53 protein-coding genes and 1 pseudogene (2 of these 54 running past the window's edge) are annotated in these 55,838 nt (G+C 68.5%); 20 read left to right on the forward strand and 34 right to left on the reverse strand.

What is annotated here, in order from left to right:
• A protein-coding gene (locus ACSQ1W_RS17150; protein WP_436044921.1) for a DUF3016 domain-containing protein crosses the window boundary here: on the forward strand, positions 1-108 show its 3' portion. It extends 465 nt beyond the left edge of the window; only the last 108 of its 573 coding nucleotides appear in the window; the start codon falls outside the window, past its left edge; it ends in the stop codon at positions 106-108.
• 34 nt (positions 109-142) lie between these two features.
• Here the strand turns inward: ACSQ1W_RS17150 and ACSQ1W_RS17155 are convergent, their stop codons facing one another.
• On the reverse strand, positions 143-955 hold the full coding sequence (locus tag ACSQ1W_RS17155) for a DUF6491 family protein (protein ID WP_436044922.1): 813 nt from the start codon (positions 953-955) through the stop codon (positions 143-145).
• A 97-nt stretch (positions 956-1,052) separates the two neighbouring features.
• Between ACSQ1W_RS17155 and msrB the strand changes: the two genes are divergently transcribed.
• The 5 genes from msrB (at position 1,053) to ACSQ1W_RS17180 (ending at position 4,142) form a co-directional block, all read left to right on the forward strand.
• A complete protein-coding gene (gene msrB, locus ACSQ1W_RS17160; protein ID WP_436044923.1) occupies positions 1,053-1,520 on the forward strand; it encodes a peptide-methionine (R)-S-oxide reductase MsrB in 468 nt (155 codons plus the stop codon).
• Positions 1,521-1,609: 89 nt separating this feature from the next.
• Positions 1,610-2,650 carry a CorA family divalent cation transporter gene (locus tag ACSQ1W_RS17165; protein WP_436044924.1) on the forward strand — a complete coding sequence of 347 codons (1,041 nt, stop codon included), beginning with the start codon at positions 1,610-1,612 and terminating at the stop codon, positions 2,648-2,650.
• Between the two features lie 34 nt (positions 2,651-2,684).
• Positions 2,685-3,458, forward strand: coding sequence for a HipA family kinase (locus ACSQ1W_RS17170; RefSeq protein WP_436044926.1), 774 nt, complete (start codon positions 2,685-2,687; stop codon positions 3,456-3,458).
• Entirely contained in the window at positions 3,445-3,852 is a 408-nt protein-coding gene (locus tag ACSQ1W_RS17175; RefSeq protein WP_436044928.1) for a DUF3037 domain-containing protein, read from the forward strand. The genes ACSQ1W_RS17170 and ACSQ1W_RS17175 overlap by 14 nt, the downstream gene beginning before the upstream one ends.
• Complete coding sequence (locus tag ACSQ1W_RS17180; protein ID WP_436044929.1) at positions 3,849-4,142, forward strand: DUF4031 domain-containing protein; 294 nt, start codon at positions 3,849-3,851, stop codon at positions 4,140-4,142. Before ACSQ1W_RS17175 ends, ACSQ1W_RS17180 begins: the two co-directional genes overlap by 4 nt.
• Positions 4,143-4,185: 43 nt before the next feature.
• Here ACSQ1W_RS17180 and ACSQ1W_RS17185 read toward each other — a convergent pair whose 3' ends face one another.
• Together ACSQ1W_RS17185 and ACSQ1W_RS17190 are read right to left on the reverse strand one after the other, a co-directional pair.
• The gene (locus tag ACSQ1W_RS17185; protein ID WP_436044931.1) at positions 4,186-6,018 is read right to left on the reverse strand and encodes a M56 family metallopeptidase; all 1,833 of its coding nucleotides are present in this window, start codon (positions 6,016-6,018) and stop codon (positions 4,186-4,188) included.
• 1 nt (position 6,019) lies between these two features.
• Positions 6,020-6,415 (reverse strand): BlaI/MecI/CopY family transcriptional regulator, encoded by a 396-nt coding sequence (locus ACSQ1W_RS17190; RefSeq protein WP_436044933.1) that lies wholly within the window; start codon positions 6,413-6,415, stop codon positions 6,020-6,022.
• A gap of 163 nt (positions 6,416-6,578) precedes the next feature.
• On the opposite strand from ACSQ1W_RS17190, the gene motA reads away from it, so the two are divergent.
• Both motA and motB read left to right on the forward strand, forming a co-directional pair.
• Positions 6,579-7,433 carry a flagellar motor stator protein MotA gene (gene motA / locus ACSQ1W_RS17195; protein ID WP_192273782.1) on the forward strand — a complete coding sequence of 285 codons (855 nt, stop codon included), beginning with the start codon at positions 6,579-6,581 and terminating at the stop codon, positions 7,431-7,433.
• A 9-nt stretch (positions 7,434-7,442) separates the two neighbouring features.
• Positions 7,443-8,441, forward strand: coding sequence for a flagellar motor protein MotB (gene motB, locus ACSQ1W_RS17200; RefSeq protein WP_192273783.1), 999 nt, complete (start codon positions 7,443-7,445; stop codon positions 8,439-8,441).
• 4 nt (positions 8,442-8,445) lie between these two features.
• On the opposite strand, the gene ACSQ1W_RS17205 is transcribed toward motB, so the two are convergent.
• The 3 genes from ACSQ1W_RS17205 to ACSQ1W_RS17215 form a co-directional block, all read right to left on the reverse strand.
• Positions 8,446-8,868: a VOC family protein gene (locus tag ACSQ1W_RS17205; RefSeq protein ID WP_436044935.1), complete on the reverse strand. Its 423-nt coding sequence runs from the start codon at positions 8,866-8,868 to the stop codon at positions 8,446-8,448.
• A gap of 65 nt (positions 8,869-8,933) precedes the next feature.
• The gene (locus tag ACSQ1W_RS17210; RefSeq protein ID WP_436044937.1) at positions 8,934-11,396 is read right to left on the reverse strand and encodes a mechanosensitive ion channel family protein; all 2,463 of its coding nucleotides are present in this window, start codon (positions 11,394-11,396) and stop codon (positions 8,934-8,936) included.
• A 58-nt stretch (positions 11,397-11,454) separates the two neighbouring features.
• A complete protein-coding gene (locus ACSQ1W_RS17215; protein WP_192273786.1) occupies positions 11,455-12,006 on the reverse strand; it encodes a DUF6630 family protein in 552 nt (183 codons plus the stop codon).
• Positions 12,007-12,155: 149 nt separating this feature from the next.
• Between ACSQ1W_RS17215 and ACSQ1W_RS17220 the strand changes: the two genes are divergently transcribed.
• From ACSQ1W_RS17220 to ACSQ1W_RS17230, 3 genes are all read left to right on the forward strand, one after another.
• On the forward strand, positions 12,156-12,866 hold the full coding sequence (locus tag ACSQ1W_RS17220; protein ID WP_436044938.1) for a DUF6445 family protein: 711 nt from the start codon (positions 12,156-12,158) through the stop codon (positions 12,864-12,866).
• 52 nt (positions 12,867-12,918) lie between these two features.
• Positions 12,919-13,167: a DUF3297 family protein gene (locus tag ACSQ1W_RS17225; protein ID WP_192273788.1), complete on the forward strand. Its 249-nt coding sequence runs from the start codon at positions 12,919-12,921 to the stop codon at positions 13,165-13,167.
• 78 nt (positions 13,168-13,245) lie between these two features.
• Positions 13,246-13,620, forward strand: coding sequence for a YciI family protein (locus ACSQ1W_RS17230; protein WP_436044940.1), 375 nt, complete (start codon positions 13,246-13,248; stop codon positions 13,618-13,620).
• On the opposite strand, the gene ACSQ1W_RS17235 is transcribed toward ACSQ1W_RS17230, so the two are convergent.
• The 9 genes and pseudogenes from ACSQ1W_RS17235 to ACSQ1W_RS17275 all read right to left on the reverse strand — a co-directional run.
• Entirely contained in the window at positions 13,621-15,561 is a 1,941-nt protein-coding gene (locus ACSQ1W_RS17235) for an alpha/beta hydrolase family protein (protein WP_436044942.1), read from the reverse strand.
• A gap of 216 nt (positions 15,562-15,777) precedes the next feature.
• Positions 15,778-16,185, reverse strand: coding sequence for a VOC family protein (locus ACSQ1W_RS17240; protein ID WP_436044944.1), 408 nt, complete (start codon positions 16,183-16,185; stop codon positions 15,778-15,780).
• Between the two features lie 10 nt (positions 16,186-16,195).
• Positions 16,196-16,621, reverse strand: a complete 426-nt coding sequence (locus ACSQ1W_RS17245; RefSeq protein ID WP_436044946.1) for a YciI family protein — start codon at positions 16,619-16,621, stop codon at positions 16,196-16,198.
• A 104-nt stretch (positions 16,622-16,725) separates the two neighbouring features.
• Positions 16,726-18,825 carry an SMP-30/gluconolactonase/LRE family protein gene (locus tag ACSQ1W_RS17250; protein WP_436044948.1) on the reverse strand — a complete coding sequence of 700 codons (2,100 nt, stop codon included), beginning with the start codon at positions 18,823-18,825 and terminating at the stop codon, positions 16,726-16,728.
• A gap of 77 nt (positions 18,826-18,902) precedes the next feature.
• On the reverse strand, positions 18,903-20,630 hold the full coding sequence (locus tag ACSQ1W_RS17255; RefSeq protein ID WP_192273794.1) for a prealbumin-like fold domain-containing protein: 1,728 nt from the start codon (positions 20,628-20,630) through the stop codon (positions 18,903-18,905).
• A 268-nt stretch (positions 20,631-20,898) separates the two neighbouring features.
• Positions 20,899-21,609, reverse strand: coding sequence for an energy transducer TonB (locus tag ACSQ1W_RS17260; RefSeq protein ID WP_436044950.1), 711 nt, complete (start codon positions 21,607-21,609; stop codon positions 20,899-20,901).
• Between the two features lie 49 nt (positions 21,610-21,658).
• On the reverse strand, positions 21,659-22,402 hold the full coding sequence (locus ACSQ1W_RS17265) for an energy transducer TonB (protein WP_436044952.1): 744 nt from the start codon (positions 22,400-22,402) through the stop codon (positions 21,659-21,661).
• 42 nt (positions 22,403-22,444) lie between these two features.
• Positions 22,445-23,413, reverse strand: coding sequence for an isoaspartyl peptidase/L-asparaginase family protein (locus ACSQ1W_RS17270; protein WP_436046237.1), 969 nt, complete (start codon positions 23,411-23,413; stop codon positions 22,445-22,447).
• Between the two features lie 213 nt (positions 23,414-23,626).
• Positions 23,627-24,385 (reverse strand): annotated as a pseudogene (locus ACSQ1W_RS17275) (cyanophycinase); the annotation flags it as partial.
• A gap of 120 nt (positions 24,386-24,505) precedes the next feature.
• Here ACSQ1W_RS17275 and ACSQ1W_RS17280 point away from each other — a divergent pair.
• The 3 genes from ACSQ1W_RS17280 to ACSQ1W_RS17290 all read left to right on the forward strand — a co-directional run bounded on the left by ACSQ1W_RS17280 (position 24,506) and on the right by ACSQ1W_RS17290 (position 29,321).
• Positions 24,506-25,099, forward strand: a complete 594-nt coding sequence (locus tag ACSQ1W_RS17280) for an RNA polymerase sigma factor (protein WP_192273798.1) — start codon at positions 24,506-24,508, stop codon at positions 25,097-25,099.
• Positions 25,077-26,135: a FecR family protein gene (locus tag ACSQ1W_RS17285; RefSeq protein WP_436044953.1), complete on the forward strand. Its 1,059-nt coding sequence runs from the start codon at positions 25,077-25,079 to the stop codon at positions 26,133-26,135. The genes ACSQ1W_RS17280 and ACSQ1W_RS17285 overlap by 23 nt, the downstream gene beginning before the upstream one ends.
• A 99-nt stretch (positions 26,136-26,234) precedes the next feature.
• Positions 26,235-29,321, forward strand: a complete 3,087-nt coding sequence (locus ACSQ1W_RS17290) for a TonB-dependent receptor domain-containing protein (RefSeq protein ID WP_436044955.1) — start codon at positions 26,235-26,237, stop codon at positions 29,319-29,321.
• A gap of 84 nt (positions 29,322-29,405) precedes the next feature.
• Here ACSQ1W_RS17290 and ACSQ1W_RS17295 read toward each other — a convergent pair whose 3' ends face one another.
• On the reverse strand, positions 29,406-29,966 hold the full coding sequence (locus tag ACSQ1W_RS17295; RefSeq protein ID WP_436046239.1) for a lysophospholipid acyltransferase family protein: 561 nt from the start codon (positions 29,964-29,966) through the stop codon (positions 29,406-29,408).
• Positions 29,967-30,006: 40 nt separating this feature from the next.
• Positions 30,007-30,441 carry an alternative ribosome rescue aminoacyl-tRNA hydrolase ArfB gene (gene arfB, locus ACSQ1W_RS17300; protein ID WP_436044956.1) on the reverse strand — a complete coding sequence of 145 codons (435 nt, stop codon included), beginning with the start codon at positions 30,439-30,441 and terminating at the stop codon, positions 30,007-30,009.
• A 124-nt stretch (positions 30,442-30,565) separates the two neighbouring features.
• On the opposite strand from arfB, the gene ACSQ1W_RS17305 reads away from it, so the two are divergent.
• On the forward strand, positions 30,566-31,126 hold the full coding sequence (locus ACSQ1W_RS17305) for a DUF2059 domain-containing protein (RefSeq protein WP_192273803.1): 561 nt from the start codon (positions 30,566-30,568) through the stop codon (positions 31,124-31,126).
• Positions 31,127-31,240: 114 nt separating this feature from the next.
• On the opposite strand, the gene ung is transcribed toward ACSQ1W_RS17305, so the two are convergent.
• The 5 genes from ung to rhlB all read right to left on the reverse strand — a co-directional run bounded on the left by ung (position 31,241) and on the right by rhlB (position 36,229).
• Complete coding sequence (gene ung / locus ACSQ1W_RS17310) at positions 31,241-31,948, reverse strand: uracil-DNA glycosylase (protein ID WP_436044957.1); 708 nt, start codon at positions 31,946-31,948, stop codon at positions 31,241-31,243.
• Between the two features lie 4 nt (positions 31,949-31,952).
• The gene (locus tag ACSQ1W_RS17315) at positions 31,953-32,792 is read right to left on the reverse strand and encodes a response regulator (RefSeq protein WP_436044959.1); all 840 of its coding nucleotides are present in this window, start codon (positions 32,790-32,792) and stop codon (positions 31,953-31,955) included.
• Between the two features lie 16 nt (positions 32,793-32,808).
• Positions 32,809-33,753 (reverse strand): permease-like cell division protein FtsX, encoded by a 945-nt coding sequence (gene ftsX / locus ACSQ1W_RS17320; RefSeq protein WP_436044961.1) that lies wholly within the window; start codon positions 33,751-33,753, stop codon positions 32,809-32,811.
• Positions 33,750-34,436: a cell division ATP-binding protein FtsE gene (ftsE, locus tag ACSQ1W_RS17325; protein WP_062350449.1), complete on the reverse strand. Its 687-nt coding sequence runs from the start codon at positions 34,434-34,436 to the stop codon at positions 33,750-33,752. The genes ftsX and ftsE overlap by 4 nt, the downstream gene beginning before the upstream one ends.
• A gap of 104 nt (positions 34,437-34,540) precedes the next feature.
• Positions 34,541-36,229 carry an ATP-dependent RNA helicase RhlB gene (gene rhlB, locus ACSQ1W_RS17330; protein ID WP_436044962.1) on the reverse strand — a complete coding sequence of 563 codons (1,689 nt, stop codon included), beginning with the start codon at positions 36,227-36,229 and terminating at the stop codon, positions 34,541-34,543.
• Between the two features lie 226 nt (positions 36,230-36,455).
• On the opposite strand from rhlB, the gene trxA reads away from it, so the two are divergent.
• Positions 36,456-36,797, forward strand: a complete 342-nt coding sequence (gene trxA, locus ACSQ1W_RS17335) for a thioredoxin TrxA (protein ID WP_436044963.1) — start codon at positions 36,456-36,458, stop codon at positions 36,795-36,797.
• Between the two features lie 209 nt (positions 36,798-37,006).
• Positions 37,007-38,725: a transcription termination factor Rho gene (gene rho / locus ACSQ1W_RS17340; RefSeq protein WP_436044964.1), complete on the forward strand. Its 1,719-nt coding sequence runs from the start codon at positions 37,007-37,009 to the stop codon at positions 38,723-38,725.
• Here the strand turns inward: rho and ACSQ1W_RS17345 are convergent.
• The 9 genes from ACSQ1W_RS17345 to ACSQ1W_RS17385 all read right to left on the reverse strand — a co-directional run bounded on the left by ACSQ1W_RS17345 (position 38,706) and on the right by ACSQ1W_RS17385 (position 48,466).
• Positions 38,706-38,861 carry a hypothetical protein gene (locus ACSQ1W_RS17345; protein ID WP_192273810.1) on the reverse strand — a complete coding sequence of 52 codons (156 nt, stop codon included), beginning with the start codon at positions 38,859-38,861 and terminating at the stop codon, positions 38,706-38,708. The two genes, rho and ACSQ1W_RS17345, sit on opposite strands and share 20 nt — an antisense overlap.
• Positions 38,862-38,885: 24 nt before the next feature.
• On the reverse strand, positions 38,886-41,255 hold the full coding sequence (locus tag ACSQ1W_RS17350) for a TonB-dependent hemoglobin/transferrin/lactoferrin family receptor (RefSeq protein ID WP_436044966.1): 2,370 nt from the start codon (positions 41,253-41,255) through the stop codon (positions 38,886-38,888).
• A gap of 126 nt (positions 41,256-41,381) precedes the next feature.
• Positions 41,382-42,815: a DUF2271 domain-containing protein gene (locus ACSQ1W_RS17355; RefSeq protein WP_436044967.1), complete on the reverse strand. Its 1,434-nt coding sequence runs from the start codon at positions 42,813-42,815 to the stop codon at positions 41,382-41,384.
• Positions 42,816-42,849: 34 nt separating this feature from the next.
• Positions 42,850-43,752 carry an EF-hand domain-containing protein gene (locus tag ACSQ1W_RS17360; RefSeq protein WP_436044968.1) on the reverse strand — a complete coding sequence of 301 codons (903 nt, stop codon included), beginning with the start codon at positions 43,750-43,752 and terminating at the stop codon, positions 42,850-42,852.
• 25 nt (positions 43,753-43,777) lie between these two features.
• Positions 43,778-44,578: a DUF4198 domain-containing protein gene (locus tag ACSQ1W_RS17365; protein ID WP_436044969.1), complete on the reverse strand. Its 801-nt coding sequence runs from the start codon at positions 44,576-44,578 to the stop codon at positions 43,778-43,780.
• A 228-nt stretch (positions 44,579-44,806) separates the two neighbouring features.
• A complete protein-coding gene (locus tag ACSQ1W_RS17370; protein ID WP_436044970.1) occupies positions 44,807-45,565 on the reverse strand; it encodes a hypothetical protein in 759 nt (252 codons plus the stop codon).
• Positions 45,566-45,615: 50 nt separating this feature from the next.
• Complete coding sequence (locus tag ACSQ1W_RS17375; RefSeq protein ID WP_436044972.1) at positions 45,616-46,482, reverse strand: TonB family protein; 867 nt, start codon at positions 46,480-46,482, stop codon at positions 45,616-45,618.
• A 130-nt stretch (positions 46,483-46,612) separates the two neighbouring features.
• A complete protein-coding gene (locus ACSQ1W_RS17380) occupies positions 46,613-47,488 on the reverse strand; it encodes an energy transducer TonB (protein WP_436044974.1) in 876 nt (291 codons plus the stop codon).
• A gap of 114 nt (positions 47,489-47,602) precedes the next feature.
• The gene (locus ACSQ1W_RS17385) at positions 47,603-48,466 is read right to left on the reverse strand and encodes an energy transducer TonB (RefSeq protein ID WP_436044976.1); all 864 of its coding nucleotides are present in this window, start codon (positions 48,464-48,466) and stop codon (positions 47,603-47,605) included.
• Between the two features lie 72 nt (positions 48,467-48,538).
• On the opposite strand from ACSQ1W_RS17385, the gene ACSQ1W_RS17390 reads away from it, so the two are divergent.
• Entirely contained in the window at positions 48,539-48,664 is a 126-nt protein-coding gene (locus ACSQ1W_RS17390) for a hypothetical protein (RefSeq protein ID WP_436046274.1), read from the forward strand.
• A 2-nt stretch (positions 48,665-48,666) separates the two neighbouring features.
• Here ACSQ1W_RS17390 and ACSQ1W_RS17395 read toward each other — a convergent pair whose 3' ends face one another.
• A complete protein-coding gene (locus ACSQ1W_RS17395) occupies positions 48,667-49,575 on the reverse strand; it encodes a hypothetical protein (RefSeq protein ID WP_436044977.1) in 909 nt (302 codons plus the stop codon).
• 71 nt (positions 49,576-49,646) lie between these two features.
• Here ACSQ1W_RS17395 and ACSQ1W_RS17400 point away from each other — a divergent pair, with 71 nt between their 5' ends.
• The gene (locus ACSQ1W_RS17400; protein WP_436044978.1) at positions 49,647-51,443 is read left to right on the forward strand and encodes a monovalent cation:proton antiporter-2 (CPA2) family protein; all 1,797 of its coding nucleotides are present in this window, start codon (positions 49,647-49,649) and stop codon (positions 51,441-51,443) included.
• A gap of 12 nt (positions 51,444-51,455) precedes the next feature.
• Here the strand turns inward: ACSQ1W_RS17400 and ACSQ1W_RS17405 are convergent, their stop codons facing one another.
• Positions 51,456-54,752 carry an ankyrin repeat domain-containing protein gene (locus tag ACSQ1W_RS17405; protein WP_436044979.1) on the reverse strand — a complete coding sequence of 1,099 codons (3,297 nt, stop codon included), beginning with the start codon at positions 54,750-54,752 and terminating at the stop codon, positions 51,456-51,458.
• Positions 54,745-55,002 carry a YcgL domain-containing protein gene (locus ACSQ1W_RS17410; protein ID WP_436044980.1) on the reverse strand — a complete coding sequence of 86 codons (258 nt, stop codon included), beginning with the start codon at positions 55,000-55,002 and terminating at the stop codon, positions 54,745-54,747. The genes ACSQ1W_RS17405 and ACSQ1W_RS17410 overlap by 8 nt, the downstream gene beginning before the upstream one ends.
• Before the next feature lie 161 nt (positions 55,003-55,163).
• On the opposite strand from ACSQ1W_RS17410, the gene ACSQ1W_RS17415 reads away from it, so the two are divergent.
• Positions 55,164-55,838 carry the start of a prolyl oligopeptidase family serine peptidase gene (locus tag ACSQ1W_RS17415; protein ID WP_436044981.1) on the forward strand. Its footprint extends 1,692 nt past the window's final position, so only the first 675 of its 2,367 coding nucleotides appear in the window; its start codon is at positions 55,164-55,166; the stop codon falls past the right edge of the window.

Genomic DNA, 55,838 nt, shown 5'->3' on the forward strand with positions numbered 1-55,838 from the left:
GGGACGCAGATCAACAACACCGACAACCTGCGCTACGAGAAGCGGCTGATCGACGACTGGCTGCGCAAGGAGTTCCGCAGCGGCGCGGCGCTGACCGCGACGCCCTGATCGACGCCACGGTATCGACACCTGCAGGCCCCGCTCAACGCGGGGCCTGTCCGTTTCCGTCTTCGGATTCGTGCGGGTAGACCGCCGACACCGTGCACTGGAAGCGCATGCCCGGACGGAATCGCGACTGGCGGACGTCGTCGCTGATCGGGAAACGTTCGGCCACGTCGAACGACACGCCGTCGCCGGTCCCTTCCGCGACGACGCGGTCGCCGGGATTGCCACAGATCAGACTGATGCCGACCCCGGAACGGAAACTGATGGCGGGCGCGGCATCCAGGTCGGGACAGCTTTGCGGCAGCTCGACGCGATAGTAGCGATGACCGCCGGAACGCTTCGGCGACACTTCGACCAGCATGCCCTTGCCGTCTTCCGACCACGAGCGCAGGTAGCGCGTGTCGAAACAGTAACTGGACGAACCGCCGAAGCCACGACGGCGCTCGCCACGCACTTCGATCGTCTCCAGCGTGGTGGCCGCCGTGTCGTTGGCGAGTGCGGCCGCCGCGCGCGCCAGTCCGGCGTACTCGCGGGCGTCGACCAGGGCGACGGAGACGATCGGGCACGTCGCGCCGCCGATACGCACCGCCTCGCCGCCGGTACCGCAGACGCGACCGCCGCGCGCCAGCAGCTGCGCCTTGGCGCCCTGGCTGCCGGGACAGTCTTCGCCGAGGTCGACGCGGAAACGCTGTCCGCTGCGATCCAGCGCCGCCAGCTGCCGTGGCGAGGCCTGCTGCAGCTCGGCGACCTGTCGCGCATCGAGGCACGCCGACGGGGAGACATCCTGCGACTGCGCCGCTGCCATCGGCGTGGCGAGCATCATGACAATGAACGGTGGGATCAGGCGCATCCGTGCCTCAGGGCTGGCGTGAGCGCGGATCATAGTCCAGCCTTGCGGGGCGATGCGCGCGGCACCATATCCCCTGCAGTCCCCACGGAGTCCTGCCATGACCGCCTTCGACCTGAGCCCGCCCACCGACGCGCAGCGCGACTCCCTGGTCGCGGGACTGAGCGAAGAGGAACGCCGGGTGCTGCTGCATCACGGCACCGAGGCCCCGTTCTGCGGCGTGTTCCTCGACAACAAGCAGGACGGCGTCTACACCTGCCGCCTGTGCGGGCTGCCGCTGTTCCGCTCCAGCGCCAAATTCGATTCGGGTACCGGTTGGCCGAGCTTCTTCCAGCCCGTCGATGAAGCGCATATCGGCCGCATCCGCGACAGCAGCTACGGCATGGTCCGCACCGAGATCGTCTGCGCGCGCTGCCAGTCGCACCTGGGCCACGTATTCCCCGATGGTCCGCCGCCGACCGGCGAGCGCCACTGCCTGAATTCGGTGTCGCTGGCGTTCACGCCCAACGACGAGCCGCTGCCGGACCCGCTGCAGCGCGGTGGCGCGGAAGCGCAACCCGCCGGGTAGCCGGCCGCTCCGCCTGTCATAAGACCGGCATATGACGGCAGTAGTCTGGCCGTCATTTCCCTGACCCGTGGCTGCCGCACGCCTGCAACATGTTGCCGCCTGTCGCACCTCCTGCTCCCTCGTCGCCGCTCGCCGGCCTGCCCGGCGCCTTGTGGCTGTACCGGTTCGACGCCACTGGTCGCGCGCAGCCGGCGGACGCGCTGTCCGGAGGCGCTGCGGCGGCAACCTGGCATTGGCTGCACCTGGATCTCAGCGACGCGCGCAGCGCACAGCTGGCGGCGACGCTGCCCATTCCGGACGACGCCCGCGCGGCGCTGTTGTCGCCCGACACCTACGTCAATCTGCAGCGCGAGGATGACGCCGCGCATGGCGTGTTCGTCGACTGGGTGCACCAGCGCGGCGTCGACCTCGCCGCCGAGGGTCAACTGCGCGGCGATGATGGTATCGGCTGGCTGCACTTTGCACTGACGCCGTCGTTGCTGGTCACCGCGCGCCGCCAGCCACTGCGGTCGGTGGAAGCCGCACGGCGCGGCATTACCGGCAGCGCGCGCATCGCCTCGCCGGCGCGCCTGCTGGAAGCGATCGTGGAGCATTTCGCCGACACGGTGGAACGCAGCAGCGACAGCCTGTCGACACGACTGGACCGCATCGAGGACCGCGTGCTGGCCGACAGCATCGGCGAGGAGCGGCGCGACCTGGCACAACTGCGTCACCAGACCGTGCGCCTGCACCGGCCCCTCACCGCGATGCGCCGCGTGCTGAAGCAGTTCGAGCAGCGCCACGTATCCGAGGAAGACGACGACCTGCTGGCGACGGTGTCGCGCCTCAACCAGCGCTTCGACGATCTCGATGGCGATGTCGCCACGCTGCAGGAACGCGCGCGCCTGTTGCAGGACGAGGTCGCGGCGAAGCTGGCCGAACGCACCAACCGGCACCTGTACGTGCTGTCGATGGTCACCGCGCTGCTGCTGCCGCCCAGCCTGGTGGCCGGCCTGTTCGGCATGAACCTGCCGGGGCTGCCGTTCGCCCACAGCACGCACGGGCTGGCGTTTGCCATGCTGCTCGGCGTGGCGTCCAGCGTGCTGGTCTTCCTGGCGTTGCGGCGCATGGGCGTGTCGCGCTCCACCTGAGCCGTCTTGCCGGCCGCGGTATCCTGTCGGCCTGATGACGCTCCCTCTCCGCACCGCCACCCGTTACGTCACCCCGCTGCGCGAGGGTGGCTCGATGCCCGCCGTGGTCGAAGCCGACGACGACGGCCTGTATGTCCTCAAGTTCCGCGGCGCCGGCCAGGGCCCGAAAGCGCTGGTCGCCGAGCTGATCTGCGGCGGACTCGCGAAGGCATTGGAGCTGCCGATGCCCGACCTGGCGGTGATGGAACTGGATGCCGACCTCGCGCGCACCGAGGGCGATCCCGAGATCCAGGACCTGATCAAGGCCAGCGCCGGGCTCAACCTGGCGATGGATTACCTGCCCGGCGCGGTGAACTTCGATCCTGTCGCAGAGCAACCGGACGCCGACCTCGCCTCGCGCATCGTGTGGTTCGATGCCTTCATCAGCAACGTCGACCGCACCGCCCGCAATACGAATCTGCTGATGTGGCACCGCCGCCTGTACCTGATCGACCACGGTGCGGCGCTGTACTTCCATCACGGCTGGGACGGCGACACCTCCGGCGCAGCCAAGCCGTTCCCGCTGATCCGCGACCACGTACTGCTGCGCTGGGCATCGCGTGTGGCCGAGGTCGATGCGGAACTGGCGTCGCGCCTGTCCGGCGACACGATCGCCGGCATCGTCGCCGACGTGCCCGATGCGTGGCTGCAGGGGCCGGATGCGTTCGGCGAACCGGTGGCGCAGCGCGCGGCGTACGTGGACTACCTGACGCAGCGCCTGGCGCAGCGCGACGCCTTCGTGCAGGAGGCGATCCGTGCGCGCGCATGACACCTACGACTACGCGGTGATCCGCGTGGTGCCGCGCGTGGAGCGCGAGGAATTCGCCAATGTCGGCATCATCCTGTCGTGCGAACGCGCGGGATTCCTCGAAGCCCGCATCGAAGTGGACGAAGCCCGACTGCGCACGCTCGATCCTACGCTGGACGTCGAATCGCTGCGTCGCCACCTGGATACCATCCCGGCGATCTGCCGCGGCGGCGAGTCCGCCGCTCCGATCGGCCTGCTGGCGCCGCGCGCGCGCTTCCACTGGCTCACTGCCAAGCGCAGTTCCATCATCCAGACCTCGCCGGTGCACATGGGCCGCTGCGGCGACCTGCCGGCGACGCTGGAGCATCTGATGGACCGCATGGTGCGGCCGCCGAAGGCTACCGCGCCGCGATGAGCGTCTATGTGGACGACCCGGTGACGCTCTGGCGCGGACAGCGCTGGGCCCACCTGATGGCCGACACGCTGGACGAACTGCATGCGATGGCGGCCCGGCTGGGGATGCCGCGACGCGCTTTCCAGGACAAGCGCAGCGGCGCGCATTACGACGTGAACGAAGCCTTGCGCGAGCACGCATTGCGGCTCGGCGCCGTCGCCATCTCCCGCCACCGCGACCGCGAGCAGGTCCGCGCGATCATCCGCATCGCGCGATCGCAGTGGAGCGGACGGGACGCGGACGCGTCCTGATCCTGGCACCGTGGACGGCAACGTCCACGGCGCCCCATGTCCCTCAGAGCTGCTGGGCCTTGCCGCTGCGGATGGCCTCGCCCAGCAGACGGTCGACGTCGCGCTGCATCTTGTCGGTCGCCGCCATCTGCTTGCGCGCCAGCGCTTCCTGCTGCCGCGCAAGCGGCTCCTGCTGGCGAGCCAGGACTTCCTGCTGGCGCGCAAGCTGCTCCTGTTCGTCCGCGAGCGCATCCATGCGGCGATCGATCTCCGCCTGGCGTGCGGCCTTGCCCTGCACGGCGGCGTTGGCCTGTTCGGCCGCGATGGCGGCCATTTTCCCGCCGAGCTCGCCCTGCTTCGCGCCCAGATTGCCCTGGCGTTCGCCCAGTGCACCCTGCTGCTCTCCCAGCTTGCCCTGCTGTTCGCCCAGTTGCTGGACCGGCAGATGCGCGGCTTTCACGCGCTGCAGGGTGGCCGCATCGCGCACGACGTACTGCTTGCCATCCTGGCGCACCCACATCACCGGCGCGCTGCCCTGCTTCAGGCGTTGGGCCGTGCGGATGTCGTCGCTGTGGCCGGCCATCGTCACGTCGTCGCCATCGATCAGCACATAGGCATCGCCGTTGCGGGAGTCGCTGATGCTCAACATGCCGGTGACGCGGGGCGCGGCGGGCGGCGGCGGCGGTGCCGGCGGCGCGACGTTCGGCTTCGGTGGCGGTGCGGGCGGTGCGACCTTCGGCGGTGCGGGAGGCGCGGGAGGCGCAGGCATGTCAGCCGCGGCAGCGACGAGGACGGGCCGCGGTGCCGCCGACGGTGTGGGCGCGATGACGGGGTCGGCGACGGGAGCAGGTGCGGGCACCGCTGCGGGCGCCACCACCGGAGGGGCCACTGGCGCCGTGCGCGCGGTCACGCGGTAGGGAATGACGGCCAGCGCCATGATGCCGATGATCAGCACCAGCGCGCCTTCGCGAAGGGGGGAATCCGTGGACTGCAACATCATCAGTCTCCTCTTGAGGATGCGGAACGTGGGGGAAGCGCCCGCCAGTGCGGGTGCGGAAGCGGAAGAGACGCCCAGCTTCACCAGCAGGCGTCCGTAGTCATGGGCCGCATGGCGTTCGTCGGCGAGCACGACGGCGTCGCAGGCGACCTCACGGGCGAAGCCGTACTCGCGCGCAGCGAGGTGCGCGACGGGGTGGAAGAAGAACAGGTGCTGCGCCAGCGCCGGCATCCATGCCCACCACAGGTCGCGACGCTGCAGATGCGCCAGTTCGTGGTGCAGCACCATGTGCAGGTCGTCGTCGCTCATGGCGGCGACGTTGGCGGCCGGCAGCATCAGGACGGGGCGCCAAGGGCGCGCCAGCATCGGCGAATCGATGTCGTCGCTGACCAGCAGCGCGGGCACGCGGGCGACACCGATACGGTCCGCCAGCGTCAGATACACGGCACGTGCACGGCGATCGCGGCACGGACGGGCGCGAGCGATCTGTCCCCGCAACCGCCAGGCGTGGCGCAGCGTGTTCGCCAGCATCACCGCCACGCCCGCCAGCCAGACAGCGAGCAGCAGGACGCCGGTGTCGATCCGCGATGCCTGAGTGGTCGCCAGCGGCGCGACCGTCATCGTGGCGGCGGCGGGCGCGGACGATGCTGCGGCCATCGCCACCACGACTGGCGCGACGTCAGGCGTTGCCGGCAACAACGGCAACGCGACCGGCGCATGCCAGACCAGACCGACGACCATCTGCGTGGCCACCAGCCACCACAGCCAGGCACGCGTGCGCGCATCCAGGCGTGGCAGGTAGCGGCACAGGGCCCAGACCAGGGCGGCGAGGATCAGCGACTGCAGGCCGACCGCGAGCAGGCGGTCGATCACGGCGTCGGCGAGCGCGATGACATCCATCTCAGCCCTCCTTGCGCTTGGACTGCAGGTTGGCGACCAGCGCCTCCAGTTCGGCCAGTTCGTCGTCGCTGACCTCGGTGCGCTGCGACATCCACGCCACGAACGGCGACAGCGAGCCCTGCAGCGTCTTCTCGACGAAGCTGCCGACCGCGCTGCGCATCACGTCGTCCGACTGCGCGACGGGCGCGTAGCGGTAGACGCCGTCCACCTGCCGGCGGCGCAGGTAGGCCTTGGCGCGCAGCCGCTCCATCATCGTCAGCACGGTGGAGCGGGCCAGCCCGCGGGTCTCGCCGAACACGGCGGCGACCTCGCCGACGCTGGCTTCGCCGTGTTCGGACAGATGCTGGAGCAGCGCCAGTTCCTGGTCGCCAATGGACTTGCGGGCCTTGCCGGACATGGGTTCGCCTGGTGACTACAATTGTCGTCAACATGCCCGTGACGACAACTGTAGTCAACCCTGCCGAAGGTCACTCCGGACCAGCGGCCGACGAACGGTCGCCGCTCAAGAAACCGCCGACCGGGCCGATCCTTGGGTGACCCCACCCTGCGGCTGCGTCACCATGCTCATCATCGTCGGCTTCATCATCGTCACGCTCAGCGTGATCGGCGGCTACCTCGGCTCGCACGGCAAGCTGGGCGCGCTGTGGCAGCCGTTCGAGCTGGTCATCATCGGCGGCGCCGCACTGGGCGCCTTCATGGCCAGCAATCCGACCAAGGTGGTGAAGAGCACGATCGCCGCCACGCTGTCGGTGTTCAAGGGCGCCAAGTACAAGTCGTCCGACTACCTGGACGTACTGACGCTGATCCACGAGATGCTCAACAAGGCGCGCCGCGACGGCTTCATGTCGCTGGAAGAGCACATCGAGAACCCGGCCAACAGCCCGCTGTTCCAGAAGTACCCCAAGATCCTCGCCGACCACCATCTGCTCGACTTCCTCACCGAGTGCCTGCGCCTGATGGTCGGCAGCAACATCGAACCGCACGAACTGGAACCGCTGCTCGAGCTGGAGCTGGAGAAGCATCACCACGAAGCGATGGCCCCGGCGCATGCGCTGCAGAAGGTGTCCGACGGTCTGCCCGGCTTCGGCATCGTGGCCGCGGTGCTCGGCATCATCGTGACGATGGGTTCGATCGGCGGCGACATCGCCGCGGTCGGCGCGCACGTCGCCGCCGCGCTGGTCGGCACCTTCCTCGGCATCCTGCTGGCGTACGGCTTCGTGTCGCCGCTGGCCGCCGCCATCGAGGCGCAGGTCGAGCAGGACAGCCGCATGTACGAATCGGTGAAGACCGCCCTGCTCGCCTGCCTGCGCGGCTACAACCCGGCCGTCGCGCTGGAGTTCGCCCGCAAGACGCTGCCCTCGGACGTGCGCCCGCCGTTCGCCGAGTTCGAAGCCCACCTCAAGGCCAACAAGTAAGCCACGGCGATGAGCGAGCAGCGTCCCACCATCATCGTCCGCCGGGTCAAGAAGGTCGCCGGCGGCGGCCATCACGGCGGCTCGTGGAAGGTCGCCTATGCGGACTTCGTCACCGCGATGATGGCGTTCTTCCTGGTGATGTGGCTGATGGGCGCCACTACCAACAAGGAACGCGCGGCGATCTCGGAATACTTCCGCAATCCCAGCCCGCTGAGCGGCAAGAGCTTTTCGCCAGCGCCGGGACCGAACGGACCGGGCGGCGCCAGCACGTCGATGATCAAGCTCGGCGGCACGATGGACCTGCCCAAGGGCGACAGCGACGACCCGTTCACCAAGCCACCGGGCCAGGGTCAGGAAGCCAGCGAGGAGCAGCAGAAGGCACAGGAGAAGCAGCGTCTGGAAACACTGATGCAGGCGCTGCAGGAAGCGATCGGCAAGAGCCAGGCACTGGAGCCGTTCAAGGACCAGTTGCTGCTCGACCTGACGCCGGAAGGTCTGCGCATCCAGATCGTCGACCAGCAGAACCGGCCGATGTTCGACCTCGGCGGGACCGTGCTGAAACCCTACACACAGGCCATCCTCGCCGAGCTGGCCGGCTTCGTGAACCAGGTGCCGAACCACATCAGCATCACCGGCCACACCGACACCACCCAGTACGCCTCCAACCGCGGCTACACCAACTGGGAACTCAGCGCCGAGCGCGCCAACGCCGCGCGCCGTGCCCTGGTGGCCGGCGGCATGCAGGAAGACAAGGTGTCGCGCGTGGTGGGCCTGTCGTCGGCGGTGCTGTTCGACAAGCAGAACCCGCAGAATCCGATCAACCGTCGGATCAGCATCGTCGTCATGACCAAGGCCGCGGAAGACGCGCTGCAGGGCGAAGGCAAGCTGCTGGCACCCGGCGCACCGTTGCCGGATGCGGATACGGCGATGCCCGAGATGGCCGTGGAGGCCGCTGCGCCTGCGTCGCTGTCCGCGCCCGTCGCCCCGCAGACCACCGCCGCGCCCTGACGCGTCAGGCGCCGTCGACCGGTCCTTTCAGTTCGACGGTATTGCCATCCGGGTCGCGGAAGTAGAGCGACGGACCGTCGCCCTCCGCTCCGAAGTTCACGTCCGCCGGACCGTCCGGCACCACGCCGAAGGCGGCAAGGTGCGCGACCAGGGCGGACTCGTCGAACGGTTCGATGCGCAGGCACAGGTGATCGACGTTGCGACCCTCGGCACCCGCTGGCGCACCGCCGCGCGCACCGAGTTTCCCGTCGATGGCGACCAGGTCGATCATCGACGCGCCGGCCCGCAGGTGCACGAGCCCGAGGTGGTCGCGTCGCCGCTCTACGTGGCAACCGAGCACGTCGCCGTAGAACGCGATGCTGCGCGCCAGATCGGCGACGCGGAGGACGAGGTGGTCGATGCGCTGGACATCGAAGGGTCGTCTCATGGTGAAACTCCGGCTGTTTCCATGGCGACGAGCGAAGACGCCGGCGATCGACACGCCAGACACGATCAGCGCGGTGCCGGGTCCACCGGCGGCTCGGGCCGCGCCACCAGCGAGCGCAGCACGTCCTCGGACACGGTACGCACGTGCACGTCCTGCTGTGGGAACGGAATCTCGATGTCCGCACCCGCCAGCGCTGCGTACAGCCGCGACATCAGGTCGCTACGGATCGTCGACCAGTCGTCGAACTGGTGCGTCCATGCGCGGATCGCGAAGTCGAGCGAACTCGCGCCGAAGCCGGTGAACAGCACGGCGGGTGCCGGATCGTCGGCGATGCCGGGCGTCGCGCGTGTGGTTTCCTGCAGCAGCTGCATCACCCGCGTTACGTCACTGCCATAGGCCACGCCCAGGTCCACGTCGACGCGCCGGTTCTGGTCGGTGAGCGTCCAGTTGGTCACCTTGTCGGCCAGCAGCATGCCGTTGGGCACCACCACGTCGGCGCCATCGTAGGTCCGCACCGTGGTGGCGCGCATGCCGATGGCGCGGACGCGCCCGGTGGTGCCGCTGATATCCACCGCATCACCCGGCTGCACCGGCCGCTCGAACATCAGGATCAGCCCGGAGACGAAGTTCTTCACTACGTCCTGCAGGCCCAGGCCGATGCCGACGCCGAGCGCGCCGAACAGGAAGGCGAGCTGCCCGATCTTGAAGCCCGCGGCCGACAGTGCCGCCAGCAGGCCCAGCAGCAGCAGCGCGTAGTAACTGAGCGAGGCCACGCTGTTGCCGACGCCGCGCGGGAGCGACATGCGTGGCAGGACCTCTTCGCGCAGCAGGGCACGCAGCGTCCTCGCAACCCACACCGCCAGCACCACGCCGATGCAGAACACCAGCACGTGGCCCAGGCTGACCGACAGCTCGCCGTACTCGAAGCGATGCGTGACGATCGCCTTCGCCGTGTCATACACCGGCCGGAACACACGGAAGCGGCTCATCGTGTAGGCGAACCAGCCGATTACCGCGGCGACGCGCGCCCAGCGCGCCAGCGTCTCGAGCAAGGTTCCGCCATGCCGGCGCATCAGCCACAACCGACGAACGCCGCGGCGCGCGCCCAGCCTGCGCAGCAGGGCCTCGAACACGGTCACCGCCGCGTACAGCACCAGCGCGAAGTAGCCGCTCTCGATGATGCCCGAGGCCAGCATTTCCGCCAGCGAGACATTGCCCACCACGTTGGCGCCGACCGAGACGACCAGCACCGCCACGCCCGTCCACGCGAGCGCATGCACCAGCCGGCCGGCGCTGCCCGCGACGCCGGCGAAACGTTGCCCTCGCGAGCGCCACAGCAGCCACGCCGTCGCGGCCAGTGCCAGCACCGCCAGCAGCAGGTAGTAGAGGCGGTAGAGGTAGTCGCTGGCCATCAGCAGCACCGACAGCCGCTGCAGCAGGTAAAACGCGGTGGCCAGGTAGGGCCACGGCCCGAGCAGGCGGCGTCCCTGTTGCGGCATGAGCCGCAGCACCGGCACCAGGGCGATGAGCATGGCGATCTGATGCACGAACAGCGGGGCATTCGGCTCCAGCACCAGCACGCCGATCATCGACAACAGCAGCCAGGTCGAGAATGGGCGCTGGATCACGCGCTCCTCGGCGTCCGTCGCCAGCACGGCAGAGGGATCCACGCCGCGGCGCCGATGGCGCCACGCGACCCACAGCAGCACAGGCAACAGCAGCAGTTGCAGGGCTTGCAGCAGCCGCTGGTTGCCCATGTCAGCCGCAGCGTACTGGGCGACGAAGCTGTTCTCGGACTGGATCTCGCGGGTGAGCCTGCCGGCGATGTCGTCGCGCAGCGCGCCGGGATTCTCGACCCGCCACAGCGGCGGTGCATCCAATCGCAGCAGCCGGCGGTCGCTGTAGGCGATCGCATCGTTGATCGTCTGCTGACCGGACTGGATGCGGGCCGCCAGCAGGTTCGCACGCCGTCCCAGTCCGATCTGCTCAGCGAGCGGCGACGAGAGCGCCTGTTCGGCCTGCTGCAGCCGCGCTGAGACGCCGTCCACGCGCGAACGCAATGCCTCCGGCGTGCTGTCGGATGCCATCTCCTTGCGGGTGAGATCCCAGTCCGCGCGTCGCAACGACAGTTCAGCGGCATCTTCGGCATAGGGCGCGACCGCCGCCTGCATGTCGGCACGCCAGCGTGCGTACTGCCGCGCGTCGAACTTCCAGTGGCGCTCCATGCTTTCCAGCCTTACCACCGGCAGGGTGCGCAGCTCGCCGTAGGCGAACAGGCCATTTTTCTGCGCCACCGACTGCTCGATGGCCGCCAGCCGCGACACCAACCTCCCCAATGGATTGCCACGGGCCGCGCGCAGCGACACCTCCTCCGCGTAACGCTCGTCGGCATCGGCGCGCCCGGGGATCTCGGCCAGTGCGATGGCTTCCGGTGCCTTGGGCTTGGCCGGTGACAGCAGTGTCGTTGCGTCCTGCGCAACAGCGACGGACGTCGCGAACAACACCAGGCAAGCCAGCAACAGGCGCATCACGGGATTCTTCCGGTGCAGGGTTTTCCGGAGTCTAGCGCGCCAGCCCCGGCCGTGATCAGAACGCGTCACTGCCCGGCCGGATCTCCACGCCCATCACCGCGGCCAGTTGCTGCATGCCGTCGTCGTCGCGGCGCAACGCCATCCAGCCGGCATACGCATCGCTGCCGGTGTTCCAGTTCCACAGCGTGTAGCCATGCTCGCGCAGGCGGTCGTAGGCGACGGCCATCAGCGCGGGCACGTCGGTGCCCTCGAGGAAATCCTCGTCGCTGGTGTCGCCACCCCAGTCGATTTCCAGGGCGTAGCGTGCGGCCAGCTGGTTGACGCAGTCGATGAACGACTCGGTGTCCTTCCAGTCGACGTAGAAGCCCGATGTCCAGTCGATCGCATCCTTCAGCGTCCACAGCACCTGGTCCGGTTCGGCACCCTCCTCGCCGCTGGCGTCGCGGTAGGCGGCGAACTGGCGCAGCGCGGTTTCCTCGTCGCCGGGATTGATCAGCACCAGCAGGTTCCAGACCAGCGCCTCGGTGTCGTCCAGGTCCATGTCGTCTTCATCGTCGAAGGCATGGCGGAAGTTGTCGTCGGGGTCGAACTCGTGGTCGGGGAGCATGGCGGATGCCGTGGAAACGGAAAGGCGGCGCCATGGTACGCGCCGACCACGTCCATGTCCGTCACGGCGTCCACCGGGTTTTGTATTGCGCCCCGTGCGGGTCTATCGTGGCGGCGCAGGCCCGCGCCGGCCTGCGGGGAGGCCGCGCCATGTTCAACCCGCGTCCCGTGGTACAGCAGATGCCCATCGGCCACGGCCATGTCTGCGTCGTGATCGACGACGCGCTGCTGGCGCCGGAGCGGCTGCCCGCGTTCGCGGAAGCCTATCGCGAGGACTTCCAGCCGGCGCCCGCCGCCGTGTTCCCCGGCCTGCACCTGCCCATGCCCGAGGACTTCACGGCGCTGCTGCACGACGTCCTCCGCGACCACGCACGCCATGCCCTCGGCGTACGGCGCGTACTGCGCAGCGCCAGCCGCCTTTCGCTGATGACCGCACTACCGCCACCACTCGCGCCGGCGCATTGGCTGCCGCGTCGACAGCGCGCGTTCGAGCAGGATCAATGCCTGGTGCTGGCGGAACTGTTCCTCTTCCAGGATCCCAGCCTGGGCGGCACCCATTTCTTCCTGCCCCGCGTTTCGCCGCAGCAGGTCGAACAGCTCGAACATGACGCCGAGGCCTTGCCGCCGGAGGAGTTCTCCCTGCGCCATGCGATCGCCGCCGGATTTCCGCAGGCGTCCAGTGCCAGCTTCACCCATGCGCTGACCGTGCCGGCGCGCTGGAATCGCCTGCTGGTCCACGATGGCGGCGCCTTCCGCGCGCCCGCCATCGCCGACCCGGCCCGGCTCGACGCCGATCCGCGTCGCGGAAGGCTGACGCTGCGGGCCACGCTCGCCTGCAGCCGCAACCGCGTGGCCTGGTGACCCGGTCGCTTCGGGTATCCTTGCCCACCCGTTCTCCGCACACCGCCCTCTCATGTCCGATACGCCTCCCGACCGCCTGTCCTCCGATCCGCGCAGCCCGTTCCATGACGCCGAGGCGATGGATCGCGGCGTGGGCATCCGTTTCAACGGCGTGGAACGCGACAATGTGGAGGAGTACTGCATCAGCGAGGGCTGGGTGCGCGTGCCGGTCGGCAAGTCGAAGGACCGCCGCGGCAACCCGATGACCATGAAGGTCAAGGGCACCGTGGAAGCGTGGTACCGCTCGCCTGCGGCCGAGTAAGCGGCGGGATGCCGCGGCACGCGGCGTGAACACGACCGCGTGGCACAATCCCGGCCTGCACGTAGGCCGGGAGGGCGCATGAAGTTCCTGTTGATGATCTATACGGACGATTCCCTGCTCGAAGCGCTGCCCGATGGCGCGTTCGACCGCATGATGCATGGCTGCATCACCCACGCCGACGAACTGAAGGCGCAGGGCACGCTGATCGAATCGCAGCAGCTCGAACACGGCAGCACCGCGCGCACCGTGCGCGTGCGCAGCGGCAAAACCAGCATCGTCGACGGCCCCTTCGCCGAGACGAAGGAAATCCTCGGCGGCTACAACCTGATCGAAGCCGACAGCCTCGACGAGGCGGTGCGGATCGCGCAGGCGTTCCCGTGGATCGGCACCGGCAGCATCGAAGTGCGGCCGGTGCGCGACTTCGACGAAGTACGGCGCCGCGTCGGCGCCTGACTACTTCGCCTTCGCGCCGCCGAGATGGCGCGACAGGAAGTCCAGCAACCGCGTGTAGTAGGTCCGGCGGTTCGCCTCGGCGTAGAAGCCATGGCCTTCGGTGCGCACGTACAGCGTTTCCACCGGCACGTTGGCCGCCTTCAGTGCCTTCTCCATGCGCTCGCTGTGCGCCTGCGGCGCGATCTCGTCCTTGCCGCCCGCGGCCAGGAACACCGGAACCCGGATGCGCGATGCGAGCGTGGTGGGCGACGCCTCCGCCAGGTTCGCGCGATCGTCGCTGACCCAATCCTCCACCCAGGTCCGACTGGCCCTGCTGTCGCGCGAATCCTGCTTGTGCATCAGCGCCAGGTCGTACACGCCCACGTAGCCCGCCGCGCAGCGGTAGAGATCGGGCTCCCTGGCCACCCCCATCAGCGAGGCATAGGCGCCGTAGCTGGCGCCGTACAGGCAGATGCGCTGCGGATCGGCGATCTTCTGCGCGATCGCCCAGCGCGTCGCATCGGTGATGTCGTCCTGCATGGTGCGCCCCCACTGGCGGGCGCCCGCCTGCTGGAACGCGCGACCGTAGTTGCCGGAGCCGCGGTAGTTGATGCGCAGCACGGCGTAGCCCGCACGCGCAAGCATCTGCGCCTCGTCGTTGACCTCCCATCCGTCCGAGACACCGAAGGGTCCGCCATGCGGCATCACCACCAGGGGCAGCGCCTTGCCGCCATGGTCCAGCGGCCGGGTCAGGTAACCGTGCAGCGGCAAGCCGTCGCGCGCCTGCACGGTGACCGGCTCGCTGGGCGATAGCGTTGCCGGATCGAACCACCGGCGCCGGCTGAAGATGAGGTCGGCGGCATTGGTGGTGGTGTCGAACAGGAAGAAGTCGCCGGGGTTGGTATCGCTCCACGCATGCACGACCTTCAGGCGGCCATCGCGGGTGCCCGAGGTGATCGCGATCGACAGCCCACGGAACGAACGCTCCAGCTTGCGGTACATCCGCGCCGTGTCCGACGTCTCGTCGAAGAAGGCGGTGCGTAGCCGGTCGTGCATGAAGAACGCGCCCTGCGGCGTGCGCCCTGCCTCGCCGCCGTGGATGACGAGGTACGGGTCCACCACCTTGTCGCGCAGCACGTCGCTGCGCTTTCCGCTCACGGTGTCGAGCGCGACGATCGTGTCCGGGCCCTGCGGTTGCTCGACGCGCAGGTAGGCGGTGGCGCCGTCTTCCGACAAGCCCAGGGGCCATTCGACGCGACGGCTCTTGGCCTCGTCATTGACCAGTTGCCACGACTCGCCGCGGCTGGGACGGTGGTAGAGCTTGCTGACGTTGTCGTCGCCGGCGCCCACTGCGAAGCGCACCTGTCCCGCGGGATCGGACACGAAGCGCGCCCGCTTGACCGGGGCGGAAGCCAGCGTGTCGCGGCGCCCGGTGAAGGTATCCAGCAGTTCCACCCGCGTATTGGGCACGCTGGTATCCAGCGCGAAGACACTCACCAGCACCTTGCGCGGTTCGTCCGGCAGCGTGCCGATGACATAGGCCGCATAGGGTTGAAGCCCGCTGCCATCCAGGCCGTAGCGCGCGAAGATCTGCCGGCGCGCACTGCCATCGGCATTGACGGCATACAGTTCGCCGGTCGCGTACGGCGCATCGCGCGAGCCGTATTTCACCGCCTTCGATACGACCACGCGATCGTCGCTGATCCACCAGAAATCGTCGATCACCGAGTCGGCGCCGCCACCGATCCGGGTCATCGCCTTGCCGTCAGAGCGGCGGACGATGCCCAGTACGGTCTCGTTTTCCATCGGCACGGTCATGGCGTAGTACGTGCCATCCGGCGAGATCTTCAGCGTCTCCAGCACGTCCTTCTTCAGGAACGGCTCCAGATCGACCTGTGCGTGCGCGCTCGCCGCCACCAGGCATCCCAGCAGGATGCCCGCACTCCGTGTTCCCCACCCCATGGACGCCTCCCGTGGCATCGCGTGTCCCCGGGCGGATTAGAGCGCAGGGCCAGCGGGACCGGCAAGCACGGCCGCCCGAGACATGGCGCGCACCGGTTCAGCGCGCCGGCGCGGCCGGTTCCTGCCGGCGTTCGACCGGCGGGGCCGCGCGCGACAGAGTGACCTGCCGCTTTCGCAGAGCCCCGGGCAGCGGCTCTCCCGGCCACAGCAGGTACATCAATCGGACGGCATCGCGCCCTCGTCCATGTGCACGACCTCCCACTGGTGGCCATCGAGGTCCTGGAAGCTGCGCTGGTACATGAAGCCGTAGTCCTTCGCTTCCAGCGTCTCGCTGCCGCCCGCGGCAAGCGCCTTGTCCGCCAGCGCGTCGACGCCGGCGCGCGACTCGGCCGACAGGCAGATGATCGCTTCCGTGTGCGTGCGCGCATCGCAGATCGTCTTGCGCGTGAAACCCTGGAAAAACGGCTCGACCAGCAGCATCACGTAGATGGTGTCGCTGATGACGATACAGGCGGCGTTCTCGTCGGTGAACTGCGGATTGTTCGCATAGCCGAGGGCCTTGAAGAACGCCTTGGATTTCTCCAGGTCGCGGACCGGCAGGTTGACGAAGATCTGGGTGCTCATGGCGGGGGCCTCAACGTAGGGTCTGCGATTGGATCCGTTCGGCAAGACGCGCTTCCTGCTCGCGCAGCTCCGGCGTCAGTGCGTCGCCAAAGTCGTCGGCCTCGAACACCGGGCGCAGTTCGATCTCTTCGCCGCCATCGAACGGTGCGCGCTTGATCCACTCGATCGCCTCGTCGAAGTTGCGCACCTGCCACAGCCAGAAACCGGCGATCAGTTCCTTCGCTTCGCTGAAGGGACCGTCGATGACGGTGCGCTGCTTGCCATCGAAGCGGACCCGTGCGCCGCGCGCGGTGGGATGCAGGCCTTCGCCGGCCAGCATGATGCCGGCCTTGACCAGCGCCTCGTTGAACTTGCCCATCTCCGCCAGCTGTTCGGTGCCCGGCATCTTCCCGGCTTCCGAATCGGCACTGGCCTTCACGATGACCATGACGCGCATTGCGATCTCCTGTCGTGCGGACCGGTCGCTCCGGCCGCTTTCAGGATAGCGACGGACCGGTGAGGCCCGAATCGACATGCGTCCGCCAAAAAAAACGGACCGCCCTAGTGCAGCCGCAGCTTCAGGTCGCGGCGGCCTTGGGCGTCGTTGCCGCTGTAGTCGCGGGCGGTGATGCGCAGGGTGTAATCGCCGGGCGGCAGGTCGCCCGCCTGCCACGCGCCCTCGGCCCACCTGCCGTCACGGACCGTGTTGGTCACGCTGTACTTGAAACGGGTGACCGCACTGCCGTGTACGGTGATGCCGCTGCCGGGCGCATAGGCGACCTGCACCGCCTCATCGGACGGAAGGCGACGGAAATCGATGGTCATGCGCGGGGTGTCGAAGCCGGCGACCGGCGTCCCGTCGTCGCGCAGCACCTGGTAGCCCAGCGCGTACAGGCCGAGACGGCGACGCGGCAGGTTGCGGTCCACCTGGTCCCACGCATCCACGACGATGCGCACGCCCTGCAGGTCGCGCGGTACCAGTACGCGGCCGTCCTGGCGCTGGTCGATCGGCTGGTCCAGCGTATCGAACAGGGCGACCTCGTCGATGCGCGGCGGGTACGCGTCGGTGAAGCCGGTGAAGCCCAGCGAGATGGCATTGCGTTCGTAGCCCGAGGGCCCGATCGACAGGTGCACGTGCGCCATGCGGTTGACCGTGCCCAGCGCGTCGCCCGCGGCGAAGCGGGTGCCACGGCGCACGCGGATGCGGCTGGGATCGCCGCTCAGGTCGCGCAACAGCTGGAAACGTGCAGGATCGAGCAGATCGCCGCGCGGCGTGCGGCCGACGCGCATGTGGATGTAGTCCAGCGATCCCACGCCCAATCCTTCGCTGAGGCCGTTGAAGTTCCATGCGGCGGAAGGACTGCTGACCTTGCCGTCGGCGATGGCGAGCACGGTGGCCCCGGCATCGCCACGGATGTCGAGCCCGCCATGCAGGTGATGGCGGCTCTCGCCCTGGTAGTCGCCGCGCACTTCGCCCAGTGTGCCGACCACCTCGTGCCAGCCCTCCTGCGGCTGCAATGGCCAGCGTCCCGCCGTCTGCGGTAGCGGATCGTCCTGCGACGGACCGACCACCGCAGGGACGGGCGCTGCTCCCGCCGCCAGCGGCGCGATGCGATGCACCCGATGGCTGCCCGCGTCGGTGAAGTGCACATCCCCGGCGGCGTCGACAGCCAGGCCCGCCGTGCGCGACAGGCGCTGTCCCGACATGTGGCCCGCCAGGGCCTGCCAGCGACCATCGCGCATCACCTGCATCACCCGGCCGCTGAACAGCTCACCGACATACAGATGGCCGTCGTGCGTCAGTGCCAGCGACAGCGGCCGGCGCGGACCGGCCTGCGTCGGCAGGTCCGCCTGCACGGGCAGCGTGCTGACGCCCCCGTGGGAATCGATGCGACGGATCGCGTCATTGCGCAGGTCCGCAACCCACACCACGCCGGTGGCATCCACGGCGATGCCGGTGGGCGTGTCGAAGCGCGCTTCGCCACCGGTGCCGTCGAAGAAGCCCGGCGCATCGCCACCCGCGAGGGTGGTGACCTGGCCATCGCGGTCGATCATGCGGATGCGGTCGTTGTAGGTATCGGCCACATAGACGCGCCCCGTACCATCCACAGCGACGCCGATGGGCCCGTTGAACTGCGCCTGCGTCGCCGGACCATCGCGGAAACCGGCTTCACCCGTCCCGGCGACGGTGGTCACCACGCCGTCCGGTGTGATCCTGCGGATGGCATGGTTGCCGGTGTCGGCCACGTACAGGTTGTCGTGGACGTCCCGCGCGAGCGCGGACGGTGTATGGAACGCCGCCGCCGTGCCGATGCCGTCGGCAAAGCCCTCGTTGCCGCCGGCGAGCGTGGACACCGTGCCGTCCCGCGCGATACGGCGGATGCGGTTGGCATCGCCGGCGTCGGCAACGTAGCGCGTGCCGTCCTCCATCACCACGATGCCCCACGGGTCGTCGAAGCGGGCCTGCACACCCGCCCCGTCGCGCACGCCGCGCACGCCATCGCCGGCGGCCAGCGACAGCTGTCCCGTCCAGCCGAACGGCGTGACCGGCGGACCTGCATCGGGGACGGGAACGGGGAAACGCGGCGTGACCAGGAAGGTCGCGGCCAGGGCGATGGCGGTCAGGACCACCACCACCCACAGCCAGACAGTACGGCTCATTGCATCGATGCGGCGAAGAACGGAGCCGCATCATGGAGACTCGTGGCGCGCTTGGGAAGCGCGCCGCAGCGCCGGCCTCAGAAGCCGGTCGCCGTCACCTGGCAGGGCACGGTGAACGTCACCGCGCCGCCGGCCGGCAGCGTGGGTACGGCCACGCCACCACTGACCAGGCTGGGCAATGCGCCCGCACCCGGGCACGCCGCGCCACCACTGGCGACGCAGCTGATCGGATTGCCCGACACCGGGCACGTCAGGCCCGCGCCCGGCGTGTCGGTGACCACCGCACCATCGGCCGCGGCGGGTCCCGCATTCGACACGACCACGCTGAAGTTCCTCACCTGCCCGCTGACGGCGGCACCCGGGGCCGTCGACTTCACCACCGACACGTCGGTGACGCGTGCGCTGTTGGTGATCGTGCAGACGATGGCCTGCCCCGCATGCGCACCGGTCAGCGTCAGCGTGTTGCCGCTCAGGCTGCCGCCACTGCACGACCATGCGCTCGCCGTGTAGGTCCGCGCGTTGCCCGCACCCAGCGTCTCGGCCAGCGTGATGACGTTGCCCGGCACGACCTGCACGGCGACGCCGGTATCGGTTTCCGACGCCGTGTTGGCGGTGGATGCCAGCGTGGCGTTGTTCGCGCCGCCGGTCGCCGACAGTGCCGCGGTGTCGTTGACGGCCGCGTTCACCCACGTCTTCGCCAGCGCCAGCGTCGCCGTCGCGCTGTTGGTGAACGTGCAGGTGATGGTCTGGCTGGTGCCGTAGTTGGCGGCGCCGATGGCGATCTGCCTCGTCGTGGTGTTGACCGTGGCCGGCACCGCCGTGCCGGTCTGGTCGACGCAGCTGCCGGCCGTCATCACGTAGCCGGCCGGCGGCGTGGATTCGCTCAGCGTGATCGCCGCGGCGTGGTTGGTGATCGGATACGTCGTGGACGATACGGGCGTGTTCTGGGCCGTGGTCGTCAGGCTGAACGACGGTGTCACCGCGCCGCTGGTGGTGAACGGGAACGTGCCGGTGCCGCCCACGGACTGTTTGCGCACGATGAGGCTGGAACCAGGAAAGCTCCAGCGCAGCTCCAGTTCGTCGCCATCGCCGCGCGAGCCGATCATGTCGACCCGGAAGGTCAGGCTGGTGATGCCGGTGCCGTTGAACCGGACCGAACCGCAGCCGGTGCCGTTGGTGGTACCGAGGCACTCGGAACTGCCAGTGCCGCTGAAGGTGCCGGTGGAGGACCGGTAAAAACGATTCTGTGCCGCATCGACGACGAACTGGGGGTTGCCGTTCAGGCGCTCCAGCGCCACCGCACCGCTCTGTGCGTTGAACGACGTCAGCTCCCAGCGCGTGCTGTTCGGCCGGTTGTTGTCATAGAAGCCGCCGATACGGTCGACATGCAACACGGGGTTGTCGACGGGCTTGCTGAAGGTGACCACGTAACTCCGCGCGCTGCCGCTGTCGAAGACCATGGTCAACGACGTGCCACCGCTCACGGTGGCGCCGTACGGGTCGGTCCACCGGTTGGTGGTGTTGAAGGTGCCGCTCGAATAGGCCTCGTCCGCCGTCCCGGTGAACGTCACGGTGATGCCATTGACGTTGGCGCTGGCCCAGGCGTTCCCATTGAAGGTCCATCCATTGGTGATCAGCGCCAGCGCCGATCCGGCGAGCAGCAGGCCCGCGGACAGCAGCACCGCCTGCGAGATGCGGCGGCGCCAGCCAGCGGACGACGTGGCGGTGCGGGAGACGGAGGAAAGAGGCAGACGTGCGGAACGTGCGCCTCGCGGGCGCAAGGCATCAATAGCGCGGTACGACATCGACGAACGGATCCCCTGACGCTTCTGTGGAAGAGGCGCTCCCCAGGTCCATCCGACAACGGACCCTTACCGCTTGCCCCCTGTGGCAAGCCGACCCAAGACGCCTTCCAGGCAAGGAGGGGTCGACCGAAAGTGTGACGCGTATCGTAACTTACAGTCGTCACATTTGCGACCTGGGTCACAGTGGCAACTCGGGGCTACCGGATCGGGCCGCCTTCACTGCGATGGCGGAAGCCAAGGGGCCGGGCCGCGAGCGCGCAGTCCGCCACTAGCCGGTCTCGCGTGGCCTGAACGGTGAGTCCAGCGCGACCGGATCCGTCGGGTTTTCCGGCTGCCCGGCGGCGGCCATGCATTCACGCGTCCGCGCCGCCGCGGTTTGACGCTCCCGTCGTGCGGAGCGTTCTTCGAACGAGAACGCGACCGGAATCCGCATCCGGGTCGCGATGCGCCGGCCATCCACCTCTTCGGGTACATACCGCATGACCGCCACCCAGGCTTCCAGGACCGCCTTGAAGTCCTTCACGGAGCCTCGCGTGGCCTTCATCGACTGCACCGTGGCCAGACCGTCCTCCCCGATCAGCACGTTGAGGTCGATCTCGGCCTGCGCGCCCGACCGCATCGCGGCCGGTGGGTACGGCAGCCTGGGTAACCGCACGGCATCGTTCGCATAGCCGGGGCCGTTGCCCTGGTAATCCATCCCGACCCGCAGGCCGCCATCCGACTGCGGGATCGCACAGGCCTGCAGCCGGACGTGAGTGATGCCCGGCCTGGCCACGCCATCGACCATCGCGGGCTCGAAGCGCCACTGCTTCACGCGCGCCTCGACCGCCTCACGTACCGGTACGGGCAGCCGGGAACTGGCCTGCACTGCCTGCGGAACACCCTCGGCATCCAGTGTGATCCGGGCCGTGGCCGGGAAAAGCACCGGTTCCTTCGTGCCCTCCGCCTGTGCGATACCGGCAACAGACAGCAGCGCCAACAAAGTCCACGTCTTCATCCCTCTTCCCCTGGCAAGCGGATCTAGCGGATCAACCCGTCGTGATGGGCCTGAAGGGCGAGTCGAGCACGACAGGGTTCGGCGCAGCCTCGCCGGGACTGGCCGCCTTTGCCGCCGCGCATTCGGGCGAGGTCTGGCGCGCCGCACGCATCTCATCCCTGAAGCCGGGCGAATCGTCCGTCGAGAACGTCACCGGAATGGCGACGCGCGAGGCCACCGGCCTACCGTCCACTTCTTCTGGGACATAGCGCAGTGCCGCCACCCAGTCGCGCAAGCTCTTTTCGAAGTAGCGCAACTGTCCCTTCTGGGGCTCGATGGCCTCAATCTCGGCACGGCCATCCGGCTGGATCTCGATCACGACGCGGAAGATGCCGCTTTTGCTGTTCTTGGCAGCATCGACCGGATATCGGGGCGGGACGATGACAGGCAGGCCGTTGGCATACCCGGGACCGTTCCAGTCGTAATCCACTGCCAGTCGCATGCCGCTGCTCTGCGTGTCGGGCACGGCACAGGCGCTGATGAACACGGTCGTCGCGCCGGACCTAGGTTCACCGCCCATGCGTGCGGGCTCGAACCGCCACTGCATGACCCGCTCTTCGATCGAGCTGCGCACGACGGCAGGAAGCTTGCTGTCGATCTGTACCTGCTGCGGTACGCCCTGGGCGTCCAGCGACAGGCGCGCACTGGTACGGAAATAGACCGGCTTGCGCGCCGACTCGGCGGCCGAGGCGCCGACCGCCATGACCATCAGGCACATCCCCAGAATCCTGACCATGCTCCCCTCCTGGTTGTGGGGAGGAGCATAGCCTCATTCGCCTCAGCGCGCGGGCAGCGGGTCTTCCTTGTAGATCGCCACGTGCGGGACGCCGTCGGCGCCGATCCAACCGCGGTACATGCCCTCGGTATTGAACGGGAACGCCATGCTGCCGTCGGCACCCAGCGCAATGGCGCCACCGTCGCCGCCGGCCTTGGGGATGTCGCGATTGATCACGCCCTCGGACGCACGCGCAATGCTGTGTCCGGCCAGGCGCACGCGGGCGCAGACCTCATGGGCGGCGGCGGCGCGGATGTAGTACTCGCCCCAGCCGGTGCCGGAGAACGCGCAGCGATCGTCGGCCCAGGTGCCCGCGCCGATGATCGGCGAGTCGCCCACGCGGCCGTAGCGCTTGTTGGTCATGCCGCCGGTCGACGTGCCCGCCGCCAGCTGGCCCTTCGCGTCGAGCGCGAGCGCGCCGACCGTGCCGAAATAGGCCTTGCCGGGCAGCTCGCGCGGCGTGTTTCTGGCCTGCGCCTGCTTCTCTTCCTTCAGCGCGTTCTGCAGCTGCTGCCAGCGCTTCTCGGTGCGGAAATACGAAGGATTGACCAGGGTGATGCCCTGCTCCTTGGCGAAGGCTTCGGCACCGTCGCCGACCATCATCACGTGGCGCGACTTGTCCATCACCGCGCGCGCCAGCGTGATCGGGTTCTTGACCCGGTGCACGCCGGCGACCGCGCCAGCCTTGCCGGTGGCGCCGTCCATGATCGAGGAGTCGAGTTCGTTCTTGCCGTCGTGGGTGAACACCGCACCGCGGCCGGCGTTGAACTGCGGCGCATCCTCCAGCACGGTGATGGCGGCCGTCACGGCATCCAGCGCCGGCTTGCCTTCCTTCAACTGCGCGTGGCCCGCGCGCAGCGCGGCTTCCAGCGCCTTGCGCGCGGCCTCTTCGTCGGCCGGCGTCATGCCGGCGCGCTCGACACCGGCGCCGCCATGGATCACCAGCAGCGGCGAATCCAGCGCCACCAGCACGCCGTTGCGTACGGCGTAGTGACGCTCGGCGGCCGGCTTCTCGACGCGGCCACTGGGCAGGTGCAGTACGGAATCGACGCCAGCGATGACGGTGTCCACGCGATCGAGGTTCATCGCCTCGTCTTCGACCTGCTTCTGCGCGAAGCCGCCCTTCACGACCGTCGCGCCGGCACCCGGCGCAGTGGCGTACACGCGCGCGCTGCCATCGCCTTCCACCGCGACCGCGGCGTCTTCATCCACGCCGAGGCCCAGGATCGGACGGCCCGCCATCGACTCGGCCTTGGCCACGAACGCGATCAGGCGACCGAGGCGGTTGCGCTCGCTGAAGTGCGTGTCGGTCAGCACGCCCTTCAGCAGGGCCAGCTGCAGGAAACCGGTTTCGATGGTGTTGTCCGCACCGAGCGGATCGGCCAGCGCACGCGGGCTGATCTGGCTGCCGCCGTCCATCGCGCCGTACAGGTACTCGCCCTGCATCGCCAGGCCGGCGCTGGTGCCACCGAGCGGCTTGCCGGCGCGCACATGCGCGTCCAGCGCCGCGCCCACCGGCGTGCCGCGCCAGTAGCGCACGTAACGGGACTGGTCGCCGCCCGCGAGGAAGATGCCGTCGGCGCGCTTCAGGCTGCGCAGCACGTCGGGATCGCTCGCGCTTTCGCGATCGCTGAACACATAGGTTTCGACCGAAACGATGCCACCGACTTCGTTGAAGAACTCTTCGCCGATCTCGCCTGCCTGCGACGCGCGCAGCACGACGATGTGGCCGTTGCCGGCCTTCTTCATGAACCAGTGCATCGCATCGAAGTTGCGGTCGCCGCCACCCATCAGCAGCAGGCCCGGCTGCACCTGCCCCGGCGTCTTCGCCGTGGTGTCGCCGAGCACGTAGTGCGCCGGCTTGGCGGCCCATGCCGGCAGGGACAAGGCGAGCGCCACCACGCAGATCGCGCCGCGCTGCAACATGCCGAAGACAGACACCATGCCGTAGTACTCCCAGATCGAAGGTCGCGGCAGGATGCCACGCACCGATGACGAAGTGAGACGAACCGGCGGCCGTGTTCCCCCATGCGGAAGCGCGCGTGCTTGGGCTAGAGTGCGGCCATGCCCACCGAATTCGACGACTGGTTCGTTAGCGAAGTGCTCGTGCACGAACGGGCGCTGGCGCTGTTCCTGCAGCGCAGCTGGCCGCACCGCGACGAGTGGCACGACCTGCGTCAGGAGGTCTACGCCCGCGTCTACGAAGCCGCGGCGCGCGCGCGGCCGGACACGCCGAAGGCCTTCCTGTTCGCCACCGCGCGCCACCTGATGACCGACCGCCTGCGCCGCAGCCGGGTGGTGTCGATCGAGCCAGTGGGTGATTTCGAGTCCTCGAACGTCTACCTGATCGACGAGGTGTCGCCCGAGCGGTGGACCGGGACCCGCCAGGCGCTCAAGCGCGTGGTCGAGGCCCTGGACCGGCTCCCCGACCGTTGCCGCGAAGTGGTGTGGCTGCGGCGCGTGGAGGAACTGCCGCAGAAGGACGTCGCCTCACGACTGGGCATCAGCGAGAAGACCGTGGAAAAGCATTTGGCCAAAGGGATGCGCCTGATCGCCGACCACCTGTACGGCGGCGACGCCGTGCCTGCGCTGGACGGGCGCCGTGCCCGGCCCATCATGGACGAGGACGACGCGCATGACCGACAGCAGGCAGATTGAGGCGCAGGCCGCCGACTGGCTGGCCCGACGCGATGCGGACACCTGGACCGCAGGCGAGCAGCAGTCGCTCGATGCCTGGCTGTCGGCATCGCCGCGGCACAAGGTCGCCTTCCTGCGCGTGCAGTCCGCCTGGACGGAGGCGGGCCGCCTGCAGGCGCTGGCCGCCGGCCTGCCCGCCGGCACGCTGCCGCCGCGCGCGGGGTCGACGGGGTTCGCCACTACTCCGCGCAACGACGCCCGACCTGACCTGAGCACGCTCCGCTTCGCGCCCCGCGATCGCACGAGCCACCGGCGTCGCGGTTGGCCGCACGGCATCGCAGCAGCCCTGGTGCTGCTGGTGGCCGGCTCCGCGGCCTGGGGCGGCTGGCAATTGACCGGGCGCGAGCAGGCGAGTTACGCCAGCACGGTCGGCCAGATCGAAACCGTCACCCTGCCCGACGGCTCCACCGCCACGTTGAGCAGCGACAGCCGGCTGGACGTGCGCATCAGCCGCGGCGAACGGCACGTGGCGCTCACGCAGGGCGAGGCGTTCTTCGATGTGGCCCGCGACACCCGGCGTCCGTTCGTGGTCGAGACCGAAGGCCGGCGCGTCGCCGCCGTCGGCACGCGCTTCTCCGTACGCCGCGATCCGGACGAAATCCGCGTGGTGGTGACCGAAGGCAAGGTGCGGCTGGAAAGCCGCCCCGGTCCGGACGGTACCGCCCAGCCGGTGTCGCTGCTGCCGGCCGGCAGCGTCGCCACGGCCGGCCGCAACGGTGTGCTGGTGCGCTCGGTGCCGGTCGCCGAGGCGGAACGCTTCCTGGAGTGGCGCGACGGCTTCCTGACCTTCGACGACACCTCGCTGGCGGACGCCGCCGCCGAGTTCAACCGCTTCAACACGCGGAAGCTGGAACTGGCCGACGTCGCCGTCGCCGACCTGCGCGTGGGCGGCAACTTCCGCTGGTCCAATGCCGAGGGTTTTGCGCACCTGCTCGAACAGGGATTCCCGGTGCGCGCCGAACGGCATGCGGACCGTATCGTCCTGCACACACGCTAGGCCGCGCACGCCACGACGAAGGTCATGGGGGGATTTGCGCGGTTCGTTCGTCCTGATAGCCAACAGGCGCCATTCCGAGCGCCACCGGGGAGAGAGTCGATGCGGTATCCAGTGCGCGTGCTGTTGTTGAGTGCAGCCTGTAGTGCGGCGCTCGCCGCCCAGGCCCAGGCGGCCCCCGGCCGCATCGATCTGCCTGCGGGCGAACTGACGTCGGCGTTGAACACGCTGGCCAAGCAGTCCGGTACGCAGCTCGTGTACCGCGCCGACCAGCTGAAGGGGCGACGCACCACCGGGGTGCAGGGCGCCACGTCGACCGACCAGGCGCTCGATCGCCTGCTGCAGGGCAGCGGCTTCCAGGCCAAGCGCGATGCCTCCGGCGCCGTGCTCATCGTCCAGGCCGACGCCACCCCGCGTCGCGCACCGGCGCCGCGTCCCGCGCCCCAGGAGGCGCCTCCCGGCGGCGGCGCCCAGGCCGAAGAACCCGTGACCCAACTGGAGACGCTGCAGGTCACCGGCTCGCGCATCCCGCGCGCGCAGATTGAAGGTCCCGCACCGATCACGGTGGTGACGGCCGAACAAATCCAGGCCGCCGGCTTCACCTCGGTGCCGGACGTGCTGCGCTCGCTCAGCCAGAACAGCGGCACCGTGCAGGGCCAGCAGAACACCACCAGCGCCCAGTCGACGCCCGGCGCCCAGGCGGTCGACCTGCGCGGCCTCGGCCCGAATCACACGCTGGTCCTGATCAACGGACGTCGCATCGCCGACTTCCCGCTGCCGCTCAACGGCCGCAGCAACTTCACCGACATTGGCAACATCCCGCTCGGCATGATCGAGCGCGTGGAAGTGCTGACCGGCAGTGCGTCGGCGGTCTACGGTTCGGACGCGATGGCCGGCGTGATCAACTTCATCCTCAAGAAGTCGGTCGACGGCACCATCTTCGACTACCGCTACGGCGACACCGAGCGTGGCGGCGGCGAGTCGCACCGCCTGACCGTCACCACCGGCTTCGAGCGCGGCGACTTCAGCGGCATCGTGGGCGTCGAGCTGCTCGACAAGCGCCCGTTGTGGGGCTTCGAGCGCCGCAACCAGGACTCCACACTCGATTCTCCGTTGGCGCGCCGCCAGCTGCCGCGCCTGACCGCGCAGATCCTCAACTGGGAAGACGACACCAACATCGCGCCGGCCGACGGCTGCGCGGCGATGGCGGGCCTCAACGAAGGCACGACGGTGCTCGCCGATGACCGTTTCGGCGAACCCTACTGCGGCAGCGAGCGCGCCATCGCGTATCGCACCATCACCAACGAGCGCAAGGGCGGCAACGCGTACGGCGCGTTCGAGTACCGCATTTCCGACACGCTGTCCTGGTTCGCCGATGCGCAGTTCGGGCACCAGACCGTCAGGCTGCTGACCGGCACCAACGGCAACGACGTGGCGAGCGACCACATGGGCTGGGAATTCCACGACCCCGAGTCGACCAACAACTACCGCGCCAAGGTGTTCTACAACGCGCTCACCGACCAGCGCGAAATCTGGACGCGCCAGTTCACGCCCGAGGAGATCGGCGGCCTGCGCAACCGCATGAACACCACGACGCAGAAGACGCTGGCGGTGACCACCGGCTTCCAGGGAAGCTTCAAGGACACCTGGAACTGGGAAGCGGCCTACAACCACTCCCAGTACAAGGCGGACGTGGAAATGCCGCGCATCAAGGCCGAGGCGGCCAACGAGCTGTTCCTGGGTGAACGACTGGGCTACACGAGCAGCGGCTATGCCATCTATGCCCCGGACCCGACGCGCCTTTTCACGCCGCTGACGGAAGCGGAGTTCGCATCCATTTCCACCATGTCGACGTTCCGGCCGGTGGCCAAGAACGACAACCTCAGCTTCACCGTCGACACGACGTCGCTGTTCACGATGCCGGCGGGTGATGTCGGCTTCGCCGGCGCCGTCGAGTACGGCAGCCAGTCCTACCGCATCAACCCCGATCCGCTGGCGCTGACCGAAGACGCGTACTACGGCCCGCGCTACGGCGACGGCCGCGGCGACCGCGACCGCTGGAGCGTGGCGGGCGAGCTGCGCCTGCCGCTGCTGTCCTCACTGGAGGCCAGTCTGGCCGGCCGCTACGACCGCTACGACTACGGCGACAAGAACCCCGGCAAGTTCACCTACAGCGCAGGCCTGGAATGGCGCCCGGTCGACACGCTGCTGGTCCGCGGCTCGTACGGCACCGGCTTCCGCGCGCCCGACATGCACTACCTGTTCGCCGGCAACGACTACTACCGCACCCGCTTCGCGACCGACTACTACGACTGCCGCACCGCCGAGCCCGGCGCCACCAACGACTACTGCTACGACGACGGCAGCTACGACGTGAGCACCTTCGACGTCTACAGCGGCAACATGGAGCTCGACGTGGAGACCAGCAAGTCGTTCTCCGCCGGCTTCGTGTGGTCGCCGTTCGCCGGTTTCGACCTGTCGATGGACTACTACAAGATCAAGGTGATGAACCAGGTGCAGACGCAGGATCGCGAGCGACTCCGTCGCGACGAAGCCAGCTGCCGCCTCGGCGCCACCGACAGCGGCACGCCCGTCGATATCAATTCGGCGACCTGCCAGGACGCGATCGCCCGCGTCATCCGCGACAGCGATGGCGTGATCACGAGCGTCCTCTTCAGCCCGATCAACATCGCCAGCGAAGAAACCTCGGGCATCGACGCCAGCGCCAGCTACCGCTTGCAGACCGCCAATGCCGGCGACTTCCGCTTCACCGGCAGCTACACCTGGGTCCACCGCCACGAGAGCCAGCAGTACCCGGGCGATCCGACGCTGGACATGCTGCATTACGACACCTACAGCCCCGCCCTGCCGCGCCGGAAGGGCAACCTGGGCGTCAGCTGGGACAAGGGCACGTTAGGCGCCAGCCTGTTCGGCAACTACCTCGGCCGCGTGCCGAACTATGCCGACGATGCCTGGATGCCGGAGTCGTGGCGTTTCAACGCCGGCGCGCGCTACGACATCAACGACCACCTGCGCATCTCGCTGACGGTCAACAACCTGCTCGACAAGATGCCGCCGAAGGATCCGACCTGGTCGAACTACCCGTACTACGACACGGCATGGTTCGACAGCGTGGGTCGCAGCTATTTCGTGCAGGTCACGTGGAAGCTGGGCGGCGAGAAGCTGTAACGCTTCGCTCCGTACCGCAAACGGAAAACCCGCCTCACGGCGGGTTTTCTTTTTTTGATCGAGGCGCGACCCGCGCCATCAGCCTCACAACGTCCCGCGGTTCTTCCCCTGCCATGGCTGGTACCACGCGCGGATCGCGGCCATGTCCGTCTCCATGTCGCCGGTCGGGTAGTACACGTCGCCGATGCCGATAATCTTCTCGGGGTAGTGGAAGTACGCCATCAGGATCGGCACCTGCGCCTGCTGGGCGATCTTCAGGAAGCCGCCCTTCCACTTGTCCACGCGCTTCCGCGTGCCTTCCGGCGTCAGCGCGAACCACATCCTGTCGGACGTGCGGATCATGCGGACCGCCTGTTCGACCGTGCCCTGCGGCGAGCTGCGGTCGACCGGCACCACGCCCAGCTTGCGCAGCAGCGGCGACAACGGCCACCAGAACAGCTGCGCCTTGCCCAGCACGCGCACCTGGAAGCCCATCGCGATCTTCGCCGCCATGCCCCAGATGCCGTCCCAGTTGGACGAATGCGGCGCGACGATCATCACCAGCTTGGGGATGTCCGGCAGCGTGCCTTCGATCCGCCAGCCGAACACGCGCAGGAACGTGCGCCCCATCCAGCGGGTGAAGCGGTTCGGCGGCACCTGCGGCATGTTGGGCGGGATGCGCGGAACGATGTCGTGGCTCAAACGGTTACTCCCAGTTGTTCTTCTGCGAACGGCCGCGCTTGACCTGGCTGCGCTCGCGCTTGGCATCCAGTCGTCGTGCCTTCGCGGCACGCGAGGGCTTGGTGGCGACGCGCTTCTTCGGCACCACCAGCGCGGCGGCGATGATCGCGGCCAGGCGCTCGCGCGCATCCTGGCGATTGCGGTCCTGCGTGCGGAAGCGCTGCGCGTCGATCACGAGTACGCCTTCGTCGGTCAGGCGACGGTCGCGCCGGGTCAGCAAGCGTTCTCGAAGCGGCTCAGGCAGCGACGGCGAGCCCGCCACGTCGAAGCGCAGCTCCACCGCGGTGGCCACCTTGTTGACGTTCTGGCCACCCGCGCCGCTCGCGCGCACGAAGCGCTCGACCAGTTCGTCGTCCGGAATCGCCAGCGTCGGCGTGATCTCGAGTGCGGTGCTCCCCATGCGGCGGATTGTAGTCAGGATGGGCGTCGGTTCGTAGCGTACTGCCGCAGGATCGGCGCCAATTAACGCCAGATTTACTCCCCGGCAGGCACCCTGTGCCCCCGTTCCACGCCACCCGCACTGCATGATCGCTGCTTCGCTGACCGCGGCCCGCCGGCTTTCCCGCCTCCTCCTCGTCACCGTCGCGCTGGCGTTCGCCGGCACCGCCCTCGCGGCCGAACCGTCGGATGCCGACATCGACCGCCTGCTGAAGGCCTCGCGCGCCGAGAGCCTGCTGGCCGGCGTGGTCCCACAGATGGAGGCGGTGCAGCAGCAGGAGTTCGACAAGCATTTCGCCGGCAAGGAAATGACCGAGGAACAGAAAGCCGAGGTCGCGCGCATCCAGACCAAGACCCAGGAGATCGTGCGCAAGGCGCTGTCGTGGGAAGAAATGCGGCCGGTCTACCTGGACGTCTACAAGAAGACCTACACGCGCGAGGACGTGCGCGCGATCACCAAGTTCTACGAGAGCGCTGCCGGCCAGCGCATGCTCGACAAGAATCCCGCACTGATGCAGAACATCATGAGCGCCGTGCAGCTGAAGATGGTGCCGATGCTGGAAGAGCTGCAGGGCGAGATCAAGAACATTCCGGTCACCCCGCCCCCGCCGGTCTCACCACCGCAGAAGCGGCGTCGTACGCGCTGAGGTCGGATCCAGGATCCTCGGCTGTGGGAGCGACGTAAGTCGCGATGCGGCGTTACCGGTGGATCATCGCGACTTACGTCGCTCCCACATCAGATTGCACGACAGCACATCGCCTCAGATCACCAGCTGATCCCGCGACGGCAACCGCCAGTCGATCGGCGCCTGCCCACGCTGCGCGAGGTACTGGTTGGTCGCGCTGAAGTGCCCACACCCCAGGAACCCGCGATGCGCCGACAGCGGCGACGGATGCGGCGCACGCAGCACGCGATGGCGACGCGTATCGATCACCTTGCCCTTGGCCTGCGCGTAACTGCCCCAGAGCAGGAACACCAGGCCTTCGCGTTCGCGCGCCAGCGTCTCGATGGCATGGTCGGTGAAACCTTCCCAGCCCTTGCCCTGATGCGCACCCGCGCGGCCTTCCTCGACCGTCAGCACGGCATTGAGGAGCAGCACGCCCTGGCGCGCCCACGGCAGCAAACAGCCATGGCCAGGCGGCGCGATGCCGAGGTCGGCATTGATTTCCTTGTAGATGTTCCCCAGCGACGGCGGCACCGGCACGCCCGGCAGCACCGAGAAGCACAGACCGTGCGCCTGGCCCGGTCCATGGTACGGATCCTGTCCCAGGATCACCACTTTCACCGCATCGAACGGCGTAGCGTCGAACGCGGCGAAGATCTGCGGTCCGGGCGGATAGATGCGTGCGCCCGCCGCCTTGCGCTGGCGCAGGAAGGCGGACAGGTCCTGCATGTCGGGTCGCAGCAGCCAGTCGCCGATGCGCGCCTTCCACGAGGGTTCCAGTCTGACGCGGTCGTCGTCCGTCATGCGCTCAGACCAGGCTGCGCGTTTCGTCCATGCGTGCCAGGCGCAACTGGAACAACACCTTGGTCACCAGCAGGCGCTCGGCGATGGGCTTGAGCACCAGGTCGTTGGCGCCGGCCTGCAGCAGCTCGGCCTGGTTGTCGCGGTTGCTGTCGCCGGTCATCACCAGGATCGGCAGGCGCCGCTTGCCGTAGGCGAAATCCACGCGGATACGCTGCACGATGTCGCGCCCGCTCAGTTCGCCCTTCAGCACCACGTCGGTCAGCACCAGGTCGAACTTGTGCGTGGACAGGCCCAGCGATTCGGCGGTGAGCAGCGCGAAGGCGTCCTCCGCCTTCATCACGTGCACCACGTTGAGCGACTGCCGCTCCAGCATGCGCCGGGTGGTCTCGGCGACGACGCGGCTGTCCTCGATGTAGAGGATGGTGGCGCCGGCGACCGGCTCCGGCTGCACGTAGCCGCGGATGAAGGTCGCCAGTGCTTCGTGGCCCAGCGCCTTGTCGAAATAGTCGGTGACGAACTCGGTGAAGCGGCGCTCTTCCAGATGCTGCTGCGCGTCGCCGGACACGACGATGACCGGCACGTAGGCCTGGCCCGCTGCCTCGCGCACGCTGCGCGCGATCTCCATGCCGTCGCCATCGGGCAACGCCAGCGCCGTGGTCACCAGATGCACCTCGCCCGCCGCCAGCGCCTTGCGCGCGTCGGCGATGCTGGAACAGCCGATCACCTCCACCCCGGGCAGGTCGCGCTTCAGCACATCGGCGATGAGCTTGCGGACCAGCTTCGACCCGTCCACCACCATCACGCGGGGTGCGTCGCTGATCAGATGCCGGAGCTCTTGGGCCATGAAGATGCGTAAGGTGTCAGGTGGCAGTCGGGCGAGTCTGACGCAAGAAGTGGCCGGTCACCAGCCATGCGCCCAGCCAGCCGATCACCGTGGCCGCCACGACGACGACCGTCGCGCCGGCCGGGTCCAGCCCGACCAGCACGAACGGGCTGCCATAGCTGCGCGCCAGTGCCGCGAGCGGCGCGCGCAGCGCCAGCGCCGCCAACGTCAACAGGCCAAGCGCCAGCGCGCCGGCTGCCAGCCCGTACCACGCGCCCAGATAGATGAAGGGCCGGCGGATGAAGCCATCGCTCGCCCCCAGCAACTGCAGCACGCCGATCTCCTCGCGCCGCGACTGGATGTCCAGGCGGACGGTGTTGCCGACCACCAGCAGCGCGCCCAGGCCGAACAACGCCGCGAGCACCCACACCAGCCGCTTGCCGAATCCCATCCAGCCAGCAAGGCGTTCGCGCCAGGCCGCGTCGTGCTGCAGCAAGTCGGTTTCGGGCAACGCTTCGAGCGCGCCGACCAGCCTCGCCTCGTCGCCCTCGGGCACGACCACCAACAGGCTGGGCAGCGGATTGCCGTCCAGCAGGTCCAGCGATCCGGCCAGGCCGCTGCGTTCGCGGAACTCCGCCAGGCCCTGTTCGGGGGTGCGCAGTTCGACGCTGGCCACGTCATCGCGGCCGCGCAGCGCTTCCGCCAGCGCCTGCGCGCGCGCGACCGATGTTTCCGGTTTGAGGAACAGGTCGATCTCGCGCGACTGCTGCACATCGCCGGCGAAATGACCGACGTTCTGCAGCGCCAGCCACAGGCCCAAGGGCAGCACGAACGCGACCGCCATTACCCCGATCGTCAGCAACGTCGCCCACGGACGACGCACGGTGCGGCCCAGGCTGGAAACGAAGCTGTAGAGATGCTGGTCCAGCCAGATGCCGAACCCCGAGCGCGCCTGCGCGCGACTGTTCTTCGCGTCGCTCATTCGGCCAGATCCGCGGGAGAGATGTCATCGGCCAGCTTGCCGTGGTCGAGGATCAGCACGCGCTTCTTCATCCGCTTCAGCAGCGACAGGTCATGGCTGACCACCAGCACGCTGGTGCCACGCTCGGGCATGGACGCGAACAGCGACATGATTTCCGCGGCCAACGTCGGATCGAGGTTGCCGGTCGGCTCGTCCGCCACCAGCAGGCGCGGCTCGGCGACGATGGCACGCGCGATGCCGACACGCTGCTGCTCGCCCGCCGACAGCTGCGTCGGCAACGCATTCTCGCGATGGCCCAGGCCCAGCCGTGCCAGCACTTCGCGCACGCGCTTGCCGATGTCGCCACGACGATCGCCGCGCAGGATCAGCGGCAGCGAGACGTTCTCCATCACCGTGCGGTCGGTCAGCAGACGATGGTCCTGGTAGACCGCGCCGACCTCGCGGCGATGCAGCGGGATGCGGCCGCCGCGGACCTTCAACAGGTTCTTGCCGGCGAACAGCACGGCGCCGCGGCTGGGCCGCTCGCTCAGGTGGATCAGCTTCAGCAGCGTGCTCTTGCCGGCACCGGAATGCCCGGTGACGAACAGCATCTCGCCCTCGGCCACCTCGAAGCTGACGTCCTCCAGCGCCGCATGGCCGCCGGGGTACTGCTTGCTGACGTTTTCGAATCGAAGGACGCTCATGTCCGTCGATTATGCCGGACCGGCCGAGACGCTGGCGATGACGCCGCACAAAAGAAAAAGCCGGGACATGCCCGGCTTCTCCTCGATACGCACGATGACAGGGCTCAGCCGCCGGACACCAGCGAGCGGATCTTGCGGCCCAGCTTGGTCAGGAAGCCCGCATTGTCGTCGGCCGGCTTCGGCGCAGCGGCCGGCTTCGCGACGACGGGCGCGGCATTCGCCACGGCGCCTTCGGCACCCTCGAGCGGACGGCCATGGCGACGACGACGGCGCTTGCGCGGCTTGCGCTCGCCTTCCGGCAGCGTCGCCGTATCGGTGCGGGCTGCCTCGTTCGCCGGTCGCGGCGCCTGCGGCTTCGCCGCTTCGCCTTCCGGACGCGGCGCGCGCGGCGGACGCGGCTTGCCATCGGCCGAGCGCGCACCTTCGCGGCGACCGCCCTCGCGGCGGCCCCCGTCGCGACGACCCGCACCGCCGGATCCACCCGGCTTGCGGCCACCGCCACGACGCTCCTCGTCGGCCGCCTTCTGTTCGCGGGCTTCGCGGAAGATCTGGCTGACGCTTTCTTCTTCCTCGTCGCCCTCGCCGGCGGCCGGCTTCGGACGTTCCGGGCGCGGCAGCGCGGTCAGCAGTTCGGCGGTGACCGGCTCGGACGGGATCTTCTGCTCGATGTAGGCCTCGATATCGGGCAGCGACATCGCATAGCGCTCGCAGGCGAAGCTGATCGCATCGCCTTCGGCGCCGAGGCGCGCCGTGCGGCCGATGCGGTGCACGTAGTCCTCCGCATCGAACGGCAGGTCGTAGTTGAACACGTGCGACACGCCATCGATGTGCAGGCCGCGCGCGGCCACGTCGGTGGCCACCAGCAGTTCCAGTTGGCCCGCCTGGAAGCGCTTCAGCAGCGACTCGCGCTTCTTCTGCGGCACGTCGCCGGACAGCACGCCGACGCGGTAGCCTGCGCGTTCCAGCGCGCGCGCCACGCGTTCGACAAACGCCTTGGTGTTGACGAACACCATCGTGCGCGCGCCTTCGCTGCGCGACAGCAGGCCGATCAGCAGCGGGATCTTCTCTTCGTCGGCCGGGTAGTACAGCTTCTGCCGCACCTTCGCTGCGGTGATGAACTCGGTCTCGACGACGAGCTTCTCCGGCTCGTTCATGTGCTCGTAGGCCAGTTCGAGCACGCGGTGCGACAGCGTGGCCGAGAACAGAAGCGTCTGCCGCGTGGTGCGCTCGGGCATGCGGCGCAGCAGGAAGCGGATGTCCTTGATGAAGCCGAGGTCGAACATGCGGTCGGCTTCGTCCAGCACGCACATCTCGCAGGCGTGCAGGCTGACGACCTTGTGCTGCTTGACGTAGTCGATCAGGCGGCCCGGCGTGGCGATGATGACGTCCACGCCCTTCTGCAGCAGTTCGCGCTGCTTGTCGTAATCCACGCCGCCGTAGACCAGCGCGAAGCGCAGGCCGAGGTCGGCGCCGAACTTCACCGCATCCTTGTGGATCTGGATGGCGAGTTCGCGGGTGGGCGCCAGGATCAGCGCGCGCGGATCCTCGGGCTTGCGCTCGGCCAGCGCGGGGCGGCTCAGCAGGCGGTTCATCACCGCGACCAGGAAAGCCAGCGTCTTGCCGGTGCCGGTCTGCGCCTGGCCGGCGACGTCGCGGCCCGCCAGGGCGACCGGCAGCGTCATCGCCTGGATCGGCGTGCAACGGGAGAAACCTGCGCCTTCCAGGCCGGCGAGCAGCGCCGGATGCAGGTCGAACGAGGAGAACGTGATGTCGGTTAACGGTTTGTCGCTCATGCCTTCTTCTTTGCGTCGCTGTGTTCCGCGCGCGTCTCTTATGAATGCGGTGGGTGTGCTTGCAACGGCCTGACCGGCGTCGCACACTGCGCCCCCTGTGCCGGGTTGCGCGACCACCTGGGAACCCTTGATAAAGGTCGCGGAACGCCCCAGTTTACCCCAATCGTGGTGGCCGTCCCGGCCCGAACCCGTCCGCGCCCGCCCGCGGACCCCGCAGGAGATCCCCGTGAGCGACAAAGTGACCCACGTCGGCGATGCCGATTTCGATGCTGCCGTGCTGCAGTCCGGCGAGCCCGTACTGGTGGACTTCTGGGCCGAATGGTGTGGCCCGTGCAAGATGATTTCCCCGGTTCTCGACGAGCTGGCCGAGACCTACGATGGCAAGCTGAAGGTCGCCAAGGTGAACGTGGACGAGAACCGTGCCACCGCCATCAAGTACCACGTCCGCTCGATCCCGATGCTGCTGCTGTTCAAGGATGGCCAGATCCAGGCCACCCAGATCGGCGCCGTGGGCAAGGGGCAGCTGACCCAGATGATCGACAAGGCCCTGGGCTCCCAGGCCGCCTGACCCCTCGCCCCGCCCCCGCCACGGCGGGGGCGCAGGCTGAATCTGCTTGAACCCGCCGCTCCGCGCGGCTTGCCGCTACCCCGGACCCGGTGGTAGTGTCGGCCCCGAAATCCGGCGCAGGGGATGCGCCGCACCCATCTGAATCTCCTTTCTTCATTTCACCCCGCCGCCGCAACGCCGGCGCTCGCCACCTAGCGAGGATTCGCAACTTGTCCGACAGCAGCAACGAAACCGGCGCCCCCGCCGAGAAGCGCGTGCGTAAAACCCGTGCTCCCAAAGCCCCGTCCGCCGATACCGCCGCCGCGCCCACCGAGCGCGCGTCCGACCCGGCACCCCAGCTTCCGCTTCCGCCGCCCGTTGCGGCCGAACGCGCACCCGCCCCCGCAGCGCCCGCACCGTCCCATGACGGCGGTGGCGATGCGTCCGCCCCGCAGGCGCAAGGGGGCGGCGGTCAGCAACACGAAGGTGGCGGCCAGCAGGAAGGCGGCGACCAGCGCGACGGCAACCGCTTCAACAACAATCGCCGCGACCGCTTCCGCAACCGCCGCGAACGCAACCGCGACCGCGACCGCCAGGGCCACGACGGCATGCCGCAGGACGGCAATGGCGGCGGCCAGGAGGCTTTCGTGCCTCGCCAGCAGCCGAACGTGCCGGAGGGCTTCCCGCAGTATTCGCTGGGCGACCTCAAGCGCATGCCCGCCCCGCGCCTGCTCGATATCGCCGAGCAACTGAACATCCAGGAAGGCGTCGCCCGCGCCCGCAAGCAGGACGTGATCTTCGCGCTGCTGAAGGTGCTGACCCGCCACGGTGAAGGCGTCGCCGCCGATGGCGTGCTGGAAATCCTGCCGGACGGCTTCGGCTTCCTGCGCGCCGCCGAGGCCAGCTACCTGGCCGGCCCGGACGACGTGTACATCAGCCCCAGCCAGATCCGCCGCTTCAACCTGCGTACCGGCGACCACCTGGCCGGCCGCATCCGCTGGCCGAAGGATGGCGAGCGCTACTTCGCGCTGTCGACCATCGACACCATCAATGGCGAGCCGCTGGAAGCATCGAAGAACAAGGTCCTGTTCGAGAACCTGACGCCGCTGTTCCCGCGTCGCCGCTTCACCCTGGAGCGCGGCAACGGTTCGTCGGAAGACATCGCCGGCCGCATCCTCGATCTGATGGCGCCGCAGGGCAAGGGTCAGCGCGCGCTGATCGTGTCGCCGCCGAAGGCCGGTAAGACGATCATGATGCAGCAGATCGCCACCGCCATTACGACCAACCACCCGGACGTGCACCTGATCGTGCTGCTGGTGGACGAGCGTCCGGAAGAAGTGACCGAAATGCAGCGCACCGTGCGCGGCGAAGTGGTCTCCTCGACCTTCGACGAGCCCGCCGCGCGCCACGTGCAGGTCGCCGAAATGGTGATCGAGCGCGCCAAGCGCCTGGTCGAGCACAAGAAGGACGTGGTGATCATGCTGGACTCGATCACCCGCCTGGCCCGCGCCTACAACAACGTCGTGCCCAGCTCCGGTAAGGTGCTGACCGGCGGCGTGGACGCCAACGCCCTGCACCGTCCGAAGCGCTTCTTCGGCGCCGCGCGCAACGTGGAGGAAGGCGGCTCGCTGACCATCATCGCCACCGCGCTGGTCGAGACCGGCAGCAAGATGGACGAGGTGATCTACGAAGAGTTCAAGGGCACCGGCAACAGCGAAGTGCACCTGAACCGCCGTATCACCGAGAAGCGCGTCTATCCGGCCATCGACATCAACCGTTCGGGCACGCGTCGCGAGGACCTGCTGATCGAGCCGGAGCTGCTGCAGAAGATCTGGATCCTGCGCAAGCTGCTGCATCCGATGGACGAAATCGCCGCGATGGAGTTCCTGCTGGACAAGATGAAGAACACCAAGTCGAACGACGAGTTCTTCAGCTCGATGAAGCGCTAAGCACCAGAAGGTCCGGCGTCGCCGGATCGGAAAAAGAAAGCCCTGCTGGAACCTTGAAGCTCAAGGATGACAGCAGGGCTTTTTCGTGGGCGAAGGGAACACCATCAGCGGATGCCGATGGGCGGTCGGCCGACATGACCGATCCGCCCCCTTCACGGGCTCAGAACGACCAGCTGAGCGTCACGCGGGCATTGCGACCCGGCTGCGACCAGCGACCGATGCCTGCCGCGCTGGTGGAACCCGAGAACACCGCGTTGCCGGCGCCGGCGGTACGCACGCGGTTCCACAGGTAGTACTCCTTGTCGAACACGTTGTAGATGCCGGCGGTCAGGTGCAGGTTCTTGGTGATGTCGTAGCTGCCGAACAGGTCCAGCAGCGTGTACGCACGTGCCTTGTAGGCGTACACCGGTACGACTTCCGCGCCGTAACTGCCGTTGGTGATGCTCCGGCCGTAGTCCGACGGATCCTTGTCTTCCTGGTGGGTGACGTTGGCAGTCAGGTTCCAGCGGCGCGACGGCGCGACGTAGTTCAGTCCCGCCACCAGCTTGGCCGGCACGATGCTGCCTAGCGGTTCGCCATCGTTGTCCTCGCCCTCGTTGTACGAGTAGGCAAGGCGCGCCATCCAGTCATCGGCCAGCAGCCACATGCCTTCCACCTCGACGCCCTTGACCTTCACCTCGCCGCGGTTGATCGGCATGGTGTAGATGTAGCCGTTCGTGATGACGGTCTGGCCGCCCACGACGGTGCTGTACTGCACGGTCGGATCGCCAACGAAGTCCGCGCTGTCGATGAAGTCGCTGTAGGTGTCGTGGAACGCCGACACGCCCAGGCGCAGGCGATCGCTGCTGTAGCGCCAGCCCAGCTCGAGGTTGAGGCTGCGCTCGGCGTCGAGATCCGGATTGCTCTTGCCATCGGGCACGGTGACGAGGGCGCCATCGGACACGCGCGTGACCTGCGTGGTCGACGACGTGCCGTACATGTCGTTGACGCTCGGCGCGCGGAAGCCGCGGCCGACCTGCGCCCACAACGACTGCGTATCGGCGATGCGGAAGTCGGCGCCCAGGTTCCATGTCGGCGAACGGAACTCGGAGACGCCCACACTGCCGCCGCCATCGGTATAGCCGGAATCGCCACCGGAGGTCGCACGCACCTTCGGCGTGTACTTGTAGCTGTCGTAGCGCAGGCCGCCGGTCAGGGTCAGGCGATCCTCCAGCAGACGTACCTTGTCGCGAGCGTAGACCGTCCACGACGTCTCGCGGGTGTTCGGCCACAGCGACGGATCGGTGTCGCGGCTGACCAGCTGGCCCGCGTTGTTCCAGCGCGAGTCGATCGAGTTCCAGTCGATGTCCGCCTGCTGCCAGGCCGCGCCGTAGACCAGCGCATGGCGCAGGCCGCCGCTTTCGAACGACTTGTCCAGATCGATCGCGGCGCGATCGCGATCCTGGGTATCCCAGCGGAATTCCTGTCGCGAACAGAGTGCCGCCACCGAGCATCGGGTGCCGCCCGACGTGCCGCTGGCGACCAGCACGTTGGTCTGGCCCTGGATGTAGTTCTCCTGCCGGTCGACCGTCGCTTCCAGCGTGTCGAAGGCGGCGACATCCGCCTTCCATGTGTACTTCAGGCCGTAACGGTCGCGGTCGCTGCGGTCTACCGCGGAGCGCTCATAGTACGAGCCGGTGCCATCGGTCCGGGTCCAGTTGTCGACGTGGCCGGTGCTGCGCGCGCGTTCGTAGATCAGTCCGAACGTCTGGGTGTCGCTGATCAGGAAATTGACCTTCGCCAGCAGGTTGTCGCTCTCGCGATCGATGGGGTCCGGCGTGCGACGGCCGGGGCCGATCCAGTTGATCGTGGTGTCGTACCAGGATTCGGTCTCGTGCCCTTCGCGCTTGGTGTAGACCAGCAGCGACTCGACCGGTCCCGTGCGGTTGGCGAACGTCAGCGTGCCGGCATTCTCATCGTTGCTGCCGGTATACGCGTACTTGAGCGCACCGGCGGTGTCGTTGCCGGTCGGTTCCAGGAAGTCGGATGGGTCCTTGGTGGTGAACATCACCGCGCCGCTGAGCGCACCGCTGCCGGCGGTGATCGCATCGGCTCCCTTGATGATCTCCACGGTCTTGACCGCTTCCATGTCGACACTGCCACGTCCGGAGCGGAAGAACTCGTACGGTTGGTAGGTGCCAGGGTCCATGCTCTGCGGGAAGCTCAGGCCATCCAGCATGATGGACACGCGGTCGGCTTCCAGGCCACGGATGTTGAAGCCGTTGAAACCGGCACGTCCCAGATCGACCATTTCGACGCCCGGCACGTAGCGGATCGCATCTTCCATGCTCTGCGCGCCCTGCTGCTGCAGATCCTTGCTGCTCAGGGTGGTGACATTCTGGTTGGTGGACTGCTGTCGCTCGCGCTGCGCCTTGACCTCGATCGTATCCAGCGTCTGTGCGCCGTTCGGATCGGCGGGGGTTTCAGCCTGTGCAGGCAGGGCGATGACGGACGCGATGGCCAGCGCCAGCAAGTGGGGGGACAACTTCATGGTGTGACTCCACAGTCAGGAAAGAACATGCGCTTCGATGGGAGCGCTCCAATCCTGGCTGCGGCCGCGAGGGCGGAAGTACGTCGCTGGGATGGCGCGGGTTCGCGCCGTTGGGTAGGAAAGGCGCTACGTCTTGTCGTAGCGGAGAACCAGGCGACCGATCTCGGTCTGACCCTGATGCTGCAGGGGCGCGGTGGCGTCGCCCAGCGGGAACGGTAGCGCGATGTATTCGTGGCCGCCGTGCTCGCGTGCGGCTTCCACGCGCAATACGTAACGCCCGGCGGGCATCGCCTGCCCACGGTCGTCGCGACCGTCCCATGCCAGTGTGTACTGGCCAGGCGCGCGCGTCGGGCGCGCGATGCCGAGCGCGCCGGCCGGATCGTTGCGGCCGTAGTGCCGCCACCAGCGTGGCAGCTCGCTCAACCAGCGCGAGCGGTCGCCGAGCACATGCAGCTGCCGCACGGCGCGCCCGTCCTCGTGCTCGATCCAGACCGCGAGATAGGGCTTCCGGTAGCGATCCACGGCGTTGGCCGGAATCTCGTAATCGATCAGGACCGACGCGCGCGGCGCGGACACCACACCAGCGTCCAGTGCGGCCGGCCAGCGTGCCGACGCGAAAGGAATGCCGGCATCCGACACCACCAGGGCCGCCGCGCCTTCGATGCGGTCGACCAGCGCGATGCCGTCGCGGATCGGCATCACCGTGAGCGCGGTCGCCAACGCATCGGCGGTGGCGGCATCCCGGGCGATGACGGTGGCGGCAGGCGCGTAACTCAACGGCCAGCCCTCCTGCGGGTCGAGAATATGGCTCAATTGCCGTCGCCCGATCGTGTAGCCGCGACTGTGATGACCACTGGCCGCGATCGCCTGCGACGCCAGCTTCACGCGCGCGACACCGGGCTGGTTGTCGATCGGCTGCTTCGGATCGGCAACATCGACGTGCCATGCGTCATCGCCCTCCGGACGACCCCAGTAGACGGCGTCGCCACCAATATCAATGCGGATGCCGGTCGCCTTGGGCACAGCGCGGCGCGCGCTCGCGAGCGCGCGATCCAGGATGTAGCCCTTGGCGATGCCGTCGACGTCGAAGCGCAGCCCGAGCGCCGGATCGAGCGCGCCCGTCGCCGGTACCGGCAAGGTCGCCAGTGCGCGCGCCTGCCGGCGCAGGCCCGCACGTTCCGGCAGGCGATCGTCGGCATCGGCCTGCCGCCATTGCGCGATCAACGCGCCGAGACGGCAGCTGAAAGCACCGTTGGTTTCAGCGCGCCAGTGCTCGCAACGCGCCAGCACCTCGACCACCGCCTCGGGGAGGCGCTCGGCAGGAAGATGGCCGTCGTTGTAGCGGGACAAGGCGCTGTCTTCGCGCCACGTACTGAGCTGCGATTCGAGACGGGCGATTTCGTGCAGCGCAGCGTCGACGGCGCGCGACGCGCGCGTGCCATCGCCATCGATCCGCATCTCGAACGACGTGCCCAGCACGCCTTCGCGCTGCACCTGTACGGGCGCGGCGGCCAGCCCGCAACTGGCCAACGCCAGCCACAGGCCGATCCCCCGGCACATCGTCGACGGTCGCATCCCCACGCGATCCCTCTGCTCAGTTCGCGGCGGGCCGTTCGGTCCGCGCAGGCGGCGGCAGCTTGGCGTCCGCGGGGTCCACCACGCCATCGTGGTTGCGGTCGGCCGCCTCGAAGGTCCGCTTACCCGACACCTGGTACTCGGCGAACGTCATCTTGCCGTCCTTGTCGGTGTCCAGGGCGCCGAAGCGCACACGCGTCTGCTTGTCCGAGCCGCCGGTCTGGGTGGCGATATGGCGATCGAGACGGTCCTCGTACTCGGCCAGGTATTCGTCCTGGGTCAGGCGACCGTCGTTGTTGGCATCCGTGCGCGTGAACTGGGTGGCGCGCGCCTGGTCGAACTCGCTGCGCTCCACCTTGCCATCGCCATTGCCGTCGTACAGCGCGAGGAAGCCTTCGGCCGTGTGGCTGCTGGGCAATGCCAAGCGGTTGGGACGGCGATCGAAACGCTCCGCAGCGGCCGCGGTCTTCTCGCCATCGTCCTTTGCTTCCGTCTTGCTAGCTAGGGCCTTCTGGCCCTCGCTCCAGACACGCTCACCGGACGCGTCGAACTCCGCGCGCGAGACATGACCATCCTTGTCGGTGTCCAGCGCGGTGAAGCGGCGCCTGGTCTGTTCGATCTGCTCGCCGCGGCCCTGTTCCATCTCCTCGCGCATGCGGTCTTCGAACTCCTGCACGTACTCTTCCACGTCGACCGTGCCGTCGCCGTTGGCGTCCGTCGCATCGAAGCGTGCACGGCGGAAGGCGTCGAACTCCTCCCACGTCAGGCGGCCATCGGCATTCGCGTCATGCTGCGCGATGAAGGCTGTGATGTTGTTGCCATGACCGCCGACCAGCGGGCGCGGGGCGGGCGATTGCTGGGCGACGGCGGGAGCGGACAGCAGCGCGCAGAGGCACGCGCCGGCAAGCAGGCCAGGTTTCATGGACATCTCCGGAGAAGGGGGGGAATTACTGTTCGAGCACGCGGAACGTCAGCGTGTAGCTGTTGCTGTACTCGTCGACCGGCGCGCCGGCGGGCGCCTTGGTGCGATGGCGCGTCAGCGCCAGCCAGGTACCGGCACGCTCCAGCTTGACGCTGGCCTTGCCCTGCGCATCGGTCAGCACCGTCACCACCTGCGGCTTGCGGTCCGAGGTCCACACCGCTTCGGTGATCTCGACCTTCTGGTCGGCCAGCGGTGTGCCGTCGTACTGCACGGTGAAATCGAACGTCTCGCCGACGAACAGATCATTGGGATGGGTGACCGGCACGAGTTCGATGCCCTTGCCGCGCGCCTGCAGCGCCTTGCCGCCGGGCTCGCCGACGGTGACGAAGGTTTCCGCCAGCGTCAGCGACTGGAAGTTGGAGATCACCTTGGCACCCGCCGGGATCTTCGCCGCCGGGTCGCGTGAGCTTTCCTGCTTGCCGTTGAGTTCCCAGGTACGGAACAGCGCGCCCAGGCGCGGTCCGGTGCTGAAGCGGTAGATGCCCGTCGCGCCTTTCGGCAGTGTGTGCTCGGCGACGGCGCGGACCTTCAGCAGCTGCACGGCGTCCAGCGCGGCTTCCTTGCCATCGGGGCCGATGACGGTGAACCGGCTGTTGTCGAACACCGTTTCGGGAACGAAGAAGGTTTCGGCGAACGCAGCATCCAGCGCGACGGTGTCGCCCGCGCGCGGTGCGAAGGTGCTCGGCGCGAGATAGGGCGTGTGGGCGGAAGCGGTTGCGGCGAATGCGCAGGCGAAAATGCCGGCGAAGAGGGGCGCCAGTCTCATGTGCGGGTCCTGTCAGGCGGTGAATCGCTGGCGGGACCGGGAGAGACGGCCGAATGCTGGCTTCGGCGGAAAGTATGAACAGAAACAGAGAAAGTGACAAGCGAGTGAACACCGCGACCGGACGCCGGGGCAACGCGCCTGCGCATCGGACGTCATGCGCTTCGCACCTGCCCCCTTTGCGTCGACGGCACCCGCACCGCGCATGCCGACAAGGCGGGCGCTGCTCGCTTACAGCATCGAGCCGATGACGTCCGAGCCGAGCGACAGGACGGAATCCACCGGCACGACACGCGGGTCGATCAGGACGCTGCCCGGCGGCAGCGTGGTCTTGTTCGTGATGGCCCAGGGCGAGGTTTCCATCGGCCAGCCGATATGGCGATAGTCGGTGTCGCCCTTCATGTCGCGAGGCCAGAACGTCACCAGCACTCGCACCTCGCGCGGGTAGGTGGCGACACCCGCCTGCGTCGAGCCGGCAACGAAGCTCCAGCGCCGTGCGGCGGCGATACTGGTCTGCTCGAAGCGCTCACGCCATGTCGCACTGATGCCCGCATCCTTGATGTGCGTCAGCACGGCGGCATCCGTGATCGATGCGTCCTCCACATGCCCCTGCGCATCCAGCCGGAGCTGCAGCAGGACGCGCGCACCCGCGCGTGCCTCCAGCAACATGCGCGGATAGTCCGGCGGTACCGCGCCAGGCGTGAGCGTCGGCGTGCCGAACCACGCCTGCGCCAACCGCAGGCCGTAGCCTCCCGACAACGGCACCGCCTCCAGCGCCAGCCGCACGTCGGTATCTCCGTCAACCGGTCGCCCGTGCGACCCCGTCGCGGCGAACCGCCATGTGGCCACACCGCGCTGCACCTGCGCTGCGACCTGTGCGTTCAGCGCCGGGTCCGGCGTGAATCCCACATTCGCTCCGTCCGCGCCGATGTGCAGCGTGCCCGATGCTTCCAGGCGGATCGGGTCGCCCTCCGCTGCCTGTGCTGCCATTCCCATCGCCAGGCACGCAAGCAGCCCCAGAGCTCGGATACGGGATGTCTTCAAGCGCCATCCAGTGGTGTCAGCAGCTTCGGGCCACGCGTACTGCCCGCGAGGTGCACACCGCCATCGGCCAGCGCGTCCGGCGAGAAGCCTGGCGCTTCATCCGCGGGAGCCCACGTCGGGCTCATGCGCGGCCCCGGAATATAGACCGCCCATTTCCCGTAGCGTCGCGCTTCGCCGAAGTTGAAATCCACCGGCACGCGCACGACCCAATAGGGCTGCGTGGCCTGGGCGCCCACGGTGGGTGGAGCGAAGGTCCACTTTCGGGCTGCCGCCATCGCTGCACGGGCAAAGCGGTCGCGGTGCTGGTTCATCTGGGACTCGTTGGCGACGATCCGCAGGTTGACCTGTTCGGCGATCACGTCGCCGACGGTACCGTCGCGTTCGATCTTGAGCAGGAGATAGGCCGTCCCTTGCACGCCCCCCTGCGCCGCCGCCATCGGGTACCCCGGTGGCCTCATCTGTTTCGCGCTGACGCGCTCCGCCTCCGGCATCGCTTCATAGTCGCCGAAGTCGGCGCCGCGGATCGATATCTCCATCTTGCCATCGCCTAACGACCTGCCCACCAGCAGCGCACTCATGCGTGTCAGCGCGCGGCGCGGCTGTCCCTCCACCATCACCGGCTCGAAGCGCCAGGTCGCGACATTGCGGCCGACGAAGGCAGGAATGCCTTCGGGCAATTTCTCAGGCGTATCCAGCTCCACGCTTTCGACGCTTCCGTCGACCGCGATGCTGATGGACCCGGTCACCCGCATGCTGGCTTCCGCCTGCTTGCGGACGGCGCCGGCGTTCTGCGCCCCTGCCCCGGGAGCCCATGCCAGCGCCAGCACCAGAAGCCACATCACCCACGTGTTCCGCTGTCCCATACGTCCTCCTGCATCCCTGGAAGCAAGCCCGCCCCGGGCCCGTCCGCCGCATACTAGCCCCGCGTGGTGGTACATGCACCGTAGTGGCCAGGCGCTGGCACGGATGTCCCGACCGCTGCCTCGCGGTGATTCAGGAGTCGCCGCCCAGTGGCGTCAGCAGGCGCAATCCCTTGCCCAACGGATAGAGCCCGCCCGCCAACAGGGCCTCGGGGCTTTCGTCCGCACCCTGCTGGCCCTCCTGCGCCCACGGGATCGGCTCCCGCGGTCCGGGAACGTAAGCGAGCCATTCCCCGTAACCGGGCTGCTTGGCGCCGAAGAACTCGTAGTCGACCGGCACGCGCACGGACAGGAACCCGGCCTGCCGCAGCTCCTCGCTTGCCGATACGGAGAAGGACCACTTCCTGGCCGCGACAACGGCAGCGCGGGACAGCGTTCCCCGCATCCGTTTCATCTCGCTCTCGCTGCCCACCGTCCGCAGGTTGACCTGCTCGACAGCGACATCCTGCACCAGGCCTTCCGGTCCGATCTTCACCACCAGGTAGACCGTGCCGCGCACGTTCATTTCCAGCGCCGCCATCGGATAGTTGGGCGGCTGCATGGAGATCGGCTTGATCGCATCGGGTTCCTGCTGGCGCTCCTCCGGCGTCATCGCCTCCTTGCCGAAGTAGCCGCTGCGGATGCCCACCCTGTACGTGCCGTCATCCAGCTTCTTGGCCACCACCAGCAGGCTCATGCGCGCCTTGGCTCGTCTCGCCACGCCATCCACGAGCACGGGCTCGAACTTCCAGGCCGGCCCGGACCCTTCCACGAGTTCGGTCACCACGTCCGGCAACTTGTCGCGCTGGTCGACCTCCAGCGTGCTGACGCTGCCATCGCGTTCGATCAGGATCGATCCGGTGACCAGCATGCTGGCCTCGATCTGCTTGCGGACGGCGCGTGAGCTGCCCGCCAGCGCCGGCATGCAGAGCAGTACCAGCAACAGGCCCAGCCCTAGACGCATCTTCATCATTCGCTCCTTCGTAGTGATACGCGAGCCGTCGACGCCCATCGGCATCCATCACTTCCGTCCGCCCCGTTCTCCGACCGGGTGTACGCCATCATCCCCTGGACGAGCGTACCGTCATCCTTCGCCAGCCAGCGGCGTCAGGAGGCGGAGGGCGTGCCTGTCCAGCACCCCCACCATGCCGTTCGCCAACGCTTCCGGCGAACTCTGCGTCAGTTCTGCGTCGACCCAGTCCGCCGTCGTGCGCGGTCCGGGAACATAAGCCACCCAGCGCCCGTAGCGTGACTCCATGCGACCCATCGTGTAGTCCACCGGTACCCGCATCGTCCAGTAATCGGCAGCACCCGAGTCGACCTGGCTTGGCGGAGTGAAGGACCAGCCCCGCGCCGCCTGCACTGCGGAGGCGGCGAACGACTGGCGCATGCGCTCCATCTCGGGTGCCGTGGCCAGGACGCGCAGGTTGACCTGTTCGGCGAAGGCTTCCTCGACGCGGCCATCCCGGCCGACCTTCAGGATCAGGTAGACGCTGCCGGATGCGCCCGCCCGCGCCATCGCGGCCGGATAACGCGGCGGCATCATCCTGCCGTTGTCGGAAGAGCTCTCTTCCACCGTACTGAAGGCATAGAAGGACGCCGCCTGCACGCGCATCTCGTAGCCCCCCGCCTCCTGCTTCCTGGCCACCAGCAGGACACGCATCTTGTTGCGGGCACGTACAGGGCGGCCTTCGTGCTGCAATGGCTTGAACTCCCACGCCGGGATCTGCTGCTGCAGGAACGCAACGACACCGGGCGGAAGCTCGTCCGTCCTGTCCAGCGTGTGCGCGATGACACCGCCATGCTCGCTGACGGTGATCTCGCCCGTCACCGCCATGCTCATTTCGATCTGCTTGCGCATCGCGCCGACCCCTTGCGCGTATACGCTCTGCGTCCATGCCAGCAGGCATGTCGCGAACAGGACCGCGAAACCGACCGTCCGCCTCATTGCGCCCCCATATCCCTGGAAGTGAGCCCGGCCCGGGCCCGTGCGCCGCATACTATCCCCGCGAGGTGATACATGCACGGTAGTGGTCTGGAGTTGGCGCTGGTGTTCCTGCTGGCCGCGGTGATCGCGGTGCCGGTGTTCAAGCGCTTCGGCATCGCCTTGCAGCGAGTGCCGCACACCTTGCCTGCATCGCTATAGCGCTACGAATCTCCGCCCAATGGCGCCAACAAGCGCAGGCCGTGTCGTTCCACCAGATGCGGAACGCCTGCCGCCAGTGCTTCAGGCGACGTGCCCGCAGTATCTTCCGGCAGCCATGCTGCCTTTCGTCGTGGTCCCGGTACGTAAGCTATCCATTGCCCGTAGCGGGCGGGCCTGGCAGCCCGTTCGTGCTTTGCACCTCGACTGGAACTGGACACGGCATACGACTTGAAATCGATCGGCACGCGTACCGACCAATCCTTCGCCGACGCAAGCTCTCCGTGCACAGGGGGGGCGAACCTCCACGTCCTCGCAGCATCGACCGACGCCGTCTCGAACGCAGACCTGAGCGTAGCCAGCATATCGGCGCTCCCACGGACATGAAGGTTCACCTGTTCCGCGACCACATCCTGCACCGCGCCATCACGACCGACCCGCAAGAGCAGATAGACGGTCCCTGCTGCGCCCGTCCCCATGGCGTATGCCGGGAACGTCGGGGGCGTCAGACTGGTTACCGTGACCTCATATCCATGCGCCCGTTCCGTGGGCCGGAAACCGACTGCCTGCATACGCAGTTCGTACTGCTCGTCGCGTTGCCTGGCAACCACGAAAAGCTCCATCGTGTTGCGTACTGCCATGGCACTCCCTTCCAACGCGAGAGGTTGGAATTTCCATGACGCGATACTGTCTCTTACGAATGTCGCGACCAACGCTGGAAGCTTTTTCTCTTCATGCAGCTTGTATCCCACCACGTTCCCCGTGGTATCGACCGTGATTTCTCCCCGCACCCGCATGCCCGCTTCAATCTGCCCATGGCCCGCTTCCGTACCAGACGCGTGCGCTGCCGCTGCAACACCCGAACACAGAGCCCAAGCCAACATGAGTGCGCTCAGACAGACTTTCCGCGTCATTGATATTCCTTCGTTCATGGCACGCCCCCGGAACCAAGTCTCCGCCGCATACTATCCCCGCGAGGTGATACATGCACGGTAGTGGTCTGGAGTTGGCGCTGGTGTTCCTGCTGGCCGCGGTGATCGCGGTGCCGGTGTTCAAGCGCTTCGGGTTGGGGGCGGTGCTGGCCTACCTGGTGGCCGGCGTGGTGCTGGGTCCGGACGGGCTGGCGCTGGTGCGGGATGCGGATCGCATCCTCGACGCGGCCGAGATCGGCGTGGTGATGATGCTGTTCGTCATCGGCCTGGAACTGTCGCCGTCGCGGCTGCGCGTGATGCGCAAGCCGGTGTTCGGCGCGGGCGGCCTGCAGGTCCTGCTGAGCGCGCTGGTGCTGGGCGGGATCGCGCTGGCCTTCGAGCACCACTGGAAGACCGCGCTCGTGATCGGCCTGGGCCTGGCGCTCTCGTCCACCGCGGTCAGCCTGCAGCTGCTCGCCGAGAACAAGGAACTGACCAGCGAGCACGGACGGCTGGGTTTCGCGATCCTGCTGTTCCAGGATCTGGTGGCCATCCCGCTGCTGGCTGCCATCCCGCTGCTCGGCGGCGCGAAGAACGAAACGCTGACCTGGACCATGGTGTTCCATGCCGTCGGCGCCATCGCGATCGTGATCCTCGGCGGGCGGCTGGTGTTGCGGCAGCTGTTCCGCATCGTCGCGCGTACGCGCATGCCCGAAGTGTTCACCGCCACGGCCTTGCTGGTGGTGCTGGGCATCGCCTGGTTCATGCAACTGGCCGGCCTGAGCGCCGGCCTGGGCGCGTTCCTGGCCGGCGTGCTGCTGTCGGATTCGGAATTCCGCCACGAACTGGAATCGCAGATCGATCCGTTCAAGGGGCTGCTGCTGGGCCTGTTCTTCATCGCGGTCGGCATGGACATCGACCTGGATGCCGTGGCCAAGGCGCCCGAGGTGGTCACGGCCGGCGTCGCGATCCTGCTGGCGGTGAAATTCTCGCTGCTGTTCGGCATCGGCCGCTGGCCGGGCCGCCTGCAGCCCCGGGGGGCGCTGATGCTGGCCGGCACGCTGTGGCTGGGGGGTGAGTTCGCGTTCGTGGTCTTCAGCGAAGCGTCGCGCGTGAAGCTCATGGACGTCGAACTACGCAACCAGCTGACCGCGATCGTCGGCGTATCGATGGCACTGACCCCCTTGCTGCTCCTGGGCCTGCATCGCCTGCTGGCCGAGGTGAAGCACGCGCCTGCCGCCGCGCCGCGCACGTTCGATGAGATTCCGGACGAGCAGCCGCAGGTGCTGATCGCGGGCATGGGCAGGTTCGGCCAAATCGTCGCGCGCCTGCTCACCGCACAGCGGATTTCCTTCGTCGCACTGGAGCACAGCCCCGAGACCGTCGACACGTTGCGGCGGTTCGGCAACATCCGGCTGTACTACGGCGACCCGACCCGGCCGGACCTGCTGAGGTCCGCCGGCGCGCAGCATGTGAAGGTGTTCGTGATCGCAATGGACGACCCCGACACGAACATCAAGGCGACGCGTCTGATCCGCCGCATGTACCCGGAGGCGCGCGTGCTGGCGCGCGCGCGCAACCGCCAGCACGCCTGGCGGTTGATGGACCTGAGCGCGGAGGCATATCGCGAGACGCTGGGCTCCAGCCTGGAGATGGCGCAACAGGTGCTGGTGGAACTGGGCCTGCCACCGGAGACCGCGGCCGAGCACACGCGGCGCTTCCGCCAGCACGACGAGAAGCTGTTGCGCGCGCAGTATCTGGTCTACGACGACGACGGTGCGGTGATCCAGACGGCACGCGATGCCGTCAGCGACCTTGAGCAGTTGTTCGAAGCCGATGCGACCGGAGAGGACGCGCCGCCGACGCGCTGAGGCGGATCCGGGTCAGCCGCGGTCGCGCAGGAAACGTGCCATCGATGCGCCCGCGCCGGGTGTGGCGGGCACGAACTCCGCCGCCACGTCGATGAAGCCGCGCATCACCGCGATCTCGCGCGGCGTGCGGTTCAGTGCGTCGCGCAGCTCCGGATCCGCGCCGGCCCGCAGCAGGCGGCTGACCACGCGCAGCAGGCCGTGCAGCGATGCCAGGTGCAACGGACCGAAGCCGCGCGGGTCCTGCACGTCCAGCGACACGCCCTCATCGAGCAGGCGCTCCAGGCCGGCGAGCACGACTTCCTCGTCGCAGGCGGTTCCGGGTTCGGCACGCGCGCCGAGCAGCAGCAGCAACGGCGTCACCGCGCCGGCCGCCGCCTGTTCGAACTCCGCACCGGACAGCAGCAGCGTATCCAGCAACGCCACCAGTCGCGGCTTTTCGCGGGCGGTGAACCCGTAGAGGGCGGCGCAGTGCAGGGGCGTCAGCCCTTGCGCATCGCCGGCGTGCACGTTGGCTCCCGCCGTGATCAGGCGTGCGGCGATCTCCGGCAGCCCCAGGGCCGCCGCCAGCATCAGCACGGTGACGCCACCGGGCAGGCGGTGCTCGATGTCCGTGCCGGCCGCGAGCAGGGCACCCACGATCTCGACCTGGCGCATGCTGACCGCGGCCGACAACGGCGTGGCGCCGGTATTGGCGGCGCGCTGCGGATCGGCACCGCGCGCCAGCAGCAACTCGACCGTGGACGCGAAGCCGCCGCCCGCCGCGCGCAGCAGCGCCGTGCAGCCCTGGGCATCCGGCGAATCGACGTCGAAGCCCAGGTCCAGCAGACGCCGCACGGCATCGCGGTCGCCGGCCATCGCGGCGGCCGGCAGGTCGGCCGGACGCAGCGCACGGCGTGGCAACGACCAGATGCGCCAGTCGAGCCAGTCGGCCAGATCGCGGCGGCCGCACGCCAGGGCGACGCCGAGCGGCGTCTGCCCGTCGGCGGCGCGCGCGTCGGGCGAGGCGCCCTTCGCGACGAGCTGCTTCAATGCGGTTTCGCGACCCAGCACCGCCGCCAGATGCAGAGCGGTCATGCCATGGCTGTCGCGTGCCTCGCGGTCCACGCCGATGTCGAGCAGGCGGTCGAGCACGCGCTGCCATCCCAGGCGCACCGCCAGCGACAGCGCCGGGTCGCCCTGGGGTGACGGCGCGAACGGATCGGCGCCACGTTCCAGCAGGTCCAGCGCGCAGGATTCCAGCGCGCGCGCCGCCTGGTCGTCCGCCGCGCACGCCGCCATGAAGCGCGCCAGTCCGCCAGCGCCTGCGGGCGGGATGCCGCGCGCCAGCAAGGTCGCCAGCGCCGGCTGCCCGGTCGGGCCTTGCGCGAGCAGCGCGAACAGCAGCGTGTCGCCATCCGCATTCCGGCTTTCCGCATCCGCGCCGTGGCGCAGCAGCCACGTCAGGCGTGCCGGGCGCTGCATGTCGGTGTCGTGCAACAGCGCACCGAGCTCCTCGCGCGAACTCAATCGTGCCAGCGCATCAAGACCGTCGAACTGGCCGCTCGCCAATCCCTCGCGCAGCAGTACCGCCGGTGCGCGGTCGGGCGGCGTCTCGTCGTCCGCGGCAGCGACGGCCGTGGGCAGCGCGTACCCCGGGTCCAGCGCCGAGACCAGCGCCCAGCGGCCGGCTTCGGCCGCGACATCGACCGCACGGCGATCCTGCGCATCGGCCAGGGCAGGATCCACGCCCCAGTCCAGCAAACGGCGCACCAGCGCAGGCGAGGCGTGCTCGGCCGTGCAGGCCAACATCAGCGCACTGCGGCGCCCGGCATCCAGCGCGTGGCGGTCGGCGCCGGCATCGGCCAGCTTCTCCAGCACCTGCAGGTGCGCACCACGCGCCGCATCCAACCACGGCGTGCGCTGCTGTGCGTCGCGTGCGTGCACGTCGGCACCGGCCGCGAGCAACGTGGTGGCGATTTCCGCATGGCCGGCGAAAGCGGCTTCGTGCAGCGCACTGCGGCGCTGCGCGTCGCGTGCATCCACCTTGGCCTTGTGCTTGAGCAGCAACTGGACGCCGGCGGGATCGTCCTCTTCCGTCGAGGCGGCCGCCAGCAGCACCGGCTGCCCCCCCTGCGGATCGGGCCGTGCGCCACGCTCAAGCAGGAACTTCGCCAGCCGCCAGTTGCCGGCCACGCAGGCCACGCCCAGCGGCGTGAGGCCATCGTGGTTCAGCGCATCCAGTTCCGCTGCGGCATCGCGCAGCAACGCGACGACGCCCGGATCGGAACTGCGGGCGGCATGATGCAGCGGCGTGTTGCCGTCGGCATCGGCGATACGCGGATCGGCGCCATTGGCCAGCAGCGTGGTGACGGCATCGGGCCGGCCATGCCAGCTGTCGCGGGTCGCCGCGAGCAGCGGGGTGACGCCGGCATGCGCGTGATTGAGGTCGACACCGTGCGCGATCAGCGTGCGCAGCAGGCGCAGGTCGGGAAGCACCGCCGCCAGCACGCCGAGACTGCGCTGGTCGCGCGCGCCTTCCGCCGGCAGGGCATGCGTGTCGGCACCGGCCTCGATGAGTTCCAGCGCGCGGTCCACGCGACCGGAGCGGGCGGCATCGAACAGCGCCCGCTCCAGATCCAGGTCCTGTGCCGGGTGTTCGCCGGCCGTCGCGGTATCGACGTCGTCATCGTCGCTGTCCGGCATCTCCACCACAGGCAGCACGCCCGCGCCGTCGAACCTCTGTACGCCCAGGTGCAGCACCGGCAACAGCAGCGCATAGGCCACTGCGGCGCCAACACGCCCCGCCTCCGGCACCAGGCCCGCCCAGGCCAGGCACAGCCCGCCGCCGACCGCGAGCGCCAGCAGCGTCGCCACGGCCAGGCCGCGCCAGGCATGGAAGTCGCGCTCGACCAGGCCTCGCCAGTGCGCGGCGAGCGACCCGCCATCGCGCTCCAGCCCATGCCATAGCGGCCACGTCCGCCACAGCCCGACGATCACCGCACCCACCACTGCGCTGACGCCCAGCGCCGCCGGCAGGCTGCCGCTGTCGTGCAGCGAGGCCAGCGGCCAGGCCAGCAGCGCCGCGCTACCGGCGAAGGCGACCGCCCAGGCCAGCAGCAGGGCGGGCAGGTCTTCTCGCCATGCGCGCGCAGGCGCCAGCACGCGGGTCCCGCGCAGCCACGACACGCCCAGCGCGATCGCCGGCTGCGCCAGGCATGCGGCGACCGCCGCGACCACGCCACCGGCCCAGCCCCCCGCGCCGGCCAGCAGCACGCCGGCCAGCAACGCGGCGACAGCGACGGGACGGGGCTGCAGGCGCGACTCAGGCATCGGCACGGACGCGCGGATCGGGCTGCGGCGGGAACTGGATATGGAAGCCGCGCGCCGACAGGTTCTCGCGCACGACGGCGGCGTCTTCGCGCGCCAGTTTCCGCTCGGGGGTCAGGGCCACTTCCAGCACGAACGCCAGGTCGCCCAACTGGGTGCGCAGCGGTTCGGGCACGAGGGTGAAGTCGTCGCGCTTCGCCAGGTAGACGAAGGTGTCGGCCTTGCGCTGGCTCTTGTAGACGTAGGCTTGCATCCGCGCGTATCGCGCCCCGCGTGTGGACAAGCGGAGATTGTGCGTGAAATGCGGTATGCGCGAAACCCGCACCCGTTCACGCCGGGCATGACCATCGGCGGCCGGAACAGCGCGGCCGGACTGGTACTCTTGACCTCTTCACCTCGCACTAACGGATGCCCATGCGCCCTGCCCTGCTCGCCTTGCTGCTGCCGCTCGCCCTTGCGCCTTCGGTGCACGCCCAGACCTCCGTGCCGTTGACGATCGAACAGGCGATGGCGGAACCGGACTGGATCGGCCCGCCGGTCGAGCGCGCCTGGTGGACCTGGGATGGCAAGCAGGTGCAGTACGAACTCAAGCGCGATGCCAGCCTCGTGCGCGACACCTTCGAACAGGCCCTGGACGGCAGTGCCGCACGCCGCGTCGGCGACGACCAGCGCGCGGGGCTCGATACGGCGAACCCGACGTACGACGCGGCTCGCCAGCGCATGCTGCTGTCGCGCAACGGCGACCTGTTCGTGCGCGACCTGCGCAACGGTGCGCTGACCCAGATCACCCGCACCAACGAGGTGGAGCAGCAGGCCCGCTTCGCCCAGGACGGCACGGTGATCTGGCGCACTGGCGCCACCTGGTATCGCTGGAGCGCAGGCGGCGGCACGTCGACCGTTGCCGAACTGAAGACCGAGCGCGATCCGTTGGCACCGCCCAAGGCCGATGCCCTGCGCGAGCAGCAGTTGCGCACGATCCGCACGCTGGCCGATGACCGCGCCCTGCGCGAAGCCGCGCAGAAGCAGGCCGAGGCCTGGCGCAAGGCCGATCCCACCCGGGCACCGGCACCGGTCTACCTGGGTACGGAG

It is taken from the genome of Pseudoxanthomonas sp. LjRoot143 (assembly GCF_964252945.1).
In the GTDB taxonomy this organism is placed as follows: domain Bacteria; phylum Pseudomonadota; class Gammaproteobacteria; order Xanthomonadales; family Xanthomonadaceae; genus Pseudoxanthomonas_A.

Bases quoted from the DNA above. Each gene is read 5' to 3' on its own strand.
- ACSQ1W_RS17155 (WP_436044922.1), bottom strand. From the start codon at position 955: ATGCGCCTGATCCCACCGTTCATTGTCATGATGCTCGCCACGCCGATG.
- msrB (WP_436044923.1), top strand. From the start codon at position 1,053: ATGACCGCCTTCGACCTGAGCCCGCCCACCGACGCGCAGCGCGACTCC.
- ACSQ1W_RS17165 (WP_436044924.1), top strand. From the start codon at position 1,610: ATGTTGCCGCCTGTCGCACCTCCTGCTCCCTCGTCGCCGCTCGCCGGC.
- ACSQ1W_RS17170 (WP_436044926.1), top strand. From the start codon at position 2,685: ATGACGCTCCCTCTCCGCACCGCCACCCGTTACGTCACCCCGCTGCGC.
- ACSQ1W_RS17180 (WP_436044929.1), top strand. From the start codon at position 3,849: ATGAGCGTCTATGTGGACGACCCGGTGACGCTCTGGCGCGGACAGCGC.
- ACSQ1W_RS17185 (WP_436044931.1), bottom strand. From the start codon at position 6,018: ATGGATGTCATCGCGCTCGCCGACGCCGTGATCGACCGCCTGCTCGCG.
- ACSQ1W_RS17190 (WP_436044933.1), bottom strand. From the start codon at position 6,415: ATGTCCGGCAAGGCCCGCAAGTCCATTGGCGACCAGGAACTGGCGCTG.
- motA (WP_192273782.1), top strand. From the start codon at position 6,579: ATGCTCATCATCGTCGGCTTCATCATCGTCACGCTCAGCGTGATCGGC.
- motB (WP_192273783.1), top strand. From the start codon at position 7,443: ATGAGCGAGCAGCGTCCCACCATCATCGTCCGCCGGGTCAAGAAGGTC.
- ACSQ1W_RS17205 (WP_436044935.1), bottom strand. From the start codon at position 8,868: ATGAGACGACCCTTCGATGTCCAGCGCATCGACCACCTCGTCCTCCGC.
- ACSQ1W_RS17210 (WP_436044937.1), bottom strand. From the start codon at position 11,396: ATGCGCCTGTTGCTGGCTTGCCTGGTGTTGTTCGCGACGTCCGTCGCT.
- ACSQ1W_RS17215 (WP_192273786.1), bottom strand. From the start codon at position 12,006: ATGCTCCCCGACCACGAGTTCGACCCCGACGACAACTTCCGCCATGCC.
- ACSQ1W_RS17220 (WP_436044938.1), top strand. From the start codon at position 12,156: ATGTTCAACCCGCGTCCCGTGGTACAGCAGATGCCCATCGGCCACGGC.
- ACSQ1W_RS17225 (WP_192273788.1), top strand. From the start codon at position 12,919: ATGTCCGATACGCCTCCCGACCGCCTGTCCTCCGATCCGCGCAGCCCG.
- ACSQ1W_RS17230 (WP_436044940.1), top strand. From the start codon at position 13,246: ATGAAGTTCCTGTTGATGATCTATACGGACGATTCCCTGCTCGAAGCG.
- ACSQ1W_RS17235 (WP_436044942.1), bottom strand. From the start codon at position 15,561: ATGGGGTGGGGAACACGGAGTGCGGGCATCCTGCTGGGATGCCTGGTG.
- ACSQ1W_RS17240 (WP_436044944.1), bottom strand. From the start codon at position 16,185: ATGAGCACCCAGATCTTCGTCAACCTGCCGGTCCGCGACCTGGAGAAA.
- ACSQ1W_RS17245 (WP_436044946.1), bottom strand. From the start codon at position 16,621: ATGCGCGTCATGGTCATCGTGAAGGCCAGTGCCGATTCGGAAGCCGGG.
- ACSQ1W_RS17250 (WP_436044948.1), bottom strand. From the start codon at position 18,825: ATGAGCCGTACTGTCTGGCTGTGGGTGGTGGTGGTCCTGACCGCCATC.
- ACSQ1W_RS17255 (WP_192273794.1), bottom strand. From the start codon at position 20,630: ATGTCGTACCGCGCTATTGATGCCTTGCGCCCGCGAGGCGCACGTTCC.
- ACSQ1W_RS17265 (WP_436044952.1), bottom strand. From the start codon at position 22,402: ATGGTCAGGATTCTGGGGATGTGCCTGATGGTCATGGCGGTCGGCGCC.
- ACSQ1W_RS17280 (WP_192273798.1), top strand. From the start codon at position 24,506: ATGCCCACCGAATTCGACGACTGGTTCGTTAGCGAAGTGCTCGTGCAC.
- ACSQ1W_RS17285 (WP_436044953.1), top strand. From the start codon at position 25,077: ATGACCGACAGCAGGCAGATTGAGGCGCAGGCCGCCGACTGGCTGGCC.
- ACSQ1W_RS17290 (WP_436044955.1), top strand. From the start codon at position 26,235: ATGCGGTATCCAGTGCGCGTGCTGTTGTTGAGTGCAGCCTGTAGTGCG.
- ACSQ1W_RS17295 (WP_436046239.1), bottom strand. From the start codon at position 29,966: ATGCCGCAGGTGCCGCCGAACCGCTTCACCCGCTGGATGGGGCGCACG.
- arfB (WP_436044956.1), bottom strand. From the start codon at position 30,441: ATGGGGAGCACCGCACTCGAGATCACGCCGACGCTGGCGATTCCGGAC.
- ACSQ1W_RS17305 (WP_192273803.1), top strand. From the start codon at position 30,566: ATGATCGCTGCTTCGCTGACCGCGGCCCGCCGGCTTTCCCGCCTCCTC.
- ung (WP_436044957.1), bottom strand. From the start codon at position 31,948: ATGACGGACGACGACCGCGTCAGACTGGAACCCTCGTGGAAGGCGCGC.
- ACSQ1W_RS17315 (WP_436044959.1), bottom strand. From the start codon at position 32,792: ATGGCCCAAGAGCTCCGGCATCTGATCAGCGACGCACCCCGCGTGATG.
- ftsX (WP_436044961.1), bottom strand. From the start codon at position 33,753: ATGAGCGACGCGAAGAACAGTCGCGCGCAGGCGCGCTCGGGGTTCGGC.
- ftsE (WP_062350449.1), bottom strand. From the start codon at position 34,436: ATGAGCGTCCTTCGATTCGAAAACGTCAGCAAGCAGTACCCCGGCGGC.
- rhlB (WP_436044962.1), bottom strand. From the start codon at position 36,229: ATGAGCGACAAACCGTTAACCGACATCACGTTCTCCTCGTTCGACCTG.
- ACSQ1W_RS17345 (WP_192273810.1), bottom strand. From the start codon at position 38,861: ATGTCGGCCGACCGCCCATCGGCATCCGCTGATGGTGTTCCCTTCGCC.
- ACSQ1W_RS17350 (WP_436044966.1), bottom strand. From the start codon at position 41,255: ATGAAGTTGTCCCCCCACTTGCTGGCGCTGGCCATCGCGTCCGTCATC.
- ACSQ1W_RS17355 (WP_436044967.1), bottom strand. From the start codon at position 42,815: ATGTGCCGGGGGATCGGCCTGTGGCTGGCGTTGGCCAGTTGCGGGCTG.
- ACSQ1W_RS17360 (WP_436044968.1), bottom strand. From the start codon at position 43,752: ATGAAACCTGGCCTGCTTGCCGGCGCGTGCCTCTGCGCGCTGCTGTCC.
- ACSQ1W_RS17365 (WP_436044969.1), bottom strand. From the start codon at position 44,578: ATGAGACTGGCGCCCCTCTTCGCCGGCATTTTCGCCTGCGCATTCGCC.
- ACSQ1W_RS17370 (WP_436044970.1), bottom strand. From the start codon at position 45,565: ATGGCAGCACAGGCAGCGGAGGGCGACCCGATCCGCCTGGAAGCATCG.
- ACSQ1W_RS17375 (WP_436044972.1), bottom strand. From the start codon at position 46,482: ATGGGACAGCGGAACACGTGGGTGATGTGGCTTCTGGTGCTGGCGCTG.
- ACSQ1W_RS17380 (WP_436044974.1), bottom strand. From the start codon at position 47,488: ATGAAGATGCGTCTAGGGCTGGGCCTGTTGCTGGTACTGCTCTGCATG.
- ACSQ1W_RS17385 (WP_436044976.1), bottom strand. From the start codon at position 48,466: ATGAGGCGGACGGTCGGTTTCGCGGTCCTGTTCGCGACATGCCTGCTG.
- ACSQ1W_RS17390 (WP_436046274.1), top strand. From the start codon at position 48,539: ATGCACGGTAGTGGTCTGGAGTTGGCGCTGGTGTTCCTGCTGGCCGCG.
- ACSQ1W_RS17395 (WP_436044977.1), bottom strand. From the start codon at position 49,575: ATGACGCGGAAAGTCTGTCTGAGCGCACTCATGTTGGCTTGGGCTCTG.
- ACSQ1W_RS17400 (WP_436044978.1), top strand. From the start codon at position 49,647: ATGCACGGTAGTGGTCTGGAGTTGGCGCTGGTGTTCCTGCTGGCCGCG.
- ACSQ1W_RS17405 (WP_436044979.1), bottom strand. From the start codon at position 54,752: ATGCCTGAGTCGCGCCTGCAGCCCCGTCCCGTCGCTGTCGCCGCGTTG.
- ACSQ1W_RS17410 (WP_436044980.1), bottom strand. From the start codon at position 55,002: ATGCAAGCCTACGTCTACAAGAGCCAGCGCAAGGCCGACACCTTCGTC.